This is a genomic window from Pedobacter arcticus A12 (assembly GCF_000302595.1).
Classification (GTDB): domain Bacteria; phylum Bacteroidota; class Bacteroidia; order Sphingobacteriales; family Sphingobacteriaceae; genus Pseudopedobacter; species Pseudopedobacter arcticus.
In genome coordinates, this window is sequence record NZ_AKZJ01000015.1 from 57,672 (window position 1) to 115,342 (window position 57,671).

A 57,671-nucleotide genomic window follows, 5' to 3' on the forward strand; every position below is an offset into this window, starting at 1 on the left:
CGAAAAAGAAGTACGGCGATAATATTAACTTTCTAACTTCGAAACTGACCGTTAAAATTAAAAAGCCCTTGTAAAATACTGATTTACAAGGGTTTATTTTAATTAATGTGGACCCGGAGGGAACGGTACTTTTATCAAAAATCTATCTCTATTTACTGCAATCGATGATTCGGTTTTCTTACTCACCACTTAACTCACCACCATATCAATTTTGTTTAGCTGTTGTTTGTTATGGATAAAGGTACGGTTTTTATAGAAAACTCCTAGTACTGTTTGGTTTGAATAGCGGTAATATTTTGTCTGTGTAATGTTCGACCTATTTGGGATTCAAGTTAATCCTGCTCACGGGAGAAGATTGATAAGAACGAAGCAGATAAGGCGGGATTCGAATTTTATTTTTAACTTATTGATAATAAGTATTTATCCTATTGTCGCTCTACTGGCTCTATATACTCTAGTTTATCTTGATTTTATTTGACTGCGTTTATTATCAACCTGAGTTCGATTATTAATTTGGAATAAAATTGCAATCATGGCGTCAGTTTCTTATATTTAAGTATCTGAAATTCAAATATTTAGAAGCCAAACAGACCATAATTACATACGATAAAATTACTGATATTTTCTGTATAGCAGATGAATTCTGCAAAGATTTTGAAAAAACAACTCAAAACTTCATTTTGGGCAAGCGCTCAAGACGTCCCGCCACAATGAGCGACAGCGAGGTGATAGCAATCCTCATCTCTTTCCAGATGAGCGGTTTCAGATGCTTCAAACACTATTACAATTTTTACGTCAAGGTCCATATGAAGTCGGAGTTTCCGAGAACCGTTTCTTACAACCGTTTTGTGGAGCTCAGCCAGAGCGTTGTACTTCCTTTGACAATCTTCATGAAGATCTGCTGTCTAGGTACTTGCACAGGGATTTCATTTGTAGATTCAACGCCTATAAGAGTCTGCAAGAGCAAGCGGATAAGGAACAACAAAGTTTTTAAAGGCGTGGCATAAACGGGCAAATCCACCATGGGCTGGTTCCATGGCTTCAAGCTCCACTTGGTCATCAACGACAAGGGAGAAATACTCAATTTCATGATCAGTGCCGGAAACATGGACGACAGGACACCGTTAAAGCAGGAATCTTTCCTGAAGGAGATATTCGGAAAACTATTTGGGGACAAGGGATATATTTCCCAGCAACTGTTCGAAACGCTCTTCTCCGGCGGGTTACATTTGGTAACAGGGATACGTAACAAGATGAAAAACAGCTTAATGAGTATGCATGACAAGATCATGCTGAGAAAAAGATCTGTTATTGAAACAGTGAACGATGAACTGAAAAACATATGTCAGATTGAACATTCCAGACATCGGTCATTTACCAATTTCATTGTCAATATCGTAGCTGGACTTGCTGCATATAGTTTCTTTCCTAAAAAACCAGCAATCAAATATCAAACAGTTAAATCCAACCAAATAACACTGTTTTAATTATCGAACTCAGGTTATCAGTTAAACGTACAAAACGATGATGAGTCGAACAAATAAACATTTACATTTTTCAGAGTGATTGATAAAGCGAAGTTTTAACTGAGTGCGCTCTACTCTTTTCAGTGATTCTGAAATTTCAAACATCTCTTAAAAATTTTAAGAGCACAATATCCCGGTTTCCGCTTCGCTGTTCGTGAATAACTGTTGCATGTCTAAGGCAGGTGTTAGTTCAGCGATATCGATACTCTCGGTTACACTTAATTCATCCGTCAATGATTTTGCCTAGTCGCGACTTCGATTCAAACTATGCCATCTTTTTAAAAGAATATCAAACATCCGTTTGCTTATATTTTCAAATTTAATATGTTAAAATAAAATTTGTCTTTCTAGTCCTCTAGTGTAAGTTAACACTCCATCTTTAGGCTTAGTTAAATCTTAAAAGGCTTCTTAACAATGACTCAACGTGGTAAGTGAAAAATATGAGAGGGTCTCAGAAATCTAAATTGGGAATCCCATAAAACAGATTATTTTATCGTAGAAATATATAATGCTGGAAAAATCGATGTGTTGGTATCTCTATAATAATCTTTTACCCGTAAGTAAGTCATATTTATCGGGTCGAATAAATTTACAATTTTTTAAATTATGATAGTTTACTCAGATAGTTTTTCTGATGTTTCCAGCGCAAGTTTGATCATCTGTTGACGAGTGGTGTCATTAAACCTAAAAGAGGGGGTGTAAATACTAAAACTAGCTATAACTTTTTTGTTTTTGTAAATAGGTACAGCAACACCTATAATTTGTACCGTATCTTCAATTAAAGCGTAGCCTTGTTTTCTGATCAATTCAATTTGCTCAAAAAAGCCGATTCTGGATGCGGCATTTGGCCACACCTCTTTTTTCGGCAATCCATATTTTTTTAAATATTGGAGTACTTCTTTATCGTTTAAAAAAGCGATTAATAATCTCCCGGTAGAAGAGTCACAAGCCAATTTTTCATCAGAAGTTGTGGCTTGTATCAGTTGATTACTTTTTTTGTTTAGGATTATTTTTCGGCTGTTTTCTCTTAAAATAGCGATTAAGCAGTTTTCGTTGAATGTTTCGGTTATGTGGTCTAAAACCGGGTCAGCTTTTTTAATCAATTCTTTAAAACCTAGCGTTCCTTGGCTTATCTCAAATAATCTATTCCCGATTAAATAGCCTTTTTCATTTTCTGCTTTTTGGAGTAGTCCTCGGTTAACCAATGTTTTAATAATATTGGCACAGGTTGCCGTGTTTAGGTTCAAATCCTGAGCGATATTACCCATTAATTTAGGTCTGTTAATATCTTCGGCAACATATTCAATAATGTCAAATGCCCTGTGAATAACCTGTATCATGTTTTTAAGTCAAAAGTTTAAAATTATTGATAATAAATGTTTTAAAATATATTTTTATATTATCTTATTGACTAATATTGACCTAATTGTTAAAATGAGAGTTAAACCCAATGAATTCTAATCAGGTTCAAATTTTTATTGTAAGCTGTGCCACATTAGATGGCGATTCAAAGCCTCAATAGTATAGAAATACCGTTTTAAGGAAAAAAATAATACCCTTGCTAATCCGTAAATTTTAAGTTATATCCCCAAGATTAATTGATTGATTTTTTCCAAGCTCCTCCCTGCCGATGCGTTATATTTATTAAATATCTGACTAAGTTGTTGCATATAGCGAATTCCATAAAGCTGTGGATAGATTTGGGCCAAATCACTACGATTAAAGATTAAGTTTAATTCATCCCAAGTTTTTTCAGCCTCAACTTTCCTGCCTTGTTGATATTCTATTTCCATCTTGGAAGTAAGAAAATGTATAAGCGTAGTATAATAAGTTTCACGAAGTAGTTCTTGTACACCATGACGTCCGTCTTTAATGATAGATGATTCCTCAAATTTTTTCTTTGCCAAATCATGTGCCTCGGCATATTTGCCATTTTCAAATAAATTTGTTATTTTATCTTGGTCACTTGCAAGTATAGTGTCTTTAATTATACTGCGATATACTATGGCATGATTTTCAAGTCCAATTGCGTAATGTGTCATGTTTTAATTAAGATTTTAGGTGATAATTGATATGAATTATAAGTACTGACTCTAATCGAGTCATTTAAAAGTTTAACGGAATCAATCAAAATAAATTTTACAAAAAGATTATTTGCCAATCGAAAAGATTTTTCGATTGGTGGGGAAGAGTATACTCTTGCAATTATATAATATCCTTTGTTTGATATTACATTTTGAAAAAAAAATAACTCTGTTGCACTTAAATAGATAGAATTATCGAATGAACCGAAGGTAGTTTTAACATCAAAATACGCGGAGGCAACGGTAGACGATTCACCTAAATAAGTATTTAAGACTTTTACCTCGATGTCGTAGGGCAGATAACTCTCTGTTTCACGATTAGGCCATTTAAGTGTTGAAGCTCCCATCCTGTTAGGGAGAAAGATATTTTTAAAATCTACTATATCAATAAGGTCATTGACCTTGCGCTCTCCTATATGTCCTATCTCTGAATTTGTATAAATCGTTTTGTTCCGGTCAAATACGGAATTTTCAAAATCAGGAATAGGCTTAACCATCGCTATAACGTTTAACAAAGATTTAACCTTGAGATCGAAAATACTCCTTAGAGTCTCAACATTATGAGCTTTATTTTCATCCATGTACTTTTTATAAGCTTCCTTTCGCCGTTCTAATTCCGTGGGATCACCCGTTGGAAGCCAACCGTGATACTCTTCCAAAAAGTCATACATAAGAATCTAATATTTAAAACAAATTTATGAAATTTCTTATAAATTAATCAATCTTCCTAATTTGGTACATTTGGTGTCTGCGACGTAAATAGATTCGGGTCAATTCTTTTCAGAACAGCAGTTTTAATTTCGAATTCCCAAAACTAAAGAACACTGTTACCACCTGTTATTTAATATTAGATCCTATTGATTACCCTTCAGCTCCGTGACCTCCGCGTCCTCCGTGGTAAAAAAAAAACGCTGTATCCTACGTGAAACCCTTTGTGTTTAAACAAAACCTCATCCAATAAGTTCCACAATATAAAATTTTTGTTTTATATAAAAATATTTATTTTATTTGATGTGCAATTATTTCTAAATAAATGAACGAAAGCAAAACCTCCACTAGGTTCGCATTTATCATGATTACCTCTCTGTTTTTTATGTGGGGATTTGTGCATAATCTCGATCCAATTTTAATTCCACATCTTAAAAGAGCGTTTAGTTTATCAACTTTGCAGGCTTCTTTAGTGGATTCTGCGGTTTTCATTGCTTATTTCTTAATGGCATTGCCTGCCGGTGCAATCATGAAAAAGTATGGTTATAAAGCGGGTATAATTACGGGACTATTGCTCTTTGCAATTGGCTCTTATTTGTTTATCCCATCTGCAAACACACAATTGTATGGGTTCTTCTTGCTTTCGCTTTTTGTAATTGCCTGCGGATTAACTATATTAGAAACAGCTGCCAATCCTTATGCGTCATTATTGGGTCCGCCAGAAAAAGCGGTACAACGGTTAAATTTGGCGCAATCTTTTAATGGTTTGGCGGCAACCTTAGCTCCAATTATCGGTGCTAAAATTATACTTACCGAGGGTTATTCTGATGAAGCTTTAAATGCGATGACAGCCTCTGCCAGAGAAATTGCCTTAGCTTCTGAAGCCTCAAGTGTGAAAATGCCTTATTTAATTTTGGGTAGTATAATATTAGTTATTGCGGTAGTTTTCTATTTCATAAAATTGCCTGAAATTAAAGATGGAGAAGGTAGTGCATCTGGGGCTCATGTTTTTCATGCATTAAAACACCGCCATTTAAGCTGGGCAGTAGCCGCTCAGTTTTTTTATGTAGGGGCACAGGTTTGTGTGTTTAGCTTTTTTATTCTGTACGCTACTGAAGCCGCTGGAATTACCGAAATGGAAGCCGCAACTTATGCCGGCTTTGGAGTAGGGATGGCTTTTATGATTGGCAGATTTGTGGGCACATTCTTTATGAAGTTTATAACACCCGTAAAATTATTGGCAATTTATAGCTTAATATGTGTTGTTTTATCGGCTTTAGCCATGTTTATAACAGGAATGGCTGCCATATATTTAGTAATTGGTATTGCATTTTTTATGTCGATCATGTTCCCCACTATTTTCTCTTTAGGAATTAAAGACTTGGGCGGAGATACGAAATTTGGAAGTAGTTTAATCATCATGTCTATTGTAGGTGGCGCACTTTTACCTCCGCTTTTCGGTTATATAAGTGATGTTATTCATAATATTCAAATTGGTTATGTAGTTCCAGTAGTTTGTTTTGTAGTGATTTTCTTATTTGGTGTTACCGGACATAAAGTTGTAAAAGTTTAAAGATGAAGAGATATATTTTAGCCCTTGATTTAAGAGAAAATTTAGAATTGATACATGAGTACGATGATTGGCACAAAAAAGTATGGCCAGAGGTTTTAAAAAACATCGAAGACTCCGGTATTCTAAAAATGGAAATATTTAGGTTTTATAATCGTCTTTGTATGATTATAGAAACTACCGATGATTTTACATTCGAGAGAAAAGGTAAAATGGATAAGGAAATAAAAAAAGTGATGGATTGGGAAAAGCTGATGTGGGACTATCAGGTTAAAATACCCGGTTCTAAACCCAAGGAAAAATGGGTTTTAATGGATAGCATTTTTGAATTTAATAGTAATAAATAAAATGGCAGCAAATTTAATTTTACAGTTAGATAGAAAAGATAATGTGCTAGTTGCATTACAAGACTTAACTGCTGGAATGGATATTCAGTTTGAAGGATCTTCTATCATTATTAAAAATACGGTTCCTGCAAAGCATAAAGTTTTTATCAATGATATGCAAACGGGTGATGAAATCATTATGTACGGGGTTTTAGTGGGGAAAGTTCAACATGCCGTCAAAAGCGGAGAACGTATGACTACTGAAAATACCCGCCATGCTGCAGAACCTTATGATTACCGAAAAGTAGATTATCAATGGCATAAACCTGATGTTTCTAAATTCGTTGACCGCACTTTTAACGGTTTCCACAGAAATGACGGAAATGTAGGTACGGCGAATTACTGGCTTTTTATTCCAACTGTATTTTGTGAAAACAGAAATATGGATGTAATAAAGGAAACGTTGCACCAAACATTAGGATACGCAGTAACAGATAAGTACAAGCTGTTTTCAGAACACCTGATTCAAGATTTGAAAGATGGAAAATCGATCACGGAGGTAGATTTTTCGCCGTCAACAGAACTACAAAAAGAAAGATTTTTTAAAAACGTTGATGGGATTAAGTTTTTAAACCATCAAGGCGGATGTGGTGGAACCAGACAAGATTCTGAAATGTTGGGTAAGCTATTAGCCGCTTACGCAAATCACCCGAACGTTGCAGGGGTAACACTTTTAAGTTTGGGATGCCAGCATTTACAGGTAGGTAATTTCTTGGCAGATATTAAAAATTACCATCCTAGTTTTGATAAGCCAGTTTTGGTTTTTGAACAGCAAAAAACGCAGAGTGAGGAAGTATTGATTAAGGGGGCAATACAAGAAACCATTCAAGGTTTAGTAGAAATCAATAAATTAGAGAGAAAGCCAGCTTCTTTAAAGCATTTGACCTTGGGTGTTAAATGTGGTGCAAGTGACGGTTTTAGTGGGATATCTGCTAATCCCGCGGTAGGTTATACAGCTGATTTATTAGTGACTTTAGGTGGTAAAGTGCTATTGGCAGAGTTCCCCGAATTATGTGGGGCTGAGCAAAATATGATCGATCGTTGTGAGAATGAAGAAATCGCTAAAAAGTTTATCTATCTAATGCGGACTTATGATGCGCAAGCTCATGCAGTGGGTTCAGGTTTTTTCATGAACCCTTCACCGGGTAACATTAAAGACGGGCTAATTACTGATGCGATTAAGAGTACAGGAGCCGCAAAAAAAGGAGGGACTTCTCCGGTAGTTGATGTTTTAGATTATACAGAACAGGCGATTAAACCTGGGTTGAGTTTAGTTTGTACACCCGGTAACGATGTAGAAGCAACAACCGGCAAAGCGGGTAGCGGAGCTAATTTAATCTTGTTTACTACAGGTTTAGGTACGCCTACTGGCAATCCAATTTGTCCAGTGATTAAAGTAGCCACCAACACTATACTCGCAAATAAAATGAGCGATATCATTGATATTGATACCGGAGCGATTATCAGAGGAGAGAAATCAATCCCAGAAATGGGGGAAGAGATTTTAGAACTATGTATCAAAGTTGCCAGTGGAGAATTTGTTCCAAAAGCAGTTGCCTTAAACCAAGACGACTTTATTCCGTGGAAAAGAGGAGTTAGTTTATAATCGAAATTTAAATCCAAATAAAAGAAGAAGGTGTTTAGTTTAAAAGGAAAATCAGCAGTAATTACAGGTGGCGGTAGTGGAATAGGAAAAGCAATATCCGTTCTGTTTGCCAAACAAGGAGCTAAAGTTTATATATTAGAACTGAATGAGCAATCTGCACAACAGGCAGTAGAAGAAATTCAAGCTTTCGGGGAAGCGCAGGCATTTTCATGCGATGTAAGCAAGCAAAACCAAGTTCTGGCGACATTTAGCAAGATAGGGAAAGTTGATATTTTAGTAAATAATGCGGGAATCGCTCATATTGGTAACCTAGAGAAAACTGCAGAAGCGGAGTTTGAAAGGGTTTATCAAGTAAATGTAAAAGGTGCTTATAATTGTTTGTACGCAGCTATTCCTGCGATGAAAAAAGCTGGTGGCGGAGCAATTTTAAACATGGCTTCCATTGCTTCCGTTGTTGGTATTGCAGATCGTTTTGCGTATTCAATGAGTAAAGGTGCAATTTATGCGATGAGCATGTCAGTAGCTCGTGATTTTATTGCGGATGGCATTCGCAGTAATAGCATATCTCCAGCGAGGGTACATACGCCTTTTGTTGATGGTTTTATCGCAAAAGCCTATCCTGATAATCAGAAAGAAATGTTCGAGAAATTATCTAAAAGCCAACCGATTGGTCGTATGGCAAAACCAGATGAAATTGCAGCTTTAGCACTGTATTTATGTTCTGATGAAGCTGGGTTTATTACTGGAAACGATTATCCGATTGATGGAGGATTTATTAAGTTGAATAATTAAGTTGTAAGTGGTAGGTTATAAGTAGTAAGTTTTAAGTAGTAGGTTTTAAGTAGTAAGTAGCAAGACTAAAATCGTATAAAGTGAGAAGTAAAAAAATAATTAAATCATTCTCTCATTCAAAATTTAATCATTAAATAAAGCGCAATGAATAAGATATTGCAGAATATTCAGTCATTCTCTCATCCAAAATTTAATCATTAAATAAAGCGCAATGAATAAGATATTGCAGAATATTCAGTCATTCTCTCATCCAAAATTTAATCATTAAATAAAGCGCAATGAATAAGATATTGCAGAATATTCAGTCATTCTCTCATCCAAAATTCAATCATCAAATAAAGAACAATGAATAAGATGTTTGAGAGTATTCAATAATTCTCTCATTCAAAATTCAATCATTAAATAAAAAATCAAATGAAATTAATAAGATACGGACAAATAGGAAAAGAAAAAACAGGGGTAGTAATTGATGGTAAAAACTATGACACTTCTGCTTCTGGGGAAGATTATGACGAAAAGTTTTTTGAAACAGATGGTGTAAATAGATTGGCTTCCTTCGTAGAAAAGAACAAAGCTAGTCTTTCGTTGGTTTCAGATTCAGAACGTTTAGGGTCGCCAATTGGTCGGCCTTCAAAAATAGTTTGTATTGGTTTAAATTATGCAAAACACGCACAAGAAACCAATGCTACAATCCCTAAAGAGCCTATTATTTTCTTTAAATCTACCACATCTGTAGTAGGACCAAACGACAATATTATGCTTCCAAAAGATTCTGAAAAAACAGATTGGGAAGTAGAGTTAGCCTTTGTAATTGGCAAAAAGGCAAGTTATGTTTCAAAGGAAGAAGCTATGGATTATGTTGCAGGTTACGTTTTGCATAACGATGTAAGTGAAAGAGCTTTCCAATTAGAACGTGGTGGGCAGTGGGCTAAAGGAAAAGGTTGCGATACTTTTGCACCACTTGGTCCATGGTTGGTTACAAAAGATGAGATTGCCAATCCAAATAATTTACGTCTATGGTTAAAGCTTAACGGTAAAACAATGCAAGACGGCAATACCGACGATTTTATCTTTGATATTGCCCATGTTGTTTCTTACCTCAGCGAATTTATGACGCTTTTACCAGGAGATGTGATTTCAACAGGAACGCCACATGGTGTGGGTTTAGGTTTTAATCCTCCAATTTATTTAAAAGCAGGAGATGTAATTGAGTTAGGAATTGATGGTTTAGGAACTTCGAAACAAACCGTTGTAGCTTATGCAAAAGATTGATACGCATCAGCATTTTTGGAAATACAACCCTGTTAAGCATGCTTGGATAAATAATGAAATGGCGGTAATCCAAAAAGATTTTATGCCACATGATTTACAGCCAATTCTGAGCATTGCAGGTGTAAGCGGTTGTATTGCGGTACAGTCAGATGAGGAAGAAGCCGATAACGATTTTTTATTGGACTTAAGTAAGAAAAATGAGTTCATTAAAGGGATAGTTGGATGGGTTGATTTTTTAAATAGTGATATTTCTGAGAGGTTAGCTTATTACAGCGAAGTTAAAGCCATTAAGGGGTTTAGATACATTCTTCAAGATAAAGAACAGCGGGATTTAATACTCAGTAAAGAGTTCATAAGAGGTATTGTAGCTATGAACGCTTACGACTTTGTTTATGATCTTTTGTTGCTTCCAGACCAATTGAACTACGCCGAACAACTGGTAAGTCATTTTCCAAATCTGGTTTTTGTATTGGATCATTTGGCAAAGCCGATGATAGAATCCGGAGAAATTAATGCGTGGAAAACAGCCGTAACCGCCTTAGCAAGACACGAAAATGTGTATTGTAAAGTATCGGGGGTGATTACAGAAGCGGATTGGAAAAATTGGAAACAGGAAGACTTAATACCTTATATGGATGTGGTTTTTTCCGCATTTGGTATGGATAGGGTCATGTTTGGCTCTGACTGGCCAGTATGCAACCTAGCGGGAGATTACCAAAAAGTAATGAGAGTGGTAGCGCAACAGGTGAATAGTTTGTCCGTAAACGAGCAGGAGAAATTTTGGAGCTTGAACGCTATTAAATGCTACAATTTATAAACTAATTATAATGGATTTAAATTTAAAGGACAAGGTTATTCTAATCACAGGGGGGGCCAAAGGCATTGGTTTCGGGATAGCGGAAACTATAGCTAAGGAAGAGGCAATAGCAGTAATTATCGGCAGAAAGCAAGCGGATAATCAAAAGGCAATTGACCTAATTACGGCAAGCGGGGGTAATGCTTTTGGAATAGAAGCAGAATTAACCAGCTCCGAAGCATGTAAAAAAGCAGTAGAAAAAGCAATTGCAGCATTCGGAAGAATTGATGGCTTAGTAAATAATGCAGGTTTAAACGATGGAGTTGGGTTAGAAAACGGTAATTATGAAGATTTTGTGCAAAGCTTACATCGTAACCTTATTCATTACTATTTAATGGCTCACCATGCTTTGCCAGAATTGATTAAATCAAAAGGAAATATCCTTAACATTTCTTCAAAGACCGGAGAAACGGGACAAGGAAATACTTCTGGTTACGCTGCCTCAAACGGAGGTAGAAATGCCTTAACGAGAGAATGGGCAGTTGAGCTTTTAAAATACGGCATCCGTGTAAACGCTCTAGTGGTAGCAGAATGTTGGACACCACAATACGAAAACTGGATTACAACATTAAATAACCCAGAAGAAACTTTAGCTAAAATTACGGCCCATATCCCGCTAGAAAATAGGATGACCACCATCCATGAAATAGGAAATACCGTTGCTTTTTTGTTGAGTGATAGATCTAGTCATACTACGGGGCAAATTCTACATGTTGATGGCGGTTACGTTCATTTAGACCGGGCTTTGGCTAACGCTTAATTTGTATAAGAACCTAAAAATAATTTTTAAATAAATAATTAACCCTAATTTTTGGACATCAATGGCTAAAGCAAAAATACCTGTCGTTTCTAAGGAAATGTTAGTTCCCTTTATATTGATTACTTCTTTGTTTGCATTATGGGGCTTTGCAAATGATATTACCAATCCTATGGTGGCTGCTTTTAGTACCGTAATGGAAATATCTACAGCAAAAGCTTCATTGGTACAGTTCGCTTTTTATGGTGGATACGCAACAATGGCAATCCCGGCTGCACTTTTTGTAAAAAAGTACAGTTATAAAAAGGGAATTATTGTTGGTTTACTATTGTATGCCGTTGGCGCTCTTTTATTCTACCCTGCTACCAAATATGAAGTATTCGGGTTCTTTCTGGTCTCTCTTTATATTCTCACCTTTGGGCTTGCATTTCTTGAAACTACTGCAAACCCTTTTATTTTATCAATGGGGGATAAAGAAACAGCAACACGAAGATTGAATTTAGCTCAAGCATTTAATCCGATGGGGTCTTTATTAGGGATGTTTATAGCGTCAAACTTTATCCTATCAGCTTTAACGTCTGATAAAAAAGATGTAGCGGGGGATTTGATTTACACCGGTTTACCAGAAATAGAAAAAGCAACGATAAGATCTCATGATTTGGCGATCATAAGTACGCCGTATGTGGTACTAGGGTTTGTAGTGTTGTTGGTTTTGGTTGTTATAGCCTTGATGAAAATGCCAAAAAGAAACAATGCCGACCACCAGATAAAGGCTAAGGAAACCTTTAAAAGGTTGTTAAGTAATGTGAATTATAGAGAAGGAGTTGTTGCTCAACTATTTTATGTTGCCGCTCAGATAATGTGTTGGACTTTTATTATCCAGTACGCTGATCGTTTAGGCATCCCTAAATCTACCGCTCAAAACTACAATATTGTAGCAATGGTTGTTTTTCTGTTAAGCCGTTTTATAAGTACTTTTTTAATGAAGTACATCAACTCAAGGATGTTGCTTACCATTTTTGCAGTTGGTGGGATAATTACTGTTACCGGAATTATTTTAATACAAGGAATGTTGGGCTTATATTGTTTAGTTGCTACTTCTGCATTTATGTCGTTAATGTTTCCTACAATTTACGGTATTGCCTTGGAAGGGTTAGAAAATGACGACGCTACACTAGGCGCTGCTGGCCTAGTAATGGCTATAGTTGGGGGTGCTTTAATGCCACCGCTGCAAGGAAGTATAATTGATTTAGGTACTGTGGCAGGTTTTCCTGCGGTTAATATTTCGTTTGTATTACCATTAATAAGTTTTATAGCGATTACTATTTATGGCTTAAGAGCTATTAAGCGTACACGGACCGTAATTGCTTAGCATCTGCTTATGGGAAATTCTAATTTAAAGCTTATATCGTAACCTTATTCATTACTATTTAATGGCTCACCATGCTTTGCCAGAACTGATTAAATCAAAAGGAAATACTGTTGCTTTTTTGTTGAGCAATAAATCAAATACAACACTTGGTCAAATTTTATATGTTGATGGTGGTTATGCTCATTTAGACCGAGTTTTGGCTGACGCTTAAACAGATAAGCGATATTATTTGTCTCTGTTCAATAAATTAAAAAAGATCAAAAGTTAAAGAATTAATATTTATGGCATTAGAATTCAATACAAAATATCCTTCTATTGATGATTTAAGGAAAAAAGCGCAAAAGAACATTCCAAAATTTGCATTTGAATACTTAGATGGAGGATGTAATGAAGATGTGAACCTACATAGGAATGTTTCGGAACTTAGAGACGTTCAATTAAAGCCTCAGTACATAAAAAACTTCAACGGGCTTAGCCTAAAAACCAATTTGTTTGGGATAGAATATGATGCACCATTTGGAATTGCACCCATTGGTTTACAAGGTTTAATATGGCCAAATTCTCCAGAAATTTTAGCAAAAGCAGCTTTTAAGCATAACATACCTTTTATTTTAAGTACGGTAACCACGACTAGTATAGAGCGAGTTAGCGAGCTGACAGAAGGCAAAGCTTGGTTTCAGTTATATCACCCTACGGAGAACCGATTGCGAGATGATATCATTAAAAGAGCGGAAGCCGCAGAATGCCCGGTTTTAGTCATCCTTTGTGATGTACCTACTTTTGGGTTTAGACCTAGAGATATACGAAATGGCTTGGCGATGCCTCCTAAAATGTCTGTTAGAAACATATTACAGGTGATGGGAAAACCTAGTTGGGCATTAAATACTTTAAGATATGGCCAGCCCAATTTTGCAAACCTAAAACCGTATATGCCTAAAGGTTTAGACTTAAAGCAATTAGGCCAGTTTATGGATGCCACATTTTCTGGAAGGTTAAATGAGGATAAAATAAAAGCAATCCGTGACCAATGGAAAGGTAAATTGGTACTTAAAGGAGTTGCTTCTGAAATTGATGCACAGGAAGCTATCCGTTTGGGTATAGACGGAATTATTGTTTCTAACCATGGCGGAAGACAATTAGATTCGGGAGAATCTTCAATTAAGCCATTAACTAGAATTGCAGAAAAATTTGTTAATCAAATTGAGGTGATGATGGATAGCGGTATTCGGTCTGGTTCTGATGTGGCTAGAGCAATAGCAAGCGGTGCTAAATTCACTTTCATGGGAAGATCTTTTATGTATGGAGCAGCAGCTTTAGGGAATAAAGGAGGTAATCACACGATTTCCTTATTAAAAAAGGAATTAAACCAAATTATGGAACAGCTTTGTTGTGAGCGGTTAGAAGATTTACCAAGTCATTTGATCAAGAAATAAAAGAACTATCTAATTATTAAATTCACAGCGATTAAAACTGCCATTAAATATTGATAATAAGATTGAAAATGTAATTGAATCAGGTGAGGGGATGAAAAGTATTCTATTTTGAAAAGCACACAAAGTTGTTGTAAACCCATGGAAGCCAAGAATATAATTAAAATAAGTTCGGATTAAGCGCCACAGAGCTGTTTTTTTCTGCTTGCCGCGTAGCTTAAAATCGTAACCAAGGCAATTTGGACGATCGCAACATCAGACTGAAAGGATAAGAAGTCCCTCGTTCCCACCAATCTATCCATGTTAGGAGTAATAATTTCCTTGTTCCCTAGCGCATGTATAGCCGTATAAGTTTGAACGTCTGTTTAAATTACCACAATATTTGGTTTTTGTTGATTAATACTTTGAGCCGATAAATAAGTGGTTGATGCAAATAACCAAGTCACGCACTAAGCGTATCACTTTTAAACTCGAAATATATTTCATTTTTATTGATTTTTTAAAAATAAATTAATGTGCACTTAAACTTGTCTCAAAGTCTTTAGCGGCAGATTTTATATTGTATGATAAATTTTTGCGCTTTAATAAATCTTGTATTGTTGATAAATATACTTCTCTTTTCGGGCTATAAATTAAGTAATTGATAGTCATTAATGATAATAGTTCCTGGTCGCTCATTATCAAATTCTTAAGATTTGTTTCCGCTTTTTGATTGCTGAAATTGGCATAAGCTACTGCCGAAATCGTTGAAATTACTAGTGCATAATCATCGTTTAAAGCAGCAACAATTTGCGATTGATAAGGTTTTAAAAATTTAGCAGGTTGCGAAAGTAAACCTAAGGCTACCCAATATCTAACGATTTTGTTTCCACTATTTAATAAATCAATCTGTTTTTTGGCAATAACTGCATCTCTTTTTCCAGCTAATGATGCAGCGGCATATATTTCTTTAAAAGGGTAATTTTTATCATCAAGACGGTAGTTGTAAGGAGAAGTTGTTTTTGAGATTTGTGCAATTTCGTATTCGGGCAAAAACATAATATCTCTGGAAGTTAATAATTGATCGTCTAACTGCGTTCTCATTTTTTGCAATTCAGGCTGATAAGCTTTATCATTAACCAAATTATGTGTTTCCCATGGGTCTTTTGATAAGTCAAATAAAAACTCGGCTGGTCGCTCTTCAAATAAACTTTTCTGCAAGGTATTCAGTTTTCCGGCTGCCAAATCCTCTCTCATCTGAATTTTAATGTCGCCAATTTCCATGTAATTGATGTATCTGGCTTCGTTGATAAAAGGATAATAGTTACGTGAATAGACTAGCTTTCCATTGGTTACAGAACGAACCATGTCAACACCGTTATCAGACCTATCGCTCGATAAAACTAAATGATCAACAGGTTTTGCTCTTTTTTTTCCAATTAAAACCCTTCCTTTCATTTGTTTAGGAATATCGGCACCAGCTAAAGCCAACATTGATGGTGCAAGATCTGCAAAATCAATAAGTTCATCTGTTACTATACCGCCTGTTTTCCAAGGCGATAAATCTTTATACATTGGCGGAAACCAAGCGACAAAAGGTACTCGGTAACCGAAATTAATTCCGTTAGTTTTTCCTCGTGGCATTCCCTCGCCATGGTCTGCAAAGCAAAAAACGATAGTGCTATCTAGTAAATGATCATCTTTTAATCGCTGTAAAAGTGCGCCAATTTTATTGTCGGTAAGTTTAATAGAATTATAAACCCTGGCAAACTGCTTACGCATTTCTGGCGAATCGCGATAAAACGGTGGCATTACAAAATCGTTTTCTCCAATCCTATCTGCAACAGGGAGCTGATCAATTACCATTTTCAGATATTTTGAATAAGGATCTGTCATGGTGCGGGATTGGTGCGAATCCATATAATTGAAAACAGCAAAAAATGGTTGTCCCGATTTTCGTTTCCACCAACCAGCTTCATTAGAACTTTCATGCCAAGCATCTTTTATAAAAGCTTTTACGTTGCCTACATTATAATCTGTTTTGGAATTGTTGGTAGTGTAGTAACCCTCTTTTTGCAAGTAATAAGGAAAACCATGCATATCTGCAGGGATATTATAGTTACTTCTGTGATTTCCAGTACCTGTTTCAAAGGTTTTTACTCCAGTAATAATTGCGGTTCTTGCTGGCGAACATACCGTTCCAGTAGAAAACGCATTGGTAAATCTTATTCCCTTTTCGGCAAGATTATCTATTACCGGCGTACGGGCATCGGCATTGCCGTAACATCCAATAAATTGTGGCGAAGTATCTTCATAAGTAATCCACAAAATATTGGGCTTGCTTTGTGCAAATGCTATTTGGTGAAGAATTACTAAGAAAACTAGAAGTTTAACAAATCTCATTGTAGGTTTAACAAATTCCATAAAACAAATTTTATATTTTGATTGTAGTTGCGCCGTTTACTAACACGGTGGTTTACCAAAGATAAACATCGCTTTAAAAAAACACGGGTCAGATTAATTCAAAGTGAGGTGTAAATCAGGTCGCCGAGTGTGTAAAAACTTATTTTTGACACATCAGATATCCTATTTTGCCCTGTTACGCTATCTTAATCAAAACTTTAAACTGCAATTTTGATTACAATTAAAATAAGTCCTTTAAATTTTGTATTTCAGAGTACTTTTAGCCTAAACCAGAAAAAATGATTAAAAAGATTGCTGTTGTTGGTTTCGTTTGCTTCTTTACAAACTTCGTTTTTGCGCAAGAAGTAAAAAATCTAATTACTTACAAACAGGTAGACACAACTACTCTGAAGATGGAGGTTATTTATCCGCCTGATTTAGTGAAGAGTAAAATTTACCCAGCGGTAGTTTTTTTCTTCGGCGGCGGTTGGATTAGCGGGAGCATTAATCAGTTTAAACCACAAGCTAATTTCTTTGCAAAAAGAGGAATGGTTTGTTTTTTAGTAGATTATAGAGTTAAAAACAGGCAGAAAATTACTCCGTTTGAATCTTTAAAAGACGCCAAATCTGCAATGAGGTTTGTAAGGAAAAATGCAAGGGATTTTCAAGTAAATCCCAATGCAATTATTGCTTCTGGCGGGTCTGCAGGAGGACATTTGGCAGCAGCAACTGCTTTAATTGATAACTATAACGAAACCACGGATGATCTATCAATCAGTGCAAAGCCAAATGCGCTAATTTTATTTAACCCCGTTATTGACAATGGGCCTGATGGTTATGGCTATGAAAGAGTTGGTGATGCCTATAAAAATTTCTCTCCCTTATACAATATCCGTAAAAACGCACCGCCAACTATCGTATTCCAAGGAACAAAAGATAAGCTGATACCAGTAGCCACGGCAGAACGGTTTAAGAACGAAATGATAAAAGCTGGAAATCAATGTGAATTATTTTTATACGATGGGCAAGAACATGGCTTTTTCAACAAGAAAGAATTTGTAGATAAAACGATGGTAGAGACAGATAAATTTTTGACCCAATTAGGATATTTAAAACCTTTATAAAAACCTGAGCTCGATTATAAAGGTATTGACTAGGGCATTACCAGATTGATCTATATCGGCGCCAATGTCAAACCTTTTTAGTCTATAAAACAGATACGATCGATAAGCAGAGAAAACCATTTATAATCAAACATAAATTTTACTTACAACTGAACTAAGAGCTTAATAAAGCGACTTGAGATATAAAACAAAGAGGCTGTCTCAAAAAGGCAGTCTCTTTTTGTTTTACAATTATTCCAGTTTTGTTACATTTTTTTTTTTTTTGTTATAAACATCTGATTTTCTTATATTTAGGTGTTAACAAAGAGAGGCAATGCCAAACAAAACACCTTCGTTCAAGGCTTATAACCAGCATCAGATTATGATGCTTCCACCGTCTTTAGAAGAGCTTATAGCCGATAAGCATGCGGTGAGAGTTGTGAACGATGTCATCGATCGGATCAATGTAGAACCTCTGCTTTTGGCTTATCCTACAACAGGAACATCTTCCTATCATCCGGTAATGCTGTTGAAAGTTCTGGTTTATGGATATGTAAGCAACATCTACTCTTCCCGTAAGCTCGAAGCTGCCTGCAAAGAGAACACCCATTTCATGTGGCTGAGCGCCATGAACCGGCCAGACCACCATACTATCAACCGTTTCAGGGGCGAGAGACTGAAAGAGGCTTTGAGAAAAGTATTTGAGCAAGTGGTCCGTTTGCTGGCAGAGGAAGGGTTATTGAGTATCGAGGAAATTTACACCGATGGCACCAAGATAGAATCAAGCGCAAACAAATACACTTTCGTTTGGAGAAAAGCCATCCAGACCAACAAGGAAAAGATGAAGGCGCAGCTCGAGCAGATATGGCAATATGCCCAGAGCGTAAGTAATGCTGAGGATGATCTGCCAGAACCGCCAGAGTTGGCTACTATCAACAAAGAGAACGTAGAGAAAACGATAGCCAAGCTTAACGAGGTGTTGGGAAGCAAGAAAAACATCGATAAAAAAGTAAGGGCAAAGCTGAACTACATTAATAAAAACTTTCCAAAAAACATCCAGAAATACCAAGAGCAGGAAGCTATTTTAGGAGAGCGAAACAGCTACAGCAAAACAGATGAAGAAGCTACTTTCATGCGCATGAAAGAAGATCACATGGGAAACGGACAGCTCAAGCCCGCTTATAACACGCAGATATCCACTTCCAACCAATATATCGTCAATTACACCCTACATCCAAATCCTACCGACACCACGACTCTGTCTATTCATCTTGCCCAGCACATCCAGAGCTTTGGTTCTGCTCCAAAAGCATTGACAGCTGATGCGGGATACGGATCTGAGGAAAACTATACCATATTGGAGAATCTTGAGGTAGAAGCTTTTGTGAAGTATGGCAAGTTTGATAAGGAGCAGGGACAGAATTATAGGGACAAGCAACCTTTTTCTGCCGATAAGCTATTCTACAATGAAGAACAGGATTGTTATATCTGCCCTATGGGACAGAGAATGGGCTATATAGGAGATAGCAATAAGAAAACCAGTACTGGATTCGAGCAGACCCATAAACGGTATCAGGCACAGAACTGCTCAAACTGTCCTTTGAACGGGGTTTGTCATAAAGCCAAAGGAAACAGAATTATTGAAATCAATACAAACCTGCACAGGCTGAAACAACAGGCTTTCCAGCTACTGAACTCAGAACAGGGAGTAGCACACCGTAAAAAGAGGTGCTATGATGTGGAACCTGTGTTCGGAAATATCAAACACAATCACGGCTTTAAGAGATTTATGCTTAGAGGAAAGAAAAAAGTGGAAATTGAATGGGGTTTGATTGCAATTGCCCACAATATTAGAAAAAAGGCAGCCTAAAGAGGGCTTTTTCTCTCCTTTGAAGAGGTAGGAATGGTCCAACGACCAATAAACAACTCAAGAAATCCCTACCACAGGAAATCCAAAAAATAAAAAAGCTGCCTCAATTGTTTTTTGAGACAGCCTCTTTGTTGCTTTTCTTGTTATAATATTGAAGTCCCTTTTTTTTGTTAGAAAGATATCTTTTTGACTTTACGTCTCTTCCTTATATTAAGAAAAGCACAAAACACTACTTCGCAATAATTTCATTCATTTCACGGTGAAGCAATGCTTTGGTTTTTGCATACTTTGCGTTGGTTGCTAAGTTTTTCCACTCGTAAGGATCTTTGATGTGGTCATATAATTCTTCATCTCGGTTGGTATATCTGATGTAGTGCCAATTTTCTGTACGATACGAATAATTTTGCTTTTCTTTTGGGATATCAATTCCAAAATTACCGACGATTGATAAAGCACCATTTGGCCCTTTCCACTCTTTTGGTTTTCCCTCTAAAAATGGTCTTAGCGAAAAGCCGCCTAAACGGCCGCCTTCTGGAGATATTTTATTATCTCCTTTTAAAGATGTTAAATCAATAAGCGTAGGAACTAAATCTATTAGCGCAACAGGATGTGTTATTTTTGTATTTGCTACTGTATTTGCTACTGTATTTGGCGTTCTAATTACCATTGGAACTCTGGCACTTTCATCCCAAGGAGAATTTTTAAATAAGTAGTCTTTTTCGCCCATTTGCCAGCCGTGGTCGCTAGTAAAAACCACGATGGTATTGTCTTTAAATTTACTTTTTTCTAGACCATCTAGTATTACACCCACCTGCTCATCAACAAAAGCAACAGCCGCTAAATATCCTTGCAAAAAGTGTTTAAGCGCCAATTCTCTATCGCCACCGTAAGACTCTACCAGCATTTTATAATATTTCGGTCCTTTATCCTCACTGCTAATGTTCTGAGTATAATAAGTGTCCTTTTTATCATCAACCAACCACTTGTCTAATTCTAATTTATCCAATGGAAACATGTCATAATATTTATCCGGAACATGTAACGGAGTATGCGGTCTTACAAAACCAATTCCCATAAAAATGGGGTTTGGCTATTGGTTTGCTCTAGCTCTTTTAATTTACTTAGTCAAGCCTTAAAAAGCCATTTCCGATCTGATTATCCAATTCAGCATCCAAGTATTGAATTGGATAATCAGGTTTTGAAAAAAGACAAAAAAGGAGTATTTCCATTTATTCATCATCCGTTTGAAATTGAAAGCTGCTGCGGCTAACATAATATTTATGTTGTCGCCAACAATCCCTTTGTAAAAGTTTCTTCCTAGTCTGTGGTCGGTTTTCAAGTGTCCAATCACGGGTTCTATCGATGCTCTTTTCCGATGGTCTTCTTTAAGTCTGTTTTGTTGGTACTTTGTCTGCTTTTTATCATTGAATGGTTTAGGGATCTGGACCTTGGTTGATCCAATCTGTGTGTTTCCTTTGTAGCCACGATCCACACTCACCGTCTTGGGCTCTTGACCAATCAACTTATTGACCTGCGCTAATGCCGGTGTCAAGGTATGTCCATCAAATTCATTTCGAAACCCCATTGCGCCAACAATCACACCTGTATTCTGCGTTTTCACGATGGAAACTTTATTCCCGAACTCATATTTCTTATGCTCTTTTCCTTTGGAGATGCAAAGTACCTCTGGCTCATTCAGTGAGTATATCTTGTTTTTACTTCCTCTGGTTTGTACCAGCACCTGCTTAAACAATAGGATGGTTTCTTGGTGGGCGGAATCCGGCGGCAGATTACGCTCCAGTTCCCGAACCAGTCTGCCAGCGATGGTCTTTACTTTCCTGTCCGCTTTTCGGGCTTTCGACTTGTTTCTGGGATGATTACGAAAGCGTTGATCGACGCCTAGCTTTTTAAGCGTTCTGGTATAGCTTTGCCGGATGGGCAACTGTTCATTCTGTACGATTTTCAGCGTCTTTTTAATGATTTTCCTGTGCAGCCTGCTGTCTGTTGGAAAGGTAATGTTCTTCTCCTGAACAGTGGTGTCGGCACTAACATGCGGATCATGACTGTCATCCCCATTGATTCTGATACTTTCTTTAAAGATCAGTTCAATTCCTGATTCCCCAATACGTTTACGGAAATGGACCAGTTCTGAAGCTTCACAGGGAACTCTCGCAATAAATTCCTGCAAACCGCAGAAATATTGATAGTACAGATTCTCAGACCATTGTTCCACGATACTTTCATCAGAAATATTACGGATATACTTCAGCATCAACAAGCCTACCATCAAGCGGATTGGTTTTGCCGGGCGACCGTTATCAGGACAATACAGAGGACTGAACGCCGTCTCAAACTGTTGCCAGTCAATGCGGTTAGCTAAAATATAAAGCGGGTGCTTAGCACTTAATGTGTCTTCTAATGAGAAGAAAAAACTCGACTGGTTTGACGTCTTTTTCTTTGCTAACATAGTTTTAATCTGCAAGGTTTCTACGCTAAATATACCTAATCCTGCAATTAAAAATAAGTAAAATAATAACCAAATATCTGATTATCAATATGTTAAATGCTTTTTAAGGACTGACTACTTACCGCCCATTGCGCATGCTTTTCATCCTGCAACAAATCGCGGTCATTATCATTAATGTAACGCATTGGAGATTTATCCCCTCCGTAAACCCAACCTTTCTCGCCTTTTACACCAGACGTAATTGCACTTGACAATCTTCCAAAAGAACCATCTACAGCACCTATAGAATGAAAAGGTTCTGGAACTGATGGATTAGCAGGAAGTTTTTCTGACACACCGTCATAATAAAAAGGACCATAATTATATGCTGGATTCATTCCCCACTCATTCTAATCTTTTGGGATGTCGTGATGTGTTAATTTTCCGGAACCAAAGGTTTTATAACCGTTCTCCTGAAAAAGTTGCATAATGGTTTTATTGTTTTTTAAAACCGGCTGGCTTTTCAATTTTGTCCACCCAAAATCTCCAGAGTCATGCGGATAAACACCTGTAAATAAGCTGTTTCTTGATGGGCAACAAACTGGATCGCTAGATTCTGCATTCATAAACCTAACCCCAGATTTAGCTAACCTATCCATATTTGGAGTTTTAGCTTGCTTATGACCGCCAAAAGCACCCTCATAATCGTTTAAATCATCACAAATTATAAAAAGAACATTTGGTTTCTGACTTTTATTCTGAGCTTCTACGCGGCCAAATGTAAAAGTTGTAATCAATAACGCTAGAAAAATATAATCTCTAATCTTTATCATTTTGAATTATTTTATTTAGGATGAACACAGTCAAGTTTAGGTTTCTGCATCGGGTTATAGCACATTCGCTATAACCCATCTGCATTATTGCTTTTCCGCTCTTAACATCTCGCCAACCTTCAAAAGAATGTCTACGCTTTCTTTCGGAACTCTACCTGTTCCATCTGGACCGATATTCAGTAAAAAATCACCTCCGTTACCATTGATGTTTTTTAGCATTTTGTAAACTTCTTCTGGTTGTTTCCAGTTATGGTCAGCAGCTTTAAATCCCCAATTATCATTTAAAGTATAACAAGCCTCCCAATGATAATCTACTGGTTTATCAAAATGAGTTTGCTCTGGGGTATCGTAATCTTTTTTGAATAGGTTTCTTTTTGCAACTCTGTTATTGATAACGATGCTCGGCTTTAGTGTTCTGATATAGCTGTACAAATCTTTACCGTCTGCAAGAGTCCACCAGTTAACCCAATCGTCATCAAACCACATTAAATCAGTGTCATAACGTTCAACTAATTCTTTGATTTAGTTTTTCATATAGGTAACGTATTCAGCTTTCTTTCCTTCTTTCATCTTATTATTAGCCCAAGGTTTTTCGGCATTTTCCCCATCAGCAGTTACACTTTTTTCTTGAGAAGGATCATGCCAATCAAACAAACTGTAATAAGTGCCGAACTTAAGTCCCTGTTTACGACACTCGTCACTCAATTCTTTAAGAATATCTCGTTAAAATGGCTACTACCAACGTCAAAAGTAGTCTATTTGCTATCCCAAAGGCAAAAGCCTTCATGGTGTTTAGTAGTAATTACAATATATTTCATCCTTGCCTTTTTAGCCAATTTCACAATAGCTTTGGCATTAAAATTAACAGGATTAAAATTGTGAGCCAATAATGCATATTCTTGTGGAGAAATATCGGCATTTGCTTGAATCCATTCTGCGTAGGCTTTCTTTTCTTCACCTTTCCATACGCCACCAAGTTGGCTGTAAAGTCCTAAGTGGATAAACATTCCATATTTAGCATCGGTAAACCATTTCATTCTTGTTCCATACTCCTCCTTAGACTCGTTAAGAAAGGACGTTTCTTGTGCATGAACATTTACATGACCAGAGAACAAAAGAGCAAAGAGATGATGATTTTTTTCATTTTTTTGGATAATAATTAATTAAAATAGTGTTTGATATCTTTTATAAATTTTATTTTTCGATTGATGATTTCATGTGCTGTCTGAGCTTATTCTCTTTTTCCGCCGTCCAATACTTACAATCTAGTTGGATAAATACCGACGAATAAGGAATAACCTCATCCGTTTTTAAAACTAATACTTGGAATAATTTTGAAGCCGTGTCCATGTTTACAAAAACAGAATCATGTAACATACTTTGCTGCTGATAATTTCCAATGCGTTTTAATAAAGCAGCTTTATACTCATCGATATTCGCGACTTGATTTTTGGTGATATAATTCAGCTCTTTGTCAGTAAAAACATTTGGCTTTACATGAGTTGAGCTATCTATTTGCGACAAAGTATAATCAAGTACTTTTAACAAACCTTCGTGTGTATCAATGGTAACAATACCTTCGGCATTTTGAGTTGGAAAAGCTTTATCAACCACTAAAATCCAGTTTCTATGTCCGTATTCGGAAAGTTTACTGTTAAACTCTTGCTTCCATGAATCTGAACTTGATTCCTCTGCTTTTGGGCCTCCGCTTTTACAACCGATAGCGCAACTAACTATCAATAAAACGGCTAACGAATATTTTATCATTTTCATAATTTTTTTAAAATTTGATTTCTTTATGCTCACCAGCTTTTAAAACAGTGGGCTTTTTAGTTGTTGACCTATCACCTAAACTGAATTTGGAGAACGAAAGCGTTCCATCCAAAACAGTTAATACTGCTTTCTTATCCTCCACTTTACAAGTTCCCCAAGCGTAGCCATTGCTCCAAAAATAATTTCCAGGTGTAGCAGTGAATGAAATACTGCTTTCTACCCCCGAATAATGAAAGCCACTTAGCGCTAGAACCGAAGCCCAACTAGCCATGGCTCTACCATAATGATGACCGCATTCCGGCTCATCATACGGGTTTCTTTTTCTTCCGTCAAAACGTTCCCGGATGCTCTTAATACACTTTAATCCGTTGTTTATCTGGCCTTCATATATCATCCCAATAGCCGCAGTATATTCAAAACCCGTCATAGCTTCTGCGAAATAAGGGAAAGGAACTTTTTCTCTTCCGTATGGCCAACTCGCCATTATTAATCCACTTTCATTACCCATTACATAAGAACGCATGTTGTTAAACCTGGCCGAGAAATTTTCTACGTAATTATATTTCATAATTGATTTTAACGTAGTACTGATGTTCTCTTTTTTAGCCAGATAACCTAATCCACAAATATGGGCCATATATTGCCCCACTAACTGATCAACCAAACAGCCTTTGCCTAACTGAAAATCTGGATTTTTAAGTTTGCTAATGTCCGCATTACCGTTTTTTAACCCTGGAAAAATAGCTGTAGTAGGCGGTTGAATTATTTGAATATAATATTCGCCGTTAAAAAGGTTTGCATCTGTCCATGCACTTCCTTTTTTAAACAAAGTGTTACACTTTTTAGCAAAGGCATCATCTTTTAAAAATTTGGCCATTTCTTCTGCAGCCCGTAATGCTCCTAAATACCAAAACTGCATTTGCGGGTTTGGTCCATAATATTCAACATCCATGGTGTTGTGTTGGCAACCTTCCATCACTCCATCTACATCGCCGTCCCAACCACCTTTTACCCAAGCAAAAGCCAAAGCATTTTTCACCTGAGGCCAATTATCTTTTAAAAATGCATTGTCTCCAGATAATTGCCATTCTCTGTAAAATTTCATTATGGTTCCCATTTGTCCATCAGCAGCGGCTAGCGGACCTTTAGAAGCTTCAGACAAGGGTAAACCGGCTCTAAAAGACATAAATCCATTATCTCTTGAAGCATAATTAAATTCTACATCTCTCATGCTTTTTGCCAAATCGCCATATAAAAAAGGAGTAGCAACTTCGTAGTTCCAAACATGTGTACAGGATCCTTTACAAGAGCCAATTTCGTCCATTACCCCTTCCCACGCCATCATGTGCCCATCTTTTATCCGAAACACCGTTTGCGACCGAAGTGTACTTAAGTTAAATAAGGCGGCTTCTTTTACATCCGCCGGTAATGAAGAATTGAGAAAAGCATTTAAAAACAGCTTTGTCTTTTCTTTTAACGCCGGTATTTGTGGAATTACTTTTTCGGCAACGTCCCAGGCGTTTTCATATTTGGTACTGTAGTAATTACCTTCCACCTTATTTGACCATGCAACCCTGTTCGGAAAATTCCAGGTGATGTAAAATTGATAGGTTTCAGTACTATTAGGTGCAATTTCTTTTTTAACTGCCAAAGAGGCCATTGGGTCATTATCAAACAATCTATTCTTATCGGTTAGTTCGCCGTCAGCGCTAAAATCATCCCAAAAATCAAGTGTAGAAAGTGCCCATCTGTTAGCTACGGAAGATCTGCGGTAGCTTACTCCTGATTTTTCATCGGTTAATAAACCAATTGTACCGTAGGCTGGATCAGCTTTGTTTACGCTATCAGAATACATGTAAATACCGCTGAGCTTGCCATTATCTTTAAAAACGTTTTGATTTTTATTAGCCCCATCAGGGATAAAATCTCCTTTCCAATCTTTGTGGTATTTGCTGCCATCTTTTCCTACAAAATTACGCATGGAACCAGAAACGGATACTTCCATTGGCTTTGAGCTTAAGTTTGTAACCTCGTAAGTCAATACCGCAATTGGTAAACCGCTCGCATCGGCATCTCCCGGAACCATAGGGTTAAAACCTATAATTTTAACTTTTATGGGTAAAGCAGGATCCGAGAGGTTAACCATCCCAACGGGATAAGAAGCATCAAAACTTGCATTTGCGAAACGTGGAAAGCCATGCTGATTAACTGGCCGACCTTCATAATGTTGATATTCAGTATCGTCAACAGGCCCAATGAGTGCTCTGGTGATAGATTCTTCGCCACGTGGCTTTACAAAAACAGCAAAGAAAGGAGCATCGTTTCCTGTAGTTACCGTACTGTAACCAATTCCAGGTTTGTTCATAATTTGCCAGTCTCGCAATTCACCGCGACCGCCTAAAGAAACCGTACCCGTACCAATTCCACCTAAGGGCAGTGAGATATTTAGCAAATGATTTTGATCATAGTGCTTTAAAATAGGCCACTCTTTTTTGCCTTGGGCAAAAAGTAGTGAACTCGAAAAAATCAATGCAAATGATATAAAACTTCTTACGATCATTAAATTTATTTTATAATTGGTATTACATAATACTACAAAAATTACGCTTCTGCAATTTTATAGCTGTAGGTAAAAGTAGGATTAAATAAGAGTTACTGCGGGTAGTTAAATGTTCAGAATAGAGGTATTTTTGGTTCAATAGTGAATTATAGGATAACAATTCGCAAGTTAGGGAACAAATTTATGTATAATCAAAAATTCTTCCTGAGGGTGAAAGCTCTATAAAAAATAGGCGTACGCAGTGGTTTCAGAGTGCCAAATTTAGGATGTTTATTTACCGGGGTGTATATTCGATTTTAGGAAAAGGCAAGTGGCAATTTTTAAAATTTACGCTCTTCGCTAAAATCTACGGAAAAAACGCCGATTCGTTCAGTATAATTAAGAGAAAAATTCATTAACGATTTATCCGAATTGCTATATCATTCGGATAAATCGTGAGAACTAACAGCTTATTAAACTAGCTTTTTTGTTCAATTTTATTTTTTAAAAGGTTTTATCGAGTAAGAATACTCATAAATTTTATTATTTAAAAGATACTTACCATGTGGTAAAGCGCCCCAACTATTATCTCCGCCCAAACCACGTTGCTTTAAATCGATACTTAAAACATTGAAATTTCTTACAGGTACATCAGCCGGGTGCTGATTTTTTTTATTGAGTCCTGGATCAAAATCTTCGGCATTGTTTGGCAGTAAAGAAAACTCCAGGGCTTGTAAACCTTTAATTTGGATACCATTTCCATTTTTATCATGCACATTTAACCATCTTACACCAGTTTTATTTCCTTTTTCCTGTGGTCTAATATAATCGATATCGTGTTTATTAACATCGTTTTGGTTATATATTCCTAAAAAAGAAGAAGTATTTCTGTCGCTATAATTTTCCCAGGGACCCCGACCGTAAAATTCATATTGCGAAGCATCCTTGGTTAATTGCATACGCATTCCAAAACGAGGAAGATCTGGCAAAATATTGTCTAACATATCAATTTTACAATTGATAATTACAGAACCATCATTGTTAATGCTGTACTTTTCTTGATAATTGCTGTTGATATCTGTTAGTTTATAATCTGCAGTAATGCTTATTCCACTTACGGTTTGATCGCTTACTTTAACGCTCAACAGTTTTTTGTTGATATGTGCTGTACGCCAAACTCCATTTTTTTCTGGCATTTTATTACCAAAGTCATTATCTGTTGGGGCTCGCCAAAAATAAGGCTGTGGTAAACTTTTGATTATTGAGCTGTTGTTATACTTGAAGTCGGCAAATTTGCCATTTTGTAAGTTAAACGTTCCGTTTACTGTTCCTGAAGAAAACTTCAACATTTTATCACTTTTCTCAATCTTCAGCGTTCCATCAGCCAACTGCTTCTGCTTAAAATAAGCATTGTCTCCATTATCAAATTGCTCTCTGGCAACTTCATGATTAGCAGCAACTAAATCTGTGGCTGTGTTGGTGTAAGCAAACACATTCAAATTATATTCGTTACCATCTTTAAAATCTGTTTTTGGAAGTTTAAGCTTAACCAAAGCTTGCTTTCCGGCACTAGCCTTTGCGCTGAAAGTTCCGTTACTTATTTCAGACCCATTTTTTAACAACTTCCATTTGAAATTATAACTGCTTAAATCCTTAAAAGAAAACTCGTTAGCTACGAAAATAATCCCTCTTTGCCAATCCATATCCTTAAAAATAATATCCTGATAAACTTTTTTTACCTCATAAAGTCCAGGATGCGGAACTCGGTCAGCAGAAACTAAACCGTTTGCACAAAAGTTTTCATCATTTTGTAGATTTAAGCCCCCTAAATCTCCACCATAAGCCCAATAAGTTCCGTTTGGTCCTTCGGTTTTTAAGCCTTGGTCAACCCAATCCCAAATAAAACCGCCTTGCATGTGCGGACTGCTTTTGATGATATCCCAATATTCCTGAAAGTTACCACTACTATTTCCCATAGCGTGAGCATATTCGCACATGATAAACGGACGCTTTTGGCTTAAGTCTTTGGCGTAAGATTTCATATAATCGATTTTTGGATACATAGGCGATACAATATCTGTGTTCCAATCTTCGCCCGCTTGTTCAAACTGTACCGGGCGAGTGGTATCAGCATTTTTTAACCATTTGTAGGCATCGTGAAAAACCTGACCATTTCCACATTCGTTACCCATACTCCAGATAATAACAGAAGGATGATTAAAATCTCTTTTCACCATTCTTTCAATACGATCCATAAAGGCTGGTGCCCAACTTTTTAAATACGCCGGATGAACAGACTTATCGAAATTTCCTTGTAAAGATGCGCCCATACCGTGTACTTCAATATTAGCTTCATCCACAATGTAAAAACCGTACTCATCTGCCAATTTATAGATTAATGGATCATTTGGGTAGTGGCTTAAACGTATAGCATTGATATTGAACTGCTTCATCAATTGAAGATCCTTTATCAAAGTTTCTTTTGGCACAACATGACCCAAAATCTCATCATGCTCATGCCGGTTTGTACCGTGTACCATCACTTTTACGCCATTAACCAATAATTGCGCATTTTTAATCTCCACTTTTCTGAAACCTACTTTTGCACCGGTTATCGAGATGCTTTTATCAGCTTTGTTTTGCAGAGAAATAGTTAATTGATAAAGATTCGGGATTTCTGCACTCCATTTCAATGGATTATTGATGGTGGCAGAAAAACTTTGATTGCTACTTACCAAGCCCTTGCTAGCGATGTAAACTGTTTTTCCGTTTAAATCGGCTAGTGAAACTTTAACCTCATAATCACTCAGTTTACTATTTCCCAAATTAGCAAAGCTCAAATCAATATTTAACAAGCCATTTTTGTAATTGTCATCTAAATCGGCTTTTACGTTAAAATCCTGAATACTTACCGAATTTTTTGCCTGTAAATACACGTCTCTTTCAATGCCGGTTAATCTCCAGAAATCCTGATCTTCTAAGTAAGAACCATCATGCCAGCGGTAAACTTGTGCGCTAATTACGTTCTCGCCATCTTTAAGATATTTGGTAATATTGAACTCCGAAGGTAATTTACTTGCTTTGCTTAAACCAACTGCCTGACCGTTGATGTATAAATACATTGCACCAGAAATAGAACCGAAATGCAATGTAATGTCTCTTCCTTTTAATGAAGGATTAACAACGAAAGTTTTTCGGTAAGTACCAACCGGATTAAAGTCCTGACTAATGAACGGTGGATTTGCCGGAAATGGATAAACAGTATTGGTATAAATAGGAATTCCGAAACCTAAAACTTCCCAATTTCCAGGTACAGCTATACTTTTGAATTTGCTATCGTCAAAATCTGATTTAAAAAAATCAACTGGCCTATCTTTAGGCGAATTAACTATTTGAAATTTCCAGGTACCGTTTAAAGACTGGTAGTCATTAGACTTTTCATAGTCATCTGACTTTATATCCTGGGCAGTTTGGTAAGTCATGAACTGTACATGCGGAGCTTCCATGTTAATGTTGACAATTTTTTCATCTTGCCACTCTTTGTGCGTGAAAACAGTTTGTGCAAATGTGGAGGACCCAAGGCTTAAAATAAAAGCAGAGAGTCCGATTGATAAATATTTCATATTTCGGTTTTTACCAGATTAATTTTTGTAGAAAGCACTTTGTGGAATAATAGATCTAGGCATTGTAGCGCTCTCCCACTCAAATTTAATATCGTTTTTAGAGTTAGAATTAGATATTTTGTAATAGATTTTTATTGGATGTAAGCCTTTTTCTAAATTAAGCTTTTTTGTTTTTTCCGTTCCGGATTTATAATCAAAATCAGCATCCAACATATTGATTTGATGTGTCTTAATAAAAAATTTATTTGTAGCCTTCAGATAAAAGTTATACGCTCCGCTTGCTGGAATATTTATATATGCAGTAAAAACGTATAAACCGTTTTTTTTGCTTTTGGCTAAAACGGAATTAATACTAGTAGTTTCTCCCTTTAAATCGATTTCTAAACCTTTTTCATTAGCTGTCCATGAAGTATTGGTTTTAAAAAATCGCCAGTTAAATCCACTTTTTTCATTTTTTAGAAGTATTGCTGGAATTAAAGCTTCATCATAAGGTCTTTTAGCGCTGGTATCTGCCGCCCTGTTTCTAAGTGCTTCTGCTTTAAATAATTTTTGAAAATTTAAAAACTTAGAATCTTTTTTAAGGTCGTTACTTTGAGACGGGTCTTTTACAATATCGTATATTTCAAAATCATCTTTTTCACTTTTAATATCGTAGCGTAAACCAACGACATCACCCTTCCTAATCATTTGCATTTGGAAATTCTTTGTAATCAGGGGATTTTCCACCAACAAAATATTCAGAATAAATAAGTCGACTATTATTCACGTTTTGTGTTAACGAAGGAATTAAACTGATTCCGTTTCCATTAACAGGCGAAGCGAAACCTGCAGCATCTGCGAAAGTTGGTAGCCAATCATAAGAAATACTTGGCTCGCTAATTATTTGCTTTGGCGAGATTTTGTTTGGCCATTTCACAATGGTGGGCACTCTGGATCCACCTTCTAACAAATCTCTTTTTATCCCGGAGAACGGACCGAAACTATCGAAGAAATTTGCCTTGAAAGGTTGTTTCAGATAAGATTCTATAGAAGGACCATTATCAGACGTGAACACAATAATTGTATTTTTACTGATTTTCAGATCGGTTAACAAGGCCATTAAATCCCCAAGTTGTTTATCAATCCTGGTAATTACGGTTGCATAGCGTTTATAAACGTTTGGCCATGGTATTTCCGCAGTTTCTGGATTGTGATCATCATCATAAGTAGCATTAACATAATCAGGATTTATCCACGAATCTATTTCTCCAGAAGCGGTATTGATCATCTTACCCGGCTGATTTAGAAATTGTAAGCCTCCGTTTAAGCCTTTGCCTGCCGGGTATGCTTGTGTTGGAAGCTCTGTAACTGCATGAGGTGTATCATAAGACAAAAATAAAAAGAACGGCTTTTTCGCTACGGCTTGTTCCGTTATCCAATTTTTTGCTTTGGCAGTAAATAAATCCCCTGTATAGCATTTTGCTAGTTGGTTTGATATTTCTGATCTATTTTCATAAACCTCTTTTTTGCCATCGTATTTTCCTTCGAAAGGATAATGCTCATGACCGTCGTTATGTCTAACGTATCCATAAAAATAATCAAACCCTCTGTTCAGGGGATACCCAGGCCATTTATCGCCATCCTTATCAAATTTATCACTTCCTTGTAAACCCCATTTGCCGATAATTGCAGTATTGTATCCTATATCACCTAAAACGTTTGCCATAGTGTAATTATTTGCCAAAGCCTTATCAAACTGGTTATCTCTTACGTTTGCATGTCCCTGACTTAAACCACTCAACAAAGATGCTCTTGATGGTGCACAAACTGGCGCACTGGCATAATGATTAGTCAACAATGCTCCTTCATTACTTAGTTTATCTAAATTTGGTGTGTTAATTAACGGTAGATTACTTTCAAGCTTTCTTTTGTTTTGTGTTAATACGCCAATATCGCCATAACCCATATCGTCCATTAATATGAATAGGATATTTGGCTTTTGATCTGTACTTGATTCTTGAACCGTTTGAGCGTTAGCTTTTACTGTAAACAAAAACGTTAACAAAAGAATGAAGGAGAACTTTAGATGACTTTTATAATGGTTTAATATCATTATTCAAACATTTTGATAACTGGTTTACTATTTTCGAAAGTCAAAGGTAGCCAAACGTAGGTTCCATCAATTGGATTTTTCGGTTTCCATCTGTCCGCCATGAAAACGTAAGTTTCTCTTTTTCCTTGCACAGGCAAAATATAAGTTCCCTGAGCTTGAAAAGTAGTCGCTTTTTCTTCATTGGTTCCCACCGCCGGATTGCCTAAACTTTTATACGGACCAGTAATTTTATCAGCAACAAAAGCCCTTGCCGGATTTGGATCCCATCCGGTTGTGCCAGATGTAATAAGGTAATACTTATTCTGGTGTTTTACTATTGCTGGTGCTTCATTTGATTCTCCGGGTCTCACTCTATAATACTCTCCTGTAAATGACTGATAATCGGGACTAAGTTTTGAAATATGCAAAGTGCCATTTTCTTCTGATGCTGCGATATGATAAGCTGTCCTATCGTCATCTACATACAAAGTCATATCTCTCGCCATTTGTCCGCCTTCAAAATCTCTTCTAACTAAATCGCCGTTTGACTTTCTATATTTATAGCTTTCACCAGGTGTATCTAGATTTGCCAGTGGTTTTTTTAGAGAATCCGGATAATTTACTGGCCAATAGTTATTATTTGGTCTCAAACTTTTAACGTAAGTAAAAGGGCCAGTAGGTTTATCAGCAATAGCTAAACCTGTTAAAGCAGCTTTATAAGCTTGATCCTTCAGCTCATGGTGAAACCACATTGCGTACTTTCTTGTGCTATGGTTATAAATCACTTTTGGTCGTTCTATGACACACCCAATCTGTAGTTTGCTGCTGGTATCGTTAACTACCTTTAATACTAAGCCTTCGTTTTTCCAATTTTTAAGATCCTTGGAACTATAGCAACTCACACCATGCTTGGCCTTATTTCCATCTTTACCACTGCCTTTAAACTCTCCATACCAGTAGTAAGTGCCTTTTTGGTAAAGAATCCCACCGCCATGAGCATTAATAGGCTGACCGTTAGTGTCTAACCAAGCTGTTCCACTGTTAAAAACTTGAGCTTTAACCCCCGCTAAACACAAAAAAAACAGCGTAAATATCATTAAAACTTTTTTCATAGTTGGGCTATAATAGCATTTTATAAACATACTTATTAATTAAATGTGGGTTTCAAAATTTGATTAGTTGCCTTATCCGTTGGAAATTGTGCATTTTCTTCTGCCAATTTTTTATTGAGTAACTGAGTAAGCTCCATCGCTTTTTTAGGAAACTTTGCAACTAAGTTATGATGCTCGCCAATATCATCTTGTAAATTGTATAATTCGGTTTTACGCAATCCGTAAAAGTAAATTAGCTTCCAATTTCCTTTTCTTATAGCGCTGCTAGGGCCAATTCCTTCTGTTTCTGAAACTATTTTATATTCCTTAGACCGCTTCTGACCTTCTTGCCAATTATTAGGAAAATGCCAAACTAAAGCTCTCGAAGTATCTCTTAAATTATTATTTCTTAAGAAAGGAACGAAAGTTTTTCCATCAATTTTTTGTACTGTCTGATATTTTTTTACACCTGCCATTTCTAAAATAGTAGGGTAAAAATCTTCGATGATTAAAGGCTGATCATTAGTCGCATTTGTTTGGGTAACTCCTGGCCAGTAAACCATCATCGGCTCTCTAATTCCTCCTTCATAAACAGAACCTTTACCAGATTTTAGCGGCAAGTTGTGAGTAAAAGCTTTGCCTCCACGTGGTGGAACAAGCGTTAAACCTCCGTTATCCGACATAAACATAATGATGGTGTTTTTCGTCAATTTGTACTTCTCCAGATAATCCATTAAATCGCCTAAGCTTTTATCCATCCCTTGTAAAAGTGAAGCATATTGTGCTTCCTGAGTGCTTAAGCCTTCATCAATATATCGTTGGTAAAACCGACTATCAGGCTTATATTGCGCATGGACTGCATAGTGCGACATATACAAGTAAAATGGTATCTGTAAATATCGGGCATTATCTAAAGCTTTTTTAGCTTCCAATGTTAATGCTTCTGATAGAAAAATATCCTTTCCGTGATATAATTCTAAACCCGGAATTGCTGCAGGAGTATAACCACCTTTCACTTTGTTCCCAAAGTTTTCTGTACCTAAATAGCTTTTTGGCCCGCCTACTGCGTTGCCTGCGATATTTAAATCATAACCTAAATTACTAGGATCTGCGCCTAAAGTTGGGTAAGATGCCATGTGAGATTTACCTGCATGAATGGTGTAATAACCATTTTCTTTAAGCAACTGAGCGATAGGTGTTGCATAAACTGTGTTTGGCGTATCGGGTACCGGACTTAATCCATTGTAGTTCCAGGAAGGGAATTTTATTCCTGGATAGGGAGCATCTGTCGGTTGGTTTTCGTTGTAAGCCGTCCAATTAGTTACCCGATGACTAGCAGCGTTCATGCCCGTTTGCAAACTTACTCGCGACGGTGTACAAACTGCCGTAGCATAAGCTTGGGTAAATTTCACGCCCATTGCTGCTAGGCGTTCCATATTTGGCGTATGGTATTTTCTATTTAGCTCGGTTGTTTCTTTGTAAAAAGGCACAGAAGTATCTTGCCAACCCATATCATCCACCATGAAAACAATAATATTTGGTTGATTTTGCTTTTCTGCGTTTTGCGCCTGAGCTTTAAAAGACAAAGCTTGTGTAAAACCGAAAACAGTTATTGATGTGAATAGAATTAATCTTTTCATTTTAGTTTTTATGAGGATGAGCTGCTTCGATTTCTTTTAAAGTGATAGCCATTTTTTCAACCTTTTCGGGATATTGAGCGGCCAAATTAGTGGTTTCTCCAATATCGTCTTTCAAGTTGTATAACTGCGCTTTACCTAAAATCCCAGTTTCCATATTTTTATCCTTCATTATTGCTGGCCCTTTTGAAGGCGCTATGTATTTCCAATCGCCAGAAAGTAAACTTAAGCCTTTTGACATGCTTTGTTCAACTACGTTTTCTCTCCCTTGTTTTGATTTACCTAATAACACTTTTAACATGTCTTGGCTATCTGGTGCACTATTTTGAGGTAAGGATTGCTTGGTCAAACTGGCAAAAGAAGCAAAAAAATCTAACTGACTAAATAAGGCATCCGAAACCTGATTAGGCTTTATTTCTGCAGGCCATTTAATCAATGTTGGCATACGTGTACCCGCGTCAAATTTGCTGTATTTACCACCACGCATTAAACCACCGGGTGTATGTCCGTTCAATTTTTCTACCGCATCATCTTTATACCCATCATCCAGCACCGGGCCGTTATCACTACTAAACATTACGATAGTGTTTTCTGTTAAATTTAGGCTATCCAGCAAGTTCAAAATCTTACCAGTATTGTAATCTAGTTCTAAAATAGCATCGCCTCTTGGGCCTAATCCACTTTTACCAACAAAACGAGGACTAGGCGCTCTTGGCACATGCACATCTTGTATCGCGAAATATAAAAAGAACGGATTATCTTTATTTTTCTTAATAAAATCCGAACCTTTTTCTGTGATTTCATCTGCCATCGTTTCATCTTTCCACCAAGCACTTTTTCCTCCGCTCATATAACCAATTCTGCTAATTCCGTTGATAATGGTTTCCGCATGTTGGTTAGATGATAACATCATTTTCAGTAGTTCAGGATGTTCTCTCCCAATAGGTAAATCGGTTAAAGGCGCATCATAGCTAACTTTTAAAGGATCTTTAGGATCTAAGTTGGCAACATGGTGGTTTTCTACATAAACACAGGGAACGCGATCTGGCGTGGCAGGAATAATGTAAGAATAATCAAATCCTAAATCATTAGGACTTGGCTTGATATAACCATTCCAGTCTGGACCATTTGGGCCTCCTAAACCTAAATGCCACTTACCTACAACCCCAGTTTTATAGCCAGCACCTTTAAAAACATCGGCCAAAGTGAATTGATTTTCATCGATAATAGAACCCGCATTGCCCGCTGCAATTCCTGTCCCTTGTTTGCGCCAAGGATATTCGCCAGTTAACAATGCATAGCGTGACGGGGTGCAGATAGAAGAAGTCGCATGTGAATTGGTAAAGCGAATACCTGCTTTTGCAATTCTATCAATATTGGGGGTACTAATTTTGGTAGCGCCGTTACAACTAATATCGCCATAACCTAAATCATCACAATAAATAAAAACAACATTAGGTTTTTCTTGTGCTTTTAGCGATTGAAAGCTGGACAGTAGCCCAAATAAAAGGAGGTATTTACTGAATTTTAGCATTGCTTATTGAATTGTTTAAGGATTGAATTTGTATTGTTGATGGCACCAGTCCATCACTTTCAGCAGTAATATTGATAGTGCCAGCTTGTGTTGTAGACTGAATAATTGCCATGCATTTACCGTAGAATGCTTTTCTGTAAGGTGCTTCAAAGGGCTCTAAACTGGCTGCGTTACCGTTGCCAACGGCTCTTAAAGCCCCCACACCGTTTAGTTTAAAATTGATGAGATTATCTGCCAAAGGGCATAAATTTCCATCTTTATCAACCACACTCACGGTTACAAAGGCCATATCATTTTTATTAGGCTGTAAGGTTGTTTTGTCTTGCGATAAAATAATTTTTGCGGGTTTGCCAGCAGTACGGATGATTTTCGCTTCAGCTTCGTTTCCATTAGCATCGTAAGTAACAACCTTTATATTACCAGATTCATAAACAGCGTTTTCCCAACGTAAACGATAACTATCCAGTAATTTAGTTTTATCAAAACTCTTTTTACCATAGCTTTTACCATTGATAAAAAGTTCGGCACTTGGGTAATTGGTGTAAGCGTAAACCGGTACAATTTGCCCTTCTTTACCTTCCCAATTCCAATGAGGTAATACATGCAAAACCTTTTGATTGCTCCATTTACTTTGGTATAAATAGTAACGATCTTTTGGCATTCCGGCTAAATCAATAATCCCGAAATAAGAGCTTCTACTTGGCCAAATTGAACCGTAAGGTGTAGGTTCTCCTAAATAATCAAAACCAGTCCATACAAATTCGCCGGCAACAAAATCGTTTTTATCTTGTGATTGCCATTCCATATCGGGCAGTTGCGACCAGCTACAGTATTCTAAATCATAAGCAGAAGATTGATTAGTGGGTCTGGTTTTCATTTTAAGTGGAATAGCCGGCAATTCATAAGCACCTCTTGAACTCACTGTCGAAGCGGTTTCGCTACCGTAAATTACCCAGTTTGGGTGCTCCTTGTGTATTTTAGCGTAATACTCTGGCTTATAATTCCAACCCGGAATATCCACGACGTTTGCCAAACCATTTTTTATCGCACCATTCCAATTATTAAAACCAGCGGTAGTTGGTCTGGTAGCATCTGTTTGGTGGCAGATATCCGTTAAATATTGTGCTACTTTATATCCATCCTTGTCATTTTGCTCTCTCACTTCATTACCAATACTGTACATAATTACCGATGGATGATTTCTGTTTCGGCGAATCATTGCTTCTAAATCTTTTTTAGCCCAATCATCAAAGAGTAAGTGATAACCGTTTTTCAGTTTTGGACTTTTCCATTCGTCAAACGCTTCAGGAATAAAATAAAAGCCCATTTCATCGCATAACTCCACCATTTCTGGCGCTTGCGGATTGTGAGTTCCGCGTATGGCGTTACAACCCATTTCTTTCAATAATTGAAGTCGATAGCGTAAAGCAGATTTGTTAATGGCCATTCCTAACGGACCTAAATCGCTGTGAAGGCAAACTCCTTTTAATTTAGTTTTAATCCCATTAACCAACATCCCTTGCTGCGGAGTAAATTCAATCTTTCGAATTCCAAATTCTGTTTTATACTCATCCAAAATCTTTTCTCCTGATAAAACCTTGGTAATTGCGTAGTATAAGTTTGGTGTTTCAGCAGTCCACAAACTAGGGTTTGTCACATTAATTTCTTGAACTGTGGTAGCTTTTCCAGCTACAACAACACTTGTAGTACTTCCAATTACTGCGTTTTGTTGATTGTAAAGCGTGGTAAGTAACTTAATATCATTGCTTGTATTCACGTTTTCAATCGTGGTTTCTATTTGAACTTTAGCATTTGTATGGTTTACTGTTGGCGTAGTGATAAAAGTCCCCCAATGCGCCACATGAACGGGATTAGTTTTAACCAACCGTACATTTCGGTAAATACCTGCTCCGGGATACCATCTTGAAGATTCCCAATAGTTCTGTAACCTAACAGCTAGTACATTATCACTATCAAAATTTAGGTATTTACTAATATCAAACTGAAACGAAGAATAACCATAAGGCCACTCCCCCACAAAAACGCCGTTGATATAAATTTTAGCATGGCTCATAGCACCATCAAATTCCAGACTAATGCTTTTTCCTTTATCATCGGCTGAAAGAGCTAGATGTTTCCTGTACCATCCAACGCCTTCAAAAGGCAATCCTCCGGTCCTTCCCACTTTTTTAGTGAGTTTTGTTTCACCGTCTTCCAATACTTTTACGTCTTGCGCATCATTATTTTTATCGAATTTTCCGGAAATTGCCCAATCATGAGGTACGCTTACTTTTTGCCATTCGCTTTCGTCTGTTTTTAAAGCTTTGGCATCTGCAACATCTCCTTTTGTAAAAAGCCAATCGTTTTGTAAAATAGCAACCTCACGCGGATTATTTTGAGCGTAACCAAAGTAATGGCAACTGAATACTATGCTGAGTAAAAGGAAGACTTTTGTTTTCATAGGCAATTTTCTTTGGTAAGAGGGACAATCGGTTTAATTGTAATATATAACACAAAAATTCATTTTTTTTTTTGGAAAAGATAGGTGGATTCATTCAAGTAAGGGTGGCTATCAAGCCATTTAGCTTCTTTTACTACGTAAATAGCCCTCAAACGGCTAAAAAAGATGCAGAGGCTTCCATTTTTTAAAATCGAATTGATGCCTGGGTATTTACCGCCTTAATGTATTTGAATAACCTTTAACATTATAAAAACTCAGTTGGACCTTTTGGTTTTTCACATCGTTTTGTTAAATACGTATACAATTTTTGTGTTAGTGATAGACCAATTTACCTAATAAAAAATTCTAGGAAAAGAAATTACGTTTAACGTGAGCTCGATTGTTAATGGACGTTTGTGCTATTGATAGCATCTTTTTTTTAGAGTCATAAAGATTTTGCGTTAGAGATTGGAGTGAAAATTCTTTTTGCTCTTCTTCAGAGAAAAAGATTATAACGAAAAGAGCCCGTCCGAATGCCCTATTGGCTATTTTAATAATTGAACTCCTATGTTCCTAAAATTATTTTTATCTGATTCTTCGTTAATTAAAATTCGTTTTATTAAATATTAAAATTGTGTTGCTTATTTAGATGATGTAACCTTAGTTGACATTACATCTTTATCGATAAATTTCCCGGAAATGGAATTAATTACTATCAATTAGTACAAACACATTTTGATGGTAAAACAGCAGTTTTTAATCCGGGTAGACTTTTCTTTAAAGAATCAGTGAAAACTAAGCATATATAGTAATGCTGAACAAATCAAGTTAGGCTTATATTGGAGCTTTACGGAAAGTGCTTATAGAACGGTTTATAATGTATCTGTAAAAAAATGTTTACTGAAAAGACTCAGTTAAATTCTGGCGATAACTTGGTGAATATACAAGTGGCTAAACAGTTAATTCGAGACCAAATTTATGTACTTACCATTAATGGCGCAACAAAAAGGTTAGCTGCTAAATTTATAATTAGTAACCAATAGATTTTAGCTATTATTATTATTATTATTTAAACCACCTAAGGCAAAGCAACCATTTGCTTTAGGTGGTTTTTTTATTATCCTGAATTCAATTGTTTTTTGCCAATTTCTGCATTATGAGCAAGCGTTTAAATTTTAATAAAATGTCTTAAGATTTTCTTTTACAAATCACAAACTATTGCTAAATAGCAGTTATATTTTAATTTATCCTCAAAAAAAACATTAATAAACATATATTACATGATTAACTAATAGAAACGTAGAGAACGCTGAACTACCATTTTGGTACGCTTCGAATAAATCTCTTTCTGTAGGATCAAATATTAAGCTTGAAATAATCTATGTACCAATTGTACTTAAGTCTAAAACCAAATAACTATAAAATCAGCTTTCTTAGCTTAGTTGTTTTACTGTGGCTATTAGCTTTAGTTAACATTTGCTATGCACAAGTAAATATAGAATCTCCAATTACTATTGATAATGGTTTAGTCAACAATGAAGTTACAGCTATTCATCAAGATAAATATGGCTTTTTATGGTTTGGAACCCGAGGCGGACTTAATAAATACAACGGTTACGATTTTGAGTTAATTAGATACCTTCCGAAATCTGGTAAAAACTTGAGCAGCCAAGCGGTAGAAGCTATTGCGGAGGAGAAAAACCATACCTTATGGATAGGTACTAAAAACGGAGGTTTAAATAGTTACGACCTTTCAAAAGAAACCATTACACATTATACTCCACCAGCTAACGTACAAATTCAAGAAATTAGAGCATTAGCTATTGATAGTACTGGCACATTACTTATCGGTGCCTTACACGGTTTATTTTCTTTTAAAAATGGGCATTTCGAGGTTTTAGCTCATAACCTAACCATCAATTGTGTCAAAATTGACCAAACTGGAAGAGCTTGGGTAGGTACCACCAATGGTCTTTTCATGATACGTCCAAATTCCACCAAACTAGAACCTGTTAATATTGATAATAAAACACCTAATATTAATTCAATAGCAGTTGATAATAAAAACGGCATTGTATACATGGGTACATGGACGCTTGGTTTATTCCAATATCAAATAAAGCAAGGTAAAGTTAAACAGTATTTACCCGATGCGACTAAAAGTGAAAGTATAAACGGTAAAGATATTTATCGAGTTTATTTAGACAGAAATTACGATTTATGGGTAGGTACTTGGGGGGCTGGGTTAAATAAATTCAATGCCAAAACAGAAAAATTTAAAAATATTAGCATAAAGCCTATCGATGTATTTAATAAAGATTACGATATCATACTCTCTATTAATCAAGATGCCGCGGGTATTATTTGGGTAGGCACTGATGGTGGGGGAGTAATAAAACTAGACCCCTACAAAAAGGAATTTAAAACGGTAACACGCTTCTACGATGGAAAAGTTGCGTTAGCAAATACGCATATCAAATCGGTTTTTGAGGATAGAAAAGGCGGTTTATGGCTTGGTACACGAGGAGATGGCTTGGTTTATTCTAGAGATAAAACAATTTTTGTAAAAAAGAAGGCAATTAGTGCCATAACCGTAGTCAATTGTTTTTTTGAGAACAACAAAGCAGATTTGTGGGTAGGAGTCGATCGAGGAATATTAATTTATAAAAACCATCTAAAAGGAGAAGACATAAGTCCAATCTACCTGAATGATTGGAAATCACCGAAAAAACTAGGTAATGTAAAAGTAACCTCAATCGTTAAACAAAAAAACCAAACTATTTGGGTAGGCACACAAGAAACAGGCTTACTAAAAATTTTAAGTATTGATGGTAAAACTATCAATGTTAAAAGTTATATAGAAGAAACTGGGGTAAAAGGTGAACTACAAAATAGTAGAATAAGTTGCATGCTTGTTGATAGTAAAAATAGATTATGGGTAGGCACTTACAATGGCTTGCATCTTTACAACAAAGAAAAAGACAATTTCTATTTATTCAGCAGTAAGCAAACAAGAACAAACGCATTATCTAACAATACTATACTTTCTTTAGCAGAAGACCATTCAGGCAATATTTGGATTGGTACACAACAGGGGCTTAACAAGCTAAGTTTTGGAAGTGAAAAAAGCTATAGTTTTACTTCCTTTTTTGAAGATACAGGCCTACCTAATGACTATATCCACTCCGTATTGGTTGATAGTTTTGATAATATTTGGCTAGCAACAAACCGTGGAATTAGTAAGTATGCTAAGCAAACAAAAAAATTCATAAATTTTGATCAAAGAGATGGGATATCCTCTAATGTATTTTCTGAAAATTCCAGCTATTACGCAGCTAACAACGAGATGTTTTTCGGAGGCATTTTCGGAGTAACTTATTTTAACCCAAACGACATCCGTTTAAACAGGTACCAACCAGCAATATTTATTACCAATTTAAAGGTCAATAACAAAGATGTATATGTCGGCGAAAAAATTGGAACAGATGAAATATTAAGCAAATCATTATTTTTAACTAAGCTTATCACCCTTTCTTACAAATCCAATATTGTTTCTCTTTATTTCGCTGCACTAGACTTTCATGCTTCTAACAAAAATCAGTATAGATATAGGCTAAGAGGATTTGAGGATAATTGGGTAAATGCAGGAAGAAGAAGGTCGGTAACTTATACAAATTTGCCACCCGGCGACTATACTTTTGAGGTACAAGCCTCAAATAGTGACCAAATTTGGAGCGAAGAAAGCAGAGTACTAAAAGTCAAAATGTTACCACCACCATGGAAGACTTGGTGGGCATATTCACTCTATTTATTAATTATTTTGGGTTTATTGAGTTTATCCAGAAGTATAACATTGGCTAGGATTAGGCTTAAAAATAAATTGGAGATAGCTGATTTAGATTTTAAGAAAGAACACGAAATTACCGAGATCAAAAGCAAATTTTTTGCAAATATTTCTCATGAATTTAGAACGCCACTTACTTTAATCATCGGGCCATTAGAAAGTTTATCAAAACACCAAAATGTAGATAGTACTGTAAAAGAAAGCCTAAATAAAGTAAAAAATCAATCGAAAAGATTATTAAGTCTGGTAAACCAATTGTTGGATTTTAATAAAGCTGAGACCAACGTGTTAATCTTGAGTGCGTTTAATCAAGATGTAAGTTCTTTATTTTACAATGTTTACGAATCCTTTATTGACGAAGCAGAGCGTAAGGGTATTGTTTACCAATTTAAAACAGAAGCACATCATATATATTTGAATGCCGATAAAGATAAGTTAGAGAGCATTTGTTACAATCTATTATCAAACGCTTTCAAATTTACACCAAACGGTGGCGAAATTTGTTTTGGAGTGAACGTATTAGAAGATAAGAGTCTTTGTGAGATTAATATTTCTGATACTGGCCACGGTATAAGTGAAATAGATAAAAATGAAGTTTTTAATCGTTTCTATCAGGTTTCACAGGCAGAGCCTGGACAGTATGCTGGTACGGGGATAGGTTTGGCATTTGTTAAAGATTTAGTGGTGCTGCATGGCGGTTCAATTTCTGTTGAAGACAACCAACCAAAGGGAACTATATTTAGGGTTAAATTGCCACTTAGCCAACTATCAGATTCTTTAGCACACGTTACTAAACCAGTAGAAAATGAACAACCGCTTTTAAACGAAACTTTAAATCAACTTAGCATTCATGAAAAAGAGGGCGATTTGCCAATTATACTAGTTGTTGAAGACAATGAAGAACTTAACCATTATATATGTGAAACCTTAGCTTCGATAGGCACCGTACTATCCGCTAAAAACGGAAAAGAAGGTGTTGAAAAGGCAACGGAAACTATCCCTGATTTAGTGGTAAGCGATGTAATGATGCCCGAAATTGATGGTTTTGCGCTCTGTAAAACACTTAAAACGAATAATCATACCTCGCATATTCCTATAATTTTATTAACAGCCAAGGCAGATGACGTTTCACACATTGAAGGTATTGAGTTAGGGGCAGATAGTTATTTGTCTAAACCATTTAACCCCGATGTTTTAATATCACATGTAAAGAATCTAATCAAGTCGCGTAAAAAACTTAAAGAACTATTTGCAAATAGGTTAAATTTAGCACCCAGCGATGTGGAGGTTACTTCGTTTGACGAGGAGTTTATCCAAAAATCTATTCAGTTTATTGAAGATAATATTTCTGGCGAAAAGCCTTCAATTGATGAATTAGCTGCGCAACTGAACATGAGCAGATCAACATTTTACAGAAAGTTGAAAGCACTAACAGGAATGTCGGGCTCCGAGTTTATCATCATGATTAGGATAAAGCGCAGTGCACAGTTACTAAAAACTGGAGAGTACAGCGTAAGTATGGCTGCGTACGAAGTTGGGTACAATGACCTTAAAAATTTCCGTAAAAGTTTCCATAATCAGTTCGGTATGAATCCATCAGAATATTTAAAAACTATTCAAAAATAGTTTCTTTTATTAGCAACCGTTTTAAATAAAACCGTTCAATTAGTACATTTAAAGCCATCTTGATTAGTTATTACCGTGTAATTGAATAGTTACACCCTGTTCAAAAAACGCTCTCCTGTTTACTTTTGGATAAGAAAAAGGATTACCAATTAATCCACTAAACCAATTACTATTTCTAACATTTCAAATTATTAGCGTATGGGCAATTCATTACTTCTCAATTTTTCTTTAAAATCAATACCTGTCGGTAGATTATCTGTATTTACATTTTACTCAACTAAAATTTATACCACAGGTTTTTATTAGGCGTACTAAAGTATAAGGTGAGTTTAACTGATAGCTTATTTCGATTTATCGAAAGCTCTCCTTAATACTAAACACTATCACAACCAATATTCACTGGTAAATAAGCATTGATAGGTTTCAAACTAGACAAAGAAACCACATCAAAATGTTTAAGAATCAAAACAAGCTTACCATAAAAATTAATTCTATGCGAATAAAACAAAAACGATTTTCTTTATTCCTAATCCTAATCCTATTTCTAGGAATAAATGACTCCTTATTTGCGCAAAACACGCAAATAACAGGAAAAGTAACCGACGATCAAGGAGTCTCGATTCCTGGAGTTAGTGTCTCCGTTAAAGGTAGCTCATCTGGCGCCGTAACTGACCTTGATGGGAAATTCAACATCAGCGTTGCACCAAAAAGCACACTGATTTTTCGATTTCTTGGATTTGTAACACAAGAGTTAGCGGTAGGTGATAAACAAGTTATCAACTTAAGTATGACAGCAAGCGAAACAAGTTTAGATGAAGTTACAGTTATCGCTTACGGGCAACAGAAAAAGATTTCTATCACTGGTGCCATTAGTTCAATAAATAATGAAGAACTAATGAAGTCTCCCTTGGCCAATGTGGCTAATTCCATAGCCGGAAAAGTTACTGGACTTTCAACTATTCAATCTTCTGGCCAGCCAGGGGCGGACAACCCAGAGATTTTTGTACGTGGTGTTGCTTCTTTAAGTACAGCCCAGTCACAACCTTTAATGATTGTTGATGGTGTAGAGCGTTCTTTTATGTCTTTAGACCCCAATGAAATTGAAAGCATTTCGATACTTAAAGATGCATCTGCAACCGCAGTATATGGTGTTAGAGGTGCCAACGGAGTTATTATTGTAACCACAAGAAGAGGTAAAATAGGGAAACCAAAAATTTCTACTAGTTTTTCTACTGGTTTACAACAACCTACGCGATTGCTTGATTTTGCAGATAGTTATACATACGCACTGAGATACAACGAAGCACAGCTAAATGACAATCCAAACATCAATCCAAATACACTTAAATTTTCACCCGAGGCGATAGAGGCTTTTAGAACTGGTTCTAATCCTACCCTTTATTCCAATACAGATTGGTTAGGTTATCTTTTAAAACCTAGCGCAACGCAATTGCAAGGAAACATTAATGTTTCTGGTGGTACAGAAAAATTGAAATATTTTGCCTCTTTGGGGGTGCTGAATCAAGATGGATTATTTAAAACCTATGATTCTCAATACGATTACAATTTCTCTTTTAAAAGATATAATTATCGTTCGAACATAGATCTTCAAGTTACAAAAACCACTAAATTAGGTCTTACCATTGGTGGGCAAGTTGGTATTCGTAACCAACCTAATACGAGGGATGGTTTTAACCAACTTTTTCGAAATATTTACTGGTCAGTACCATTCTCTGGGCCAGGTTTAGTTGATGGCAAGTATATAGTTAGCGGAGAGCGTTATATAGAAGGACCAAAAAAGGATGGCTTACAAGAGTTTTATGGTCAAGGTTATACCAACATCTTAAACAACAGCTTAAATGTTGATATAGATTTAGAGCAAAAGCTTAATTTTATAAAAGGCTTAACGTTTAGAACTAAATTCGCATATAATACCGATTACGTACACAGGAAAATTCGTAATTCTTCGGTTAATACTTACGAGCCAATATACCTTAGAGATTTAGACCCAACGGCTGACCAAACAAGTGATGAAATAGTTTATAGAAGAAATGGAGTAGCAGGTAATCTGTCTTACGGCGAAGGTTACGATACAGGTAGAAATTGGTACTTCGAAGGAGGTTTGAGTTATGATAACAGCTTCGCGAAACATCACGTAGGAGGTTTGCTGTTATATAACGAGCAAAAGCTATATTATCCAAAGCAGTTTACAGATATTCCAATGGGCTTAGTAGGCTTGGTTGGACGTGTAACTTATGATTTTGACAATACTTATTTAGCCGATTTTAATATTGGATATAATGGATCAGAAAATTTTGCAAAAAATAAGCGCTTCGGGATATTTCCAGCGGTTTCTGCCGGTTGGGTAGTTACCAACGAATCTTTCATGAAAAGCCAATCTTTTATGGACTTTATGAAACTACGTGTTTCGTACGGTATAGTGGGTAATGATAGATTAGGTGGCAATAATCGACTTGCTGGTGACCGTTTCCTTTACCTGCCAAACAGTTTCAATCCTGAAGATGGAAACTACAGCTTCGGTACTGATAACCCAAAAAACGTACAGGCAGCGAGTGAAGGACAAATTGGAAATCCAAATGTGACTTGGGAAACTGCAAAAAAGCAAAACTATGGCGTTGACATGGAGTTCTTCAAAAGTAAATTAGGTGTAACCTTCGATTATTTTATCGAAAATCGTTCAGATATTTTAACATATAGAGGAACAGTACCAGGTTTTGTAGCTTATCAGCTACCAGCTGTAAATATTGGGGTAGTACAAAATAAAGGTTTCGAAGTTGAACTGAAGTGGAGTCAATCTGTTAACGATGATTTTAGATATCGTATTAGTGCCAATATGTCTCATACGAAAAATAGAATCGTTTTTAAAGATGAGGTGCCTCAGTCCGAACCTTATTTGTACAGAACAGGTAAGCCAGTTGGTCAACCGTTCGGTTACATCTTTGATAAGTTTTACAACGATGCTGATGCTGATAATGCGAGTTTACCAGACCATCAATACAACTTAAAACCAGGAGACATGGTTTACAAAGATTTAAACGGCGATGATGTGATTGATCAAAATGACCAGCAAGCAATTGGCTACCCTACGTATCCATCATATAACGCAGGTATCAACTTAGGTTTTGATTACAAAAACTTTGATTTCTCTATGTCATGGGCTGGTGCATCAAATACATCAAGACTGTTAGCAGAAACTTATCGACTAGCATTTGGAGCAACCTTAGACCGTTCTTTACTACAATACATGGCAGACGGAAGATGGACACCAGAAACTGCAGCTACCGCTACTTTCCCAAGGATGACACTTGCTGGGTCAGTCAATAATGGTAAAGATTCAGATTTTTGGCTGAGAGACGCTTCTTACCTACGCTTAAAAAATGTTGAACTCGGTTATAATTTTAAGGGAGTCTTCCTTAAAAAAATGGGAATCAGTAACTTAAGAACGTATCTGAATGGAGCAAACTTGCTGACTATATCTAAGCTTGATATTACTGACCCAGAGTCACGGACTGCCGATGATTCGGTATACCCGTTAACGAAAATATATAATGTAGGAATAAGAGTTAGTTTCTTATAGAAAACAGTTTGTAAAACTCAATTATTAAAAAAAGATTATGAAAGCAACAAGGTTAATATATATGATTGCTGTAGTAGCATTAATATCTACGAGCTGCGAAAAAGTTAAGTTCGGAAACGATTTCCTTGAGAAAGAACCCAGTGTAGATGTTACTGCGGATACCATATTTAATTCAGTTGAACTAGCTGAGCGTTATTTATGGAGTGGGTACAGAACTTTACCTTATGGTTTAAATATAAATTTTTCAGAAAAAGGCAACAAACTTGGGATGGATTTGCTGGAGTCCTTAACCGACTTGAACCAAAGTTACTTAGCTTGGGGTGGTGCAAATGAGATTTACTATACAGGCCAATACACGGCAGCTACTGAAAATTCATCTGCAGATACAAAGTACTCTTTCACCAAAGAGCAGAGTTGGGATGGTATTCGTATTGGATGGTATTTTGTTGAACATGCAGACCTCATTCCTGACTCCACACCCGAATACGTAAATCAATTAAAGGCAGAGGCGAAAATGATTATCGCACTGCATTACGTTGACATGTACCGAAATTTCGGAGGACTTCCATGGGTAGATCATGCTTATACTCCAACGGAGAATACTGATTTACCAAGATTGACCGCTAAAGAAACACTAGAAAAAATAGTAAGTCTTATCGACGAAGCAATCCCTGCGTTACCTTGGGTAATTCAAAACATCTCAACTGACGATGGGCGTTTCACTAAAGCCGCAGCTATGGGGCTTAAAGCAAGACTATTATTGTTTGCTGCAAGTCCATTATTTAATTCAGCTCAACCATATCTTGCTGGCGAAGCCGCAGATAAAAAAATGACTTGGTTTGGTGGATACGAGGCCAGTATGTGGGATAGAGCTGCCCAAGCCGCAAAAGATTTATTAGATGCTGTAGATCAAAATGGGGGTTACAGCCTTGTTAAAACCGGTAACCCACGTAAGGATTTTCAAAATGCTTACTACAAACGGGGTAACGGAGAAATTTTGATTAGTACAAGAGTAAGGTATAAATCACCGGGTTATTGGGACCAATCCTATTACTTTTATCAAAGTGCGGGCAGCTACGGAACAGCTTGTGCAACTAAAGAGTATGTAGATATGTTTCCGATGGCAAGCGGTATTCCAATAGACGCAGTTGGTTCTGGATGGAATCCAGCAGACCCATGGAAAAATAGAGACCCAAGATTATATGAAACTGTATTAGTTAATGGAGATAGTTTTCAAGGACGTCCTGCTGAATTATGGATTGGAGGCCGAGAAAGAACTAATGAAGCATTTAAAGGTTCTGCAACCGGTTTTGGGGCAAAGAAGTTTCTATTGGAAAGAACAAATGCAACTGCAATACAATCTGTGGTGCAATGGCCGTATTTACGTTTAAGCGAAATTTATTTGACTTATGCAGAAGCCTTAAATGAAGCTAAACAAGGTCCAACACCAGAGGCTTATGCCGCAATAAATAAGGTACGTAACCGTGTAGGGCTTAACGATCTTTCAGGGTTAACTTACAAACAATTTCAAGATGCAGTATTTAAAGAAAGAGCGTTAGAACTGGGTTTTGAAGAAGTACGTTGGTATGATATCGCTCGCTTGAAAAAAGAAGACATTTTCAAACAAACTCTACACGGTGTTAACACCGTAAAAAAAGTTGGTGGTGGCTTTACTTACACAACTTTTGAGCTTCCAGAACGCTACTGGAAAAATAATTTTTCTCCAAAATGGTACTTAAGTGCTTTTCCACCAAATGAGATAAACAAAGGTTATGGCTTGGTACAAAATCCTGGATGGTAATTAATAAACTCTAATCATTAGTAAATGAAAAAATATAATATAAAAAAGCTAAGTGACGGCATATTGAAAAGCAACTATCCTCTTAGTTTTAATTTCATCCGGTTTCTTAATTTATTTAGGAGGACAAACCTAGGGTTTGTGAGACCGCTTTGCCTCATGGTAATATTAGTATCTCATCAGTTAGCCTTTGGCCAGTCTAATGGAGTTAAAATAACGATTTTAGATGATTCTGGAAAGCCCTTTGAAGGTGTTGTTATTGAATCTGTAACAAATAACAAGAATTCAGTAATGACCGATAAATCTGGCGCTGCGACCTTAGATATAGCAGTCAATAGTCTCATAAGAATATCTTTTAGTGATATGCAAAAAACTATTGAAGTTAAATCAGAAACTGTTAAAGCACAGTTAAGTGTAGAAGATAAAAATATAAATCTCGGTTTTGGGACTTCTAAGTCGGTAGATGAGTTGACATCGTCTGTTGCTGTTGTATATCATAATGAGCTTGAAAAAAGTTCTTTAAATAATCCTTCTGAAAGCCTATTTGGTCAGCTTTCTGGGTTAATGGTTCAACAAAATTCTGGCGAACCATGGAACAGAAATGCAACTTTAAACGTTCGAGGTACTGGTACGCTAGGTAATAACACTCCTTTAGTACTAGTGGATGGTTTTGAGCAAGACTTAGCGTCGGTATCTTTACCAGAAATTGGAAGCGTATCTGTTTTAAAAGACGGAGCTGCTTTAGCTAGATACGGACAAAGAGGGGCAAATGGTGTTATATTGGTAACTACCAAAAGAGGAGAATACAATTCATCTAAGGTTAGTGTATCTTATGATCAAGGGTTTAATTTTGCATTTCGTAAGCCTGATTTTTTAAATGGTTATGATTATGCAAGAAGTATAAATTCTGCAAGTGTCCTTGACGGTAATGCGGCTGTTTATTCAGACCAAGATGTCAATGGTTTCAAAACAAACGAAAACCCTTTCTTACTTCCAAATGTAAATTGGTTTGATGAAACTTTAAGAGATTATGGTACTAACGCAAATTTGAATACCAGTTTTTTTGGCGGAGGAAAAACTGTCAAATACTTTGCTTTATTAAACTATCAAAATGAAAGAGGTTTGTTTGATAACACAAGCCTTGACAAAAGGTACGATAGTCAGTTAAAATATGACCGTTTAAATTTCAGAACAAATTTTGATATTGATTTAACAAAAACTACAAAATTCCTTCTTAATGTTTCAGGCAACCTAAACGGACGTAATGAACCTGGCGCTCGAGCTAGTGGAATTATGGATGCCATTTACAGTATTCCTTCCGCAGCTTTTCCTGTTAAAACTGAAAGTGGAAATTGGGGAGGTACATCTTTTTATGATAATAACCCAGTGGCTTTGGTTTCATCTACTGGTGTACGTCAGCCTAACGGAAGAAGAATTAGCGTTAATGGACAAATTTCTCAGGACTTAAGCGCATGGGTAAAGGGTTTATCTGCTGATGCTGCTGTATCGTATGATAACGGTGTTGATTATTATGAAAATAAAACAAGAACATTTTTATACGAAAATGTATCGTTTGCTCGTGATCCTGTTACAGGAGAAATAACCTTTACCAATCCTACCGTTTATGGAAGTGAAACAGATTTAAATTACGGTCAATCGTTTGGAGATCAAATACGTCTTGCAACCATTTTTGGTAAAGTAAACTATGATACTAAACTTGGTGACGGTGCTTTAAAAACATCTTTAATGTACCATCAGGATAAGCGTGTGAGAGATGGACAATACAACACATTTTTACACCAGAATATGGTGGCTTTAGCTGGCTATAGTTTAAAAAACCGCTATTTTGTTGATGGAGTTTTGTCATACAGTGGAAGCAGTGTTTTACCACAAGGTAATCGGTTCGGATTCTTCCCTGCTATTTCTGCGGGCTGGATAGTAAACCGTGAAGACTTTCTAAAAAGCAACACCGTTATAGATTATTTAAAGCTAAGAGCATCTTGGGGAATGAGTGGTAACGACATTATGTCTGCTAACCTTTCTGAACAAGCTTTTGGTAGTGGTGGTGATTACTTTTTCAACGATAATAATTCTGCTGCTGGAGGAATCCTTGAAGGTAGATTAGCAACTACCGGGTTAACGTACGAAAATTCTACAAAAACTGATATTGGGATTGATATGAATCTGTTTGGATCACTTTCCGTAACACTTGATGCTTTTTACGATATCCGAAAAAATATTTTAGTAAGCACTGGTGGCGCTATACCTACTGCCCTTGGTGTAACAGCTCCAACTTCAAATGCAGGAGAGGTTAGAAATAGAGGTGTTGAAGCCTCCATTTTATGGAGTAAAAGCACTGATAATTTTAAGTACCATATTGGAGGTAATTTTACTTTTTCTAAAAATAAGATTATCAATATGAATGAGGAATTTCAACCTTATGATTATTTAAAAGAAACCGGAAACTCAGTAGGCCAGCAATTTGGACTACAATCACTAGGCTTTTTTAAAGATCAATCCGATATTAATAATAATCCAAAACAATTATTTTCTGACGTAAGACCAGGGGATGTAAAATACAAAGATCAAAATAAAGACGGCTTTATTGATAATCTCGACATAGTGCCTATTGGTTACGCTAGTAATACTCCTGAGATGTATTATGCTTTAAATTTAGGATATGAAATGAAAGGTATTGGTTTAGATGTGGTATTGCAAGGCATCGCTAATAAAACTGTGTTTTTGAATACTAAAAGTGTTTTCTGGCCTTTACGTGGAAATACTTCAATTTCTAGTTTTTCAAATAACAGTTGGACACCCACAACGGCAGAAACAGCAACTTTACCAAGGTTAACATTGTTAGAAAATGCTAATAATTACCGTAAAAATGATATTTGGTTAACTAGTGGGGACTATTTGAAGTTAAGACGTGTTGATCTTTACTATAACTTTCCTCAAGGTTTAGTTAAAAAAATAAAATTAGAAAAGGCACAATTATACGTTCGTGGATCAAACCTGTTTTCTTCTGATAATATAAAGGTTACAGACCCAGAATCTATAGGCATTGATTATCCATCACTTGCTACGTACAACCTTGGAATTAAACTTGAGTTTTAAAAATAAGTAGATATGAAAATATTAAAATATATAAAATACGGCTTACTTACTTTATTGCCATTAACCTTTAGTAATTGTAGCTACTTGAAGTATGACGAAACATCTTTCAATCGAGAGGATGATGTATTTAGCGACTTTGGACGTACTAAAAACTTTTTGAGTGGTATTTATGCTTACTTACCCACAGATTTCAATAGTATTGAAGGGGCCATGCGCTCATCTGCCACTGACGAGTCGGAATACGTATCAGATCTTTCTGATGTTCAAAGATTTAATCAAGGCCGGTTTAGTCCACTTCAGCCCGTTGATAACGTTTGGGGTCAAATGTATTCTGGCATTAGAGCTGCAAATTTGTTTCTTGAAAAAACTAAAGATCAAAAATATCTCGAGGATCAATACAACTTAAATTACAGCGAGACAATTGCGCAGTTTAAAAATTATCCTTATGAGGCTAGATTTCTGAGAGCATTTTTTTACTTTGAATTAGCTAAAAGATATAATAATGTACCGCTAATTACAAAGACACTAACCCCAGAAGAAGCTAAAGGAGTAAAACAGAACACCTTTAACGAGATTGTTAATTTTATTGTAAGCGAGTGCGATGATATTGCGATAAGTTTACCAAAGACTTACGTAGGCTTTTCTTCCGTATCTGAAACCGGCCGAGCCACCAAAGGTGCTGCTTTAGCATTAAAAGCTCGTACTTTATTATATGCGGCAAGTTTTTTACACAACCCCACCAAAGAAAAAGCATTATGGGTAAAAGCTGCGGTTGCTGCTAAGGAAGTGATGGATTTAACCGCCTATACCTTAGAGCCAAACTACTCCAATATCCCAAATAATTATAAAAGTAAAGAACTGATTTTGGAGAGACGTCAGGGTGCTTCAAACGATTTTGAAAAAAGGAACTTCCCGATAGGCTACGAAGGTGGGAATACAGGGAACTGTCCGTCCCAAAACTTAGTTGATGCTTATGAAATGAAGAGCAATGGACTCCCAATAACTGATGCTTTGTCTGGTTATAGTCCTATGAATCCTTATGCGGGAAGAGACCCAAGGTTAGAAAAAACTATAATCGTAAATGGCTCAACTTGGAAAAGTCAAATTGTGAAAAGTTATGTTGGTGGAGCAAACGGAAAACCTAAAACAAATGCAACAAAAACAGGATATTATTTAAAAAAGCATGTGGTAGAGATTGTTAATTTACTGCCAACTAACACCACCACTAGAGAGCATTCATGGGTTTTGTTTCGCTATGGAGAGATTCTGTTGGACTATGCTGAAGCGATGAACGAGGCTTATGGTCCAGAAGACGCGTCCACTCTTGGTAAAACTGCGCTTCAGGCTGTAAACGAAATAAGGTTTAGAGCAGGTATGCCTAACTTTCCTGCGGGTTTAACTCAAGCTAAGTTCCAAGAAAAACTACGTAATGAGCGTATGGTGGAACTTGCTTTTGAAGATCACCGTTTCTGGGATGTACGTCGTTGGAAAATAGGCGCACAAACTAGTGATATTTATCAAATGGAGATTACACCGGCAACATCAGGTCCAGGTTTCGTTTACGAGAAAAAAATACTGGAAGTAAGACCTTTTGAAGATAGAATGAACTTTTATCCAATACCACAAGCTGAAATTAATAAGAATCCAAATTTAGTACAGAATACTGGTTGGTAGTTTAAAGTAAAATAACAATAATAACACTGGGTTGCATTAAACAATCTTTTAATATTAGGTGTATGATGATGAGTAAAAAATTAACACTTGTTTTAGTTTGCTTGTGTTTGGTTAAGTTGGTTTACGCTCAGTCATCTGCACCTAATATTATTGTTATTTTGGCAGATGACTTAGGTTACGCTGATGTAGGGTTTACTGGTTGTAAAGATATACCAACCCCAAATATTGATAAAATAGCAAAAAGCGGAGTTGTATTTACCAAAGCTTATGTAAGTTATGCCGTTTGTGGCCCAAGTAGAGCGGGGTTAATTACAGGTAGATATCAAGATAAGTTTGGCTTTTCAGATAATCCTTTGATGGCACCAAATGACCCCACAATGGGCTTGCCCTTAACCGAGCAAACACTGGGCGATTTAGTAAAGCAAAAACAATATTCAACGGTTGCAATTGGTAAATGGCATTTAGGAGCACACCAAACCTTAAGACCAAACAAAAGAGGTTTTGATGAATTTTATGGGTTCTTAAGTGGTGGACATGACTACTTACCAGAGAATTTTATATTCAATGACCTTTCCGAAGTTAAAAGCCAATTTGATGCTTATAAAGCCAATTTATTAAGAAACAACCAAAGAGTTAAAGAAACAGCTTACCTAACGGATGCTTTGTCCCGCGAAGCTGTTGATTTTGTTGCTAGAAATAACAATAAGCCATTCCTATTATACTTAGCATATAACGCACCTCACGCCCCTTTACAAGCAACAAAAAAATACCTCGACAGGTTTGAAAACATTAGAGATGTAAAAAGAAAAACTTATGCGGCAATGGTTAGTGCCATGGATGATGGCATAGGGTCACTTTTGACAAAACTTGACGAATTAAAACTCTCTGAAAATACAATCATATTCTTTCTTTCAGATAATGGAGGACCAAGTCATGTTAACGCATCAAGTAATTTACCTTTCAGAGGAGAAAAAGGAAGTTTTTTTGAAGGAGGCGTTCATGTTCCGTTTGCCATGCAATGGAAAGGACATATTACAGCCGGTCGAACTTATAATAATCCGGTAAGTTCACTAGATATTTTCGCAACAGTTGCTGCAGTAGCAGATGCTAAACCAAAAAATAATTTAGATGGCGTAAATTTAATTCCGTTTATAACCCAGCATAATAAAGGCGTTCCGCACACTCAGTTATATTGGAGAAATCATAAAACAAATCGTTTAGCAGTAGTTACCGCAGAAACTAAATTAATTACAGAAAAAGATAAAAAGCCAATGCTTTTCAATCTTAAAAATGACATTAGCGAAACCAATAATATAGCTGAGTTAAGTGCCAATCAAAATTTGTTAAAAGATTTAGATCTTAAAATCATTCAGTGGCAAAACCTACTGTTAGAGCCGAAATTTGAGGGTTTATTAGACGATAAAAAATACACGAGTGAGCATCCTGAAAGATGGATTATTAAAGATAATAAATAGACAGGAGTATGAGAGTTTTAGTCAAAAGTACAGGAATTACTTTATTGTTTTTACTGGTGTTTCAAATTAGTTTCGCCACTAGCTATTATATCCACCCTAAACTTGGGAATGATAGTAATGTTGGAACTTCTCAAAAGTTTCCTTTTCAAACATTAGCCAAGATCCAAAAAATCAAGCTTCTGCCCGGCGACCAGGTTTTTTTGGCTAACGGACAGTTATATTCAGGGACTTTAATCATCAAAAACCAACAAGGTCTTCTTGGGCATCCAATAAAGGTCAATTCTATTAACTGGGATAATGAAAAATCATTTCAGAATGCTGTGATAGATTTTAAAGGACAAGCAAACGGTATCCTCCTTCAAGATTGTAATTTTATTGAAGTTTCAAATTTACAACTGACGGGAAACGGTTATCAGATACCAGACGATTCCCAGAAAATGCGGTGTGGAGTTTTAATTGATAATGTTGACCAAGCTTTAATGACTGGTATGAGTTTAAATAATCTAACTATACACGATGTATTTTTTGAAAACCCGTTTTATGAAAGAGGAACCGAAGAAGTTAAAAGTGCAAATGGCACACAAAAATATGGTTGGGGAATTAGGTTAACCAGCCATAAACCTTTAAACAAGATTAAAAATATTGAAATCAGCAATTGTACCGTAACAGATGTTAGCCATACAGGAATTAAGCTTACCGGTTTGGGAAAAAACATTACAGATGTAAGGGTAATTGGTAACCGCGTTTATAGATCTGGCGGGCCAGGTATACAAATGTCTGGTGTAGCAAATGTTTACGTGGCTAATAATATAGTCGCCCATTCTGGTAGTAACGATGA

37 protein-coding genes and 2 pseudogenes (1 of these 39 only partly in view) are annotated in these 57,671 nt (G+C 36.4%); 20 read left to right on the top strand and 19 right to left on the bottom strand.

Features of this window, described 5'->3' with window-relative positions; all coding sequences use genetic code 11:
• Positions 1 to 593: 593 nt before the first annotated feature.
• Positions 594 to 1,487, top strand: a pseudogene (locus B176_RS18765) (IS982 family transposase).
• A 653-nt stretch (positions 1,488 to 2,140) separates the two neighbouring features.
• On the opposite strand, the gene B176_RS0101090 reads toward B176_RS18765, so the two are convergent.
• From B176_RS0101090 to B176_RS0101100, 3 genes are all read right to left on the bottom strand, one after another.
• Positions 2,141 to 2,866 (bottom strand): IclR family transcriptional regulator, encoded by a 726-nt coding sequence (locus B176_RS0101090; protein ID WP_017256930.1) that lies wholly within the window; start codon positions 2,864 to 2,866, stop codon positions 2,141 to 2,143.
• A gap of 240 nt (positions 2,867 to 3,106) precedes the next feature.
• Positions 3,107 to 3,568, bottom strand: coding sequence for a hypothetical protein (locus B176_RS0101095; RefSeq protein ID WP_017256931.1), 462 nt, complete (start codon positions 3,566 to 3,568; stop codon positions 3,107 to 3,109).
• Positions 3,565 to 4,281 carry a protein NO VEIN domain-containing protein gene (locus B176_RS0101100; protein ID WP_017256932.1) on the bottom strand — a complete coding sequence of 239 codons (717 nt, stop codon included), beginning with the start codon at positions 4,279 to 4,281 and terminating at the stop codon, positions 3,565 to 3,567. The genes B176_RS0101095 and B176_RS0101100 overlap by 4 nt, the downstream gene beginning before the upstream one ends.
• A gap of 362 nt (positions 4,282 to 4,643) precedes the next feature.
• Here B176_RS0101100 and fucP (B176_RS0101105) point away from each other — a divergent pair, with 362 nt between their 5' ends.
• The 10 genes from fucP (B176_RS0101105) (at position 4,644) to B176_RS0101150 (ending at position 14,362) form a co-directional block, all read left to right on the top strand.
• Complete coding sequence (fucP, locus tag B176_RS0101105) at positions 4,644 to 5,891, top strand: L-fucose:H+ symporter permease (RefSeq protein ID WP_017256933.1); 1,248 nt, start codon at positions 4,644 to 4,646, stop codon at positions 5,889 to 5,891.
• Positions 5,892 to 5,893: 2 nt separating this feature from the next.
• Positions 5,894 to 6,235, top strand: a complete 342-nt coding sequence (locus B176_RS0101110; RefSeq protein ID WP_017256934.1) for an L-rhamnose mutarotase — start codon at positions 5,894 to 5,896, stop codon at positions 6,233 to 6,235.
• Position 6,236: 1 nt separating this feature from the next.
• Complete coding sequence (locus B176_RS0101115) at positions 6,237 to 7,880, top strand: UxaA family hydrolase (RefSeq protein WP_026063078.1); 1,644 nt, start codon at positions 6,237 to 6,239, stop codon at positions 7,878 to 7,880.
• Positions 7,881 to 7,910: 30 nt separating this feature from the next.
• The gene (locus B176_RS0101120) at positions 7,911 to 8,672 is read left to right on the top strand and encodes an SDR family NAD(P)-dependent oxidoreductase (RefSeq protein ID WP_017256936.1); all 762 of its coding nucleotides are present in this window, start codon (positions 7,911 to 7,913) and stop codon (positions 8,670 to 8,672) included.
• Between the two features lie 414 nt (positions 8,673 to 9,086).
• Entirely contained in the window at positions 9,087 to 9,944 is an 858-nt protein-coding gene (locus B176_RS0101125) for a fumarylacetoacetate hydrolase family protein (protein ID WP_017256937.1), read from the top strand.
• Complete coding sequence (locus B176_RS0101130; protein ID WP_017256938.1) at positions 9,931 to 10,761, top strand: amidohydrolase family protein; 831 nt, start codon at positions 9,931 to 9,933, stop codon at positions 10,759 to 10,761. Before B176_RS0101125 ends, B176_RS0101130 begins: the two co-directional genes overlap by 14 nt.
• A gap of 10 nt (positions 10,762 to 10,771) precedes the next feature.
• Complete coding sequence (locus B176_RS0101135) at positions 10,772 to 11,560, top strand: L-fucose dehydrogenase (protein ID WP_017256939.1); 789 nt, start codon at positions 10,772 to 10,774, stop codon at positions 11,558 to 11,560.
• Between the two features lie 61 nt (positions 11,561 to 11,621).
• Positions 11,622 to 12,929, top strand: a complete 1,308-nt coding sequence (gene fucP / locus B176_RS0101140) for an L-fucose:H+ symporter permease (protein ID WP_017256940.1) — start codon at positions 11,622 to 11,624, stop codon at positions 12,927 to 12,929.
• A gap of 61 nt (positions 12,930 to 12,990) precedes the next feature.
• Positions 12,991 to 13,140, top strand: a complete 150-nt coding sequence (locus B176_RS21245) for a hypothetical protein (protein WP_017256941.1) — start codon at positions 12,991 to 12,993, stop codon at positions 13,138 to 13,140.
• Positions 13,141 to 13,210: 70 nt separating this feature from the next.
• The gene (locus B176_RS0101150; protein WP_017256942.1) at positions 13,211 to 14,362 is read left to right on the top strand and encodes an alpha-hydroxy acid oxidase; all 1,152 of its coding nucleotides are present in this window, start codon (positions 13,211 to 13,213) and stop codon (positions 14,360 to 14,362) included.
• Positions 14,363 to 14,869: 507 nt separating this feature from the next.
• On the opposite strand, the gene B176_RS0101155 is transcribed toward B176_RS0101150, so the two are convergent.
• Positions 14,870 to 16,762, bottom strand: a complete 1,893-nt coding sequence (locus tag B176_RS0101155) for a sulfatase family protein (RefSeq protein WP_017256943.1) — start codon at positions 16,760 to 16,762, stop codon at positions 14,870 to 14,872.
• 278 nt (positions 16,763 to 17,040) lie between these two features.
• Between B176_RS0101155 and B176_RS0101160 the strand changes: the two genes are divergently transcribed.
• On the top strand, positions 17,041 to 17,865 hold the full coding sequence (locus tag B176_RS0101160) for an alpha/beta hydrolase (protein ID WP_017256944.1): 825 nt from the start codon (positions 17,041 to 17,043) through the stop codon (positions 17,863 to 17,865).
• Between the two features lie 313 nt (positions 17,866 to 18,178).
• Positions 18,179 to 19,714, top strand: coding sequence for an IS1182 family transposase (locus B176_RS0101165; protein WP_017256945.1), 1,536 nt, complete (start codon positions 18,179 to 18,181; stop codon positions 19,712 to 19,714).
• Positions 19,715 to 19,943: 229 nt separating this feature from the next.
• Here B176_RS0101165 and B176_RS18770 read toward each other — a convergent pair whose 3' ends face one another.
• The 15 genes and pseudogenes from B176_RS18770 to galB form a co-directional block, all read right to left on the bottom strand.
• Positions 19,944 to 20,789, bottom strand: coding sequence for a sulfatase-like hydrolase/transferase (locus tag B176_RS18770; RefSeq protein WP_017256946.1), 846 nt, complete (start codon positions 20,787 to 20,789; stop codon positions 19,944 to 19,946).
• Positions 20,790 to 20,846: 57 nt separating this feature from the next.
• Positions 20,847 to 22,181 carry an IS5 family transposase gene (locus B176_RS0101175; protein WP_017256947.1) on the bottom strand — a complete coding sequence of 445 codons (1,335 nt, stop codon included), beginning with the start codon at positions 22,179 to 22,181 and terminating at the stop codon, positions 20,847 to 20,849.
• Positions 22,182 to 22,273: 92 nt separating this feature from the next.
• Complete coding sequence (locus B176_RS0101180; RefSeq protein WP_017256948.1) at positions 22,274 to 22,558, bottom strand: hypothetical protein; 285 nt, start codon at positions 22,556 to 22,558, stop codon at positions 22,274 to 22,276.
• A 12-nt stretch (positions 22,559 to 22,570) separates the two neighbouring features.
• Positions 22,571 to 22,993 (bottom strand): sulfatase-like hydrolase/transferase, encoded by a 423-nt coding sequence (locus tag B176_RS0101185; protein ID WP_017256949.1) that lies wholly within the window; start codon positions 22,991 to 22,993, stop codon positions 22,571 to 22,573.
• A gap of 84 nt (positions 22,994 to 23,077) precedes the next feature.
• Positions 23,078 to 23,710: pseudogene (locus tag B176_RS21325) on the bottom strand (alpha-L-fucosidase).
• 38 nt (positions 23,711 to 23,748) lie between these two features.
• Positions 23,749 to 24,108, bottom strand: coding sequence for an alpha-L-fucosidase (locus B176_RS21460; protein ID WP_262495903.1), 360 nt, complete (start codon positions 24,106 to 24,108; stop codon positions 23,749 to 23,751).
• Positions 24,109 to 24,187: 79 nt separating this feature from the next.
• Positions 24,188 to 24,760 (bottom strand): RbsD/FucU domain-containing protein, encoded by a 573-nt coding sequence (locus B176_RS0101205; protein ID WP_161603004.1) that lies wholly within the window; start codon positions 24,758 to 24,760, stop codon positions 24,188 to 24,190.
• 13 nt (positions 24,761 to 24,773) lie between these two features.
• On the bottom strand, positions 24,774 to 27,326 hold the full coding sequence (locus tag B176_RS0101210; protein WP_017256954.1) for a GH116 family glycosyl-hydrolase: 2,553 nt from the start codon (positions 27,324 to 27,326) through the stop codon (positions 24,774 to 24,776).
• A gap of 476 nt (positions 27,327 to 27,802) precedes the next feature.
• Positions 27,803 to 30,928 (bottom strand): glycoside hydrolase family 2 TIM barrel-domain containing protein, encoded by a 3,126-nt coding sequence (locus tag B176_RS0101215; protein WP_017256955.1) that lies wholly within the window; start codon positions 30,926 to 30,928, stop codon positions 27,803 to 27,805.
• Between the two features lie 18 nt (positions 30,929 to 30,946).
• On the bottom strand, positions 30,947 to 31,615 hold the full coding sequence (locus B176_RS20790; protein WP_161603005.1) for a PA14 domain-containing protein: 669 nt from the start codon (positions 31,613 to 31,615) through the stop codon (positions 30,947 to 30,949).
• Complete coding sequence (locus tag B176_RS18780; RefSeq protein ID WP_051129987.1) at positions 31,608 to 33,020, bottom strand: sulfatase-like hydrolase/transferase; 1,413 nt, start codon at positions 33,018 to 33,020, stop codon at positions 31,608 to 31,610. Before B176_RS18780 ends, B176_RS20790 begins: the two co-directional genes overlap by 8 nt.
• Positions 33,020 to 34,111 (bottom strand): glycoside hydrolase family 43 protein, encoded by a 1,092-nt coding sequence (locus B176_RS0101225; protein WP_017256956.1) that lies wholly within the window; start codon positions 34,109 to 34,111, stop codon positions 33,020 to 33,022. Before B176_RS0101225 ends, B176_RS18780 begins: the two co-directional genes overlap by 1 nt.
• A 35-nt stretch (positions 34,112 to 34,146) precedes the next feature.
• Positions 34,147 to 35,730: a sulfatase gene (locus B176_RS0101230; RefSeq protein ID WP_017256957.1), complete on the bottom strand. Its 1,584-nt coding sequence runs from the start codon at positions 35,728 to 35,730 to the stop codon at positions 34,147 to 34,149.
• Between the two features lies 1 nt (position 35,731).
• Positions 35,732 to 37,261, bottom strand: a complete 1,530-nt coding sequence (locus B176_RS0101235; protein WP_017256958.1) for a sulfatase family protein — start codon at positions 37,259 to 37,261, stop codon at positions 35,732 to 35,734.
• Positions 37,245 to 39,722 carry a beta-galactosidase GalB gene (galB, locus tag B176_RS0101240; protein ID WP_017256959.1) on the bottom strand — a complete coding sequence of 826 codons (2,478 nt, stop codon included), beginning with the start codon at positions 39,720 to 39,722 and terminating at the stop codon, positions 37,245 to 37,247. The genes B176_RS0101235 and galB overlap by 17 nt, the downstream gene beginning before the upstream one ends.
• A 1,360-nt stretch (positions 39,723 to 41,082) precedes the next feature.
• On the opposite strand from galB, the gene B176_RS0101250 reads away from it, so the two are divergent.
• The 7 genes from B176_RS0101250 to B176_RS0101280 all read left to right on the top strand — a co-directional run.
• The gene (locus B176_RS0101250; protein WP_017256961.1) at positions 41,083 to 45,171 is read left to right on the top strand and encodes a hybrid sensor histidine kinase/response regulator transcription factor; all 4,089 of its coding nucleotides are present in this window, start codon (positions 41,083 to 41,085) and stop codon (positions 45,169 to 45,171) included.
• Positions 45,172 to 45,664: 493 nt separating this feature from the next.
• Positions 45,665 to 48,769 (top strand): SusC/RagA family TonB-linked outer membrane protein, encoded by a 3,105-nt coding sequence (locus B176_RS0101255; protein ID WP_026063079.1) that lies wholly within the window; start codon positions 45,665 to 45,667, stop codon positions 48,767 to 48,769.
• Between the two features lie 37 nt (positions 48,770 to 48,806).
• Positions 48,807 to 50,570 (top strand): RagB/SusD family nutrient uptake outer membrane protein, encoded by a 1,764-nt coding sequence (locus tag B176_RS0101260; protein WP_017256963.1) that lies wholly within the window; start codon positions 48,807 to 48,809, stop codon positions 50,568 to 50,570.
• A 156-nt stretch (positions 50,571 to 50,726) separates the two neighbouring features.
• A complete protein-coding gene (locus B176_RS0101265; protein WP_017256964.1) occupies positions 50,727 to 53,684 on the top strand; it encodes a SusC/RagA family TonB-linked outer membrane protein in 2,958 nt (985 codons plus the stop codon).
• Between the two features lie 12 nt (positions 53,685 to 53,696).
• Positions 53,697 to 55,358 carry a RagB/SusD family nutrient uptake outer membrane protein gene (locus tag B176_RS0101270; protein ID WP_017256965.1) on the top strand — a complete coding sequence of 554 codons (1,662 nt, stop codon included), beginning with the start codon at positions 53,697 to 53,699 and terminating at the stop codon, positions 55,356 to 55,358.
• 62 nt (positions 55,359 to 55,420) lie between these two features.
• Entirely contained in the window at positions 55,421 to 56,833 is a 1,413-nt protein-coding gene (locus B176_RS0101275) for a sulfatase-like hydrolase/transferase (protein ID WP_202803324.1), read from the top strand.
• A gap of 8 nt (positions 56,834 to 56,841) precedes the next feature.
• Positions 56,842 to 57,671, top strand: partial view of a right-handed parallel beta-helix repeat-containing protein gene (locus B176_RS0101280; protein ID WP_017256967.1) — the 5' portion only. 805 nt of this gene lie beyond the right edge of the window; the window shows 830 of its 1,635 coding nt (coding positions 1-830); its start codon is at positions 56,842 to 56,844; its stop codon lies off the right edge, out of view.

Coding starts and splice junctions, on each gene's coding strand:
- B176_RS0101090 (WP_017256930.1), bottom strand. CDS start 2,866: ATGATACAGGTTATTCACAGGGCATTTGACATTATTGAATATGTTGCC.
- B176_RS0101095 (WP_017256931.1), bottom strand. CDS start 3,568: ATGACACATTACGCAATTGGACTTGAAAATCATGCCATAGTATATCGC.
- B176_RS0101100 (WP_017256932.1), bottom strand. CDS start 4,281: ATGTATGACTTTTTGGAAGAGTATCACGGTTGGCTTCCAACGGGTGAT.
- fucP (WP_017256933.1), top strand. CDS start 4,644: ATGAACGAAAGCAAAACCTCCACTAGGTTCGCATTTATCATGATTACC.
- B176_RS0101110 (WP_017256934.1), top strand. CDS start 5,894: ATGAAGAGATATATTTTAGCCCTTGATTTAAGAGAAAATTTAGAATTG.
- B176_RS0101115 (WP_026063078.1), top strand. CDS start 6,237: ATGGCAGCAAATTTAATTTTACAGTTAGATAGAAAAGATAATGTGCTA.
- B176_RS0101125 (WP_017256937.1), top strand. CDS start 9,087: ATGAAATTAATAAGATACGGACAAATAGGAAAAGAAAAAACAGGGGTA.
- B176_RS0101130 (WP_017256938.1), top strand. CDS start 9,931: ATGCAAAAGATTGATACGCATCAGCATTTTTGGAAATACAACCCTGTT.
- B176_RS0101135 (WP_017256939.1), top strand. CDS start 10,772: ATGGATTTAAATTTAAAGGACAAGGTTATTCTAATCACAGGGGGGGCC.
- fucP (WP_017256940.1), top strand. CDS start 11,622: ATGGCTAAAGCAAAAATACCTGTCGTTTCTAAGGAAATGTTAGTTCCC.
- B176_RS21245 (WP_017256941.1), top strand. CDS start 12,991: ATGGCTCACCATGCTTTGCCAGAACTGATTAAATCAAAAGGAAATACT.
- B176_RS0101150 (WP_017256942.1), top strand. CDS start 13,211: ATGGCATTAGAATTCAATACAAAATATCCTTCTATTGATGATTTAAGG.
- B176_RS0101155 (WP_017256943.1), bottom strand. CDS start 16,762: ATGGAATTTGTTAAACCTACAATGAGATTTGTTAAACTTCTAGTTTTC.
- B176_RS0101160 (WP_017256944.1), top strand. CDS start 17,041: ATGATTAAAAAGATTGCTGTTGTTGGTTTCGTTTGCTTCTTTACAAAC.
- B176_RS0101165 (WP_017256945.1), top strand. CDS start 18,179: ATGCCAAACAAAACACCTTCGTTCAAGGCTTATAACCAGCATCAGATT.
- B176_RS18770 (WP_017256946.1), bottom strand. CDS start 20,789: ATGGGAATTGGTTTTGTAAGACCGCATACTCCGTTACATGTTCCGGAT.
- B176_RS0101175 (WP_017256947.1), bottom strand. CDS start 22,181: ATGTTAGCAAAGAAAAAGACGTCAAACCAGTCGAGTTTTTTCTTCTCA.
- B176_RS0101180 (WP_017256948.1), bottom strand. CDS start 22,558: ATGAATCCAGCATATAATTATGGTCCTTTTTATTATGACGGTGTGTCA.
- B176_RS0101185 (WP_017256949.1), bottom strand. CDS start 22,993: ATGATAAAGATTAGAGATTATATTTTTCTAGCGTTATTGATTACAACT.
- B176_RS0101205 (WP_161603004.1), bottom strand. CDS start 24,760: ATGATAAAATATTCGTTAGCCGTTTTATTGATAGTTAGTTGCGCTATC.
- B176_RS0101210 (WP_017256954.1), bottom strand. CDS start 27,326: ATGATCGTAAGAAGTTTTATATCATTTGCATTGATTTTTTCGAGTTCA.
- B176_RS0101215 (WP_017256955.1), bottom strand. CDS start 30,928: ATGAAATATTTATCAATCGGACTCTCTGCTTTTATTTTAAGCCTTGGG.
- B176_RS20790 (WP_161603005.1), bottom strand. CDS start 31,615: ATGATTAGGAAGGGTGATGTCGTTGGTTTACGCTACGATATTAAAAGT.
- B176_RS18780 (WP_051129987.1), bottom strand. CDS start 33,020: ATGATATTAAACCATTATAAAAGTCATCTAAAGTTCTCCTTCATTCTT.
- B176_RS0101225 (WP_017256956.1), bottom strand. CDS start 34,111: ATGAAAAAAGTTTTAATGATATTTACGCTGTTTTTTTTGTGTTTAGCG.
- B176_RS0101230 (WP_017256957.1), bottom strand. CDS start 35,730: ATGAAAAGATTAATTCTATTCACATCAATAACTGTTTTCGGTTTTACA.
- B176_RS0101235 (WP_017256958.1), bottom strand. CDS start 37,261: ATGCTAAAATTCAGTAAATACCTCCTTTTATTTGGGCTACTGTCCAGC.
- galB (WP_017256959.1), bottom strand. CDS start 39,722: ATGAAAACAAAAGTCTTCCTTTTACTCAGCATAGTATTCAGTTGCCAT.
- B176_RS0101250 (WP_017256961.1), top strand. CDS start 41,083: ATGTACCAATTGTACTTAAGTCTAAAACCAAATAACTATAAAATCAGC.
- B176_RS0101255 (WP_026063079.1), top strand. CDS start 45,665: ATGCGAATAAAACAAAAACGATTTTCTTTATTCCTAATCCTAATCCTA.
- B176_RS0101260 (WP_017256963.1), top strand. CDS start 48,807: ATGAAAGCAACAAGGTTAATATATATGATTGCTGTAGTAGCATTAATA.
- B176_RS0101265 (WP_017256964.1), top strand. CDS start 50,727: ATGGTAATATTAGTATCTCATCAGTTAGCCTTTGGCCAGTCTAATGGA.
- B176_RS0101270 (WP_017256965.1), top strand. CDS start 53,697: ATGAAAATATTAAAATATATAAAATACGGCTTACTTACTTTATTGCCA.
- B176_RS0101275 (WP_202803324.1), top strand. CDS start 55,421: ATGATGATGAGTAAAAAATTAACACTTGTTTTAGTTTGCTTGTGTTTG.